We start from the raw sequence: 56436 nt of genomic DNA on the forward strand, positions 1-56436 counted from the left end.
TACCTGATCCACCACCGCCAGCTTAAAGGCCAGTGTGTAGTCCTTCTGCGTTCTCTTAACCCATTGATCCACTTGACTTTCCTTTCTGATGAACAGAAAGGTGTCAACCTCATTCAGGACGGGTCACCCCCAAAGAAAAAGCGCGGCCGTTGCCGCGCTTTTTTCATGCCCTCGTGCGCGGGGTCAGAACCCCAGCGCGTGCGGCAGCCAGGTCGATATCGCCGGCACGAAAGTCAGCAGGATCAGCACCGCCAGGTGCGCCAGCAGGAAGGGCGGCAGCTCCCGCGTGAGGGCCGCCAGCGGCACCTTGGTGGCCACCGAGGTCACGAACAGCAGCCCGCCCACGGGCGGCGTGATCATGCCCAGGGTGAGGTTGACGATCACCACCATCGCGAAGTGGATCGGATCGATGCCCAGCGCCGCCGAGATGGGCGCCAGGATCGGCACGAGGATCATCACGCCCGGCAGCGGCTCCATGAAGATGCCGAACAGCAGCAGCAGGATGTTCACCGCGATCAGGAAGGTGACGGGCGACAGGTTCCACCCCACGATGGTCTCCGCCAGTTGCTGGGGAATGCCTTCGATCGTCAGCACCCAGGCGAACGCGGCCGACGCCGCCACCACCAGCAGCACCGATGCGGTCAGCAAGGCCGAGCGCGCGGCGATGTGGGGCAGCGCCTTCCACTCCAGCGTGCGGTAGATCCATTTGCCGCAGATGAGCGCATAGAACACCGCCACCACCGACGCCTCGGTGGGCGTGAAGATCCCGAAGCGGATGCCAACCAGGATCAGCACGACCAACATCAGCGCCGGGATGGCGCGGATGCTGTTGGACAGCATCTCCGCACGGCTCGGCCGCGGCTCGCGCGAGCGGTAGTCGCGGCGCACGCACACGCGCCAGTTGACGAGCGCCATGGCCGCGGCGATCAGCAGCCCGGGCGCGAAGCCGGCGATGAAGAGCGCGCCCACCGACACCTGCTCGTCCTGCAGCGCATAGATGATCATGATGATCGAGGGCGGAATGATGGGGCCCACGATGGCGGTGCTGGCGGTGAGCGCCGCTGCGTAGGCGCGCGAGTAGCCGGCCTTGTCCATCATCTTGACCATCATGGAGCCGGGCCCCGCCGCATCGGCCAGGGCCGAGCCCGAGATGCCCGAGAACAGCGTGAGCGACAGGATGTTGGCATGCCCCAGCCCGCCGCGCAGGTGGCCCACGAACTGCGCCGCGAAGCGCAGCAGCACCACGGTGAGTGCACCGCCGGACATGATCTCGGCCGCGAGGATGAAGAACGGCACCGCCATCAGCGGGAAGCTGTCGATGCCGGTGAACATCTCCTTGAACACGATCAGCTGCGGATAGCGCCCGCCCACGAACACCGCGATCGCGGCCGACATGGCCAGCGCGAATGCGACGGGAAAGCCCAGCGCCATCAGGACGATGGCGGAAACGAAGAGGGTGATGGCCATGGTCAGGTCCTTCGGAACATCACAGCGACGCAGCGGACTCGGCGTCCATCTCGTCGGACTCGACATAGCTGCCATGAATCACATAGCCCCGGGCCATGAACAGCAGGTGCACGAACAGCAGCAGGAAGCCCACCGGCATCGCCGAATAGATCCAGGCGAACGCGATGTCGGTGGCAGGCGTGGTCTGGAACCGCGTGGCCCACACGTACTGCACCGAGAACCACGCCATCACCAGGAAGAACACGCCCAGCCCCGCCACGATCAGCCCGCGCAGCCAGCGCGCGCCAGTCGGCCCCAGCGTGTGGTGCAGGTTGTCGATGGCCACGTGCCCGCCGAAGCGCAGCACCAGTCCGGCCCCGAGGAACGTGCCCCAGATCATCAGGTGCCGGGCCACCTCCTCCGCCCAGACGATGGAATCGCCCGTGGTGTAGCGCAGCACCACGTTGGCGAAGACGATGCAGGCCATGGCCAGCAGCAAGATGATGAGCAGCCAGCGGTTGCAGGCCACCAGCGCGCGCTCGAATCGGTTCAGCATGGGAGGGAGGGCACCTGCCGGTGCCAATCTATCGGTCGGTCGACCACAAAGGAAAAAGCCCGGCCAGGCCGGGCAGAGGAAAAGCGCACGCCGGACAGGCTCCGGTCGCGCCGGCCACCATCACTTCGTGCCGGTGATCTGGTCCAGCGTCTTCTGGCCGAACTTGGTGGCGTACTGTTTGTAGGCGGGCTCCAGGGCCTTCTGGAAGGCCGACTTGTCGACCGACTCCACGACCTGCATGCCGGCCGCCTTGACGTCGGCCAGGCCCTTTTGCTCCACGTCGTCCACGAACTTGCGCGAGGCCGCCGCACCCGCCTTGGCACCCTGGGTGAAGCTGGCCTTCTGCGCATCGCTGAGGCTCGACCAGAGGTTGGGCGACACGATCAGCGCCATGGGCGCATAGACGTGGCCGGTCAGCGAGAGGTATTTCTGCACCTGCGGCAGCTTGGCTGACACGATCACCGACATCGGGTTTTCCTGGCCGTCAATGGTGCCCTGCTGCAGCGCACCGATCACCTCGGGCCAGGACATGGGCGTGGGCGAGGCGCCCAGCGTGCGGAAGGCCGTGATGTGCACGGGGTTCTCGGTCACGCGGATCTTGAGGCCCTTGAGGTCTGCCGGCGTGCTCACCGGGTGCTTGTTGTTGGTCAGGTGGCGAAAGCCCTGCTCGCCCCAGGCCAGGGCGATCAGGCCCCGGCCCTTGAACTTGCCCAGCAGGTCCTGGCCGAACGGGCCGTCCAGCACCGCGCGGGCGTGGGCCGTGTCGCGGAACAGGAAGGGAATGTCCACCACGCCCACATCGGGCACGAAGTTGCTCAGGGCGCCGGTGGAGACGATCACCGCCTCCACGGTGCCCAGCTGCAGGCCTTCGATCAGCTCGCGCTCGCCACCCAGGGCGCTGGAGGGGAACTGCTTGAACTTGAAGGCGCCGTTGGTGCCTTTCTCGACCGTGTCGGCCCAGGCCTGGGCGGCCGCGCCGTAATGCGAGTTGATCGCCAGCGCATAGCCGACCTTGATTTCCTTGGCCTGCTGGGCGAACACGGGAAGAATGGGCAAGCCGGCAACGGCGGCGGCCAGCAACAGGCGGCGGGAAGCAATGCGCATGGAAACGGTCCGATCTGAGCCCCCAGGGGGCGTTGTGACAAAGGAGGCAGGATTATTCCCGCAGCCCCGGCCCCCGGCCCTCGGGGAAAGTACCTGCGCAGGCGCTTTTTTTCGATCAGTCCAGCAGGCGGGACGATTTGGGCACGTGCGCCATCAAAAACTCCATCTGGTCCGCCAGGATGCGGCGGTTGCGCAGGATGAAGTCCTCCCACAGGCTGGGCACGTAGGGCGCATAGAGCAGCGGCATGTGCGCCTGCTCGGGCGTGCGCGGGCCCTTGCGGTGGTTGCAGGGGCGGCAGGCCGTGACCACGTTCATCCAGTGGTCCACGCCCTGGCGCGCATAGGGCACGATGTGCTCGCGCGTGAGGTCTTCTTCGTGGAAGTGCCCGCCGCAATACGCGCAGACGTTGCGGTCGCGGGCGAAGAGCTTGCCGTTGGTCAGGCTGGGCTTGAGGTTGAACGGGTTGATGGACGGCACGCCCTTGGTGCCGATGATGCTGTTGACACCGATGACCGACTGCTCGCCCGTCACGGCATTGTGGCCGCCGCGGAACCGGGCGATCTGCGCGCCGGATTCCCAGCGCACCTCGCCCGCGGCATAGTGAATGACCGCCTGTTCCAGCGAAATCCACGATTGGGGCAGCCCCTGGGCCGACAACTTCAAGACCTTCACAACTCGCCTCCTGGAACAACGATGCACACAAGGATTCGGAACGCTGATGTCTCACGGGCGGCGTGCCAAGGCCGGCCTGTGGCTCACAATATACTCCGTTCATGACAAATTGGCGTCCAGCGCTTGATACACCTGCGCACGGCGCTATCAAAAGTAAAGCACTCCGATGAAGATCTTTCGAGGCTTCCATCACCCCGACATTGCATCGGCCTGCGCTCTCACCATCGGCAATTTCGACGGCGTGCACCGTGGGCACCAGGCCATGCTGGCGCTGCTGAACAACGAGGCGGCCCACCGCGGCGTGCCCAGCTGCGTGTTGACGTTCGAGCCCCACCCGCGCGACTACTTCGCCGGCGCCCGCCAGCGCCCCGAACTGGCCCCCGCCCGCATCGGCACCCTGCGCGACAAGCTGGACGAACTGCGCCGCTGCGGCGTGCAGCAGACCGTGGTGCTGCCCTTCAACGAACGGCTGGCCAGCCAGCCGCCGCAGATGTTCATCGAGGACGTGCTGGTGCGCGGCCTGGGCGCGCGCTACGTGCTGGTGGGCGACGACTTCCGCTTCGGCGCGCAGCGCGCGGGCGACTACGCCATGCTGGACGGCGCCGGACGCAGCCAGGGCTTCGAAGTGGCCCGCATGAACAGCTACGAGGTGCACGGCCTGCGGGTATCGAGCTCGGCCGTGCGCGAGGCCCTGGCCGCCGGCCGCATGGAAGACGCCGCGCGGCTGCTGGGCCGGCCCTATGCCATCTCGGGCCACGTGGTGCACGGGCGCAAGCTCGGCCGTGAACTGGGCGCGAGCCGCGAGGGCGCCGGCGACGGCTTTCGCACACTCAACCTGCGTTTTGCCCACTGGAAGCCCGCTGCGGGCGGCATCTTCGTGGTGCGGGTGCACGGCCTGGCCGCCGAGCCCCTGCCGGGCGTGGCCAACCTGGGCGTGCGCCCGTCGCTCGATCCCCGGGACGTGAACGGCGGCCGCGTGCTGCTGGAGACGCACTGCCTGGACTGGCCCCGCGATCTGGGGGCCGAAGGGGCGTACGGTAAAATCGTCCGCGTGGAACTCCTGCACAAACTGCACGACGAGCTGAAATACGACAGCTTCGACGCCCTCACCCGCGGCATCGCCAGGGACTGCGATGACGCGCGGGCGTATTTCTCCGCCTCCACGCACGCCGAGACCCGTCGCCAGACCACGCGCGACCGAATTTGACGGTCCCCGTGCCGCAGCGCAGCCCTGCGGCCCCGTCCGCCCCCTCATCTTCTTTCTCTTCCTGCGTTCCAGGCCATGGCCCGGAACGGCCCGCTCCTTAGGTCTTGCCATGTCCGAGAACACGAACGCCACCCCCACCCCTTCCACCGGCACGGACTACCGCGCCACGCTCAACCTGCCCGACACCGCCTTCCCGATGCGCGGCGACCTGCCCAAGCGCGAGCCGGGCTGGGTGAAGGAATGGGACGAAAAAGGCATCTACAAGAAGCTGCGCGACGCCCGCTGCTGCGCACCGAAGTTCATCCTGCACGACGGCCCTCCCTACGCCAACGGCCAGATCCACATGGGCCATGCGGTGAACAAGATCCTGAAGGACATGATCACCAAGGCGCGCCAGCTCGAAGGCTTCGACGCGCTGTACGTGCCCGGCTGGGACTGCCACGGCCTGCCGATCGAGAACGCCATCGAGAAAAAGCACGGCCGCAACCTGAGCCGCGACGACATGCAGGCCAAGAGCCGCGCCTATGCCACCGAGCAGATCGCCCAGCAAATGGGCGACTTCCAGCGCCTGGGCGTGCTGGGTGAATGGGACAACCCCTACAAGACGATGAACTTCGCCAACGAAGCGGGCGAAATCCGGGCGTTCAAGCGCGTGATGGAGCGCGGCTTCGTGTACCGGGGCCTGAAGCCCGTGTACTGGTGCTTCGACTGCGGCTCGTCGCTGGCCGAGTTCGAGATCGAGTACCAGGACAAGAAGAGCACCACGCTGGACGTGGCCTTCAAGGCGCACGCGCCCACGAAGCTGGCCGCTGCCTTCGGATTGAGCGCATTGCAGAAAGATGCCTTCGTGGTGATCTGGACCACCACCGCCTGGACCATCCCCGCCAACCAGGCGCTGAACCTGAACCCCGAAATCACCTATGCGCTGGTGGACACCGAGCGCGGCCTGCTGGTGCTGGCCGAATCGCTGGTGGAAGACTGCATGGCACGCTACGGCCTCACCGGCCAGGTGCTCGCCACGGCGCTGGGCGAAAAGCTCGGCGGGCTGGAGTTCGAACACCCGCTCTACGACGTGAAAAGCGAAGACGGCAGCCATGGCTACCGGCGCCTGTCGCCCGTGTACCTGGCCGACTACGCCACGGCCGACGACGGCACCGGCATCGTGCACTCCTCCCCCGCCTACGGCCTGGAGGATTTCAACTCCTGCCGCGCACACGGCCTGGCGCTGGACGACATCCTGAACCCCGTGCAGGGCAACGGCACCTACGCGGCCGACTTCCCCCTGTTCGGCGGCCAGCACATCTGGAAGGCCGTGCCGGTCGTCATCGAGGCACTGCGCAACGCTGGCCGCCTGATGGCCACCAAGGACATCACCCACAGCTACCCGCACTGCTGGCGCCACAAGACCCCGGTGATCTACCGAGCCGCCGCGCAATGGTTCATCCGCATGGACGAAGGCGAAGGCGTGTTCACGAAGGACAAGGCGCCCAAGACCCTGCGCCAGACGGCGTTGGAGGCCATCGAGCACACCAGCTTCTACCCCGAGAACGGCAAGGCCCGCCTGCACGACATGATCGCCAACCGGCCCGACTGGTGCATCTCGCGCCAGCGCAGCTGGGGCGTGCCCATCCCGTTCTTCCTGCACAAGGACTCGGGCGAGCTGCATCCGCGCACCATGGAGATCATGGACCAGGCGGCCGATATCGTCGAGAAGGGCGGCATCGAGGCCTGGAGCCGCGTGACGCCTGAAGAGATCCTGGGTGCCGAGGACGCCGCCTGCTACACCAAGAGCACCGACATCCTGGAAGTGTGGTTCGACTCCGGCTCCACCTTCTTCCACGTGCTGCGCGGCACGCACCCGAACGTGCACCACGACACCGGCCCCGAGGCCGACCTGTACCTTGAAGGCCACGACCAGCACCGCGGCTGGTTCCACAGCTCGCTGCTGCTGGCGAGCGCCCTGGAGGGCCGCGCGCCCTACAAGGGCCTGCTGACCCACGGCTTCACCGTGGACAGCCAGGGCCGCAAGATGAGCAAGTCGCTGGGCAACGGCATCGACCCGCAGGAGATCAACAAGAAGCTCGGCGCCGAGATCATCCGCCTGTGGGTGGCCGCCAGCGACTACTCGGGCGACATCGCCGGCGACGACAAGATCCTGGCGCGCGTGGTGGACGCCTACCGCCGCATCCGCAACACGCTGCGCTTCCTGCTGGCCAACGTGAGCGACTTCGATCCGAAGGCCGACGCCGTGCCGTTCGACCAGATGCTGGAGATCGACCGCTATGCGCTCACGCGGGCCGCCGAATTCCAAGCCGAAGTGCTGGCTCACTACCAGGTGTACGAGTTCCACCCCGTGGTGGCCAAGCTGCAGCTGTATTGCTCGGAAGACCTGGGCGGCTTCTACCTCGACGTGCTCAAGGACCGCCTGTACACCACGGCGCCCAAGAGCCTGGCGCGCCGCAGCGCCCAGACCGCGCTGTACCAGATCACGCACGCCATGCTGCGCTGGATGGCGCCCTTCCTGTCGTTCACGGCGGAAGAGGCGTGGAAGGTGTTCGGCACCTCCGAATCGATCTTCCTGGAAACCTATGGCTCCATCGCGGGCGCCGACGAAGGGCTGCTGGCCAAGTGGGCCCGCCTGCGCGCCATCCGCGATGCGGTGAACAAGGAAATCGAAGCGCTGCGCGCGGCCGGCCAGGTGGGCTCGTCGCTGCAGGCCACGGTCACCCTGACCGCCGCCCCCGAAGACCACGCGCTGCTCGCCAGCCTGGGCGACGACCTGAAGTTCGTCTTCATCACGTCCGCGATCGAACTGGTGGCGGGCGATGCGCTGCGGATCAGCGTGCAGGCCAGTACCGACACCAAGTGCGAGCGCTGCTGGCACTACCGCAGCGATGTGGGCCAGGACCCGGTCCACCCGACGCTGTGCGGCCGCTGCACCAGCAACCTGTATGGCGCCGGCGAAGCGCGGGAGCACGCGTGATGGCCCGCAGCAGCTATTCGTCTTCATCCTCCGCGGGCGGCAAGATGTGGCCCTGGCTCGTCTGGGCACTGCTGATCCTGATCGCGGACCAGTTCACCAAGACGTTGATCCTGGGCTACTACCGGCTGGGCGATGCCACCTACATCACCGGCTTCTTCAACATCGTGCGTGCGCACAACACGGGTGCGGCGTTCTCCTTCCTGGCGGATGCGGGCGGCTGGCAGCGCTGGGTGTTCACGGGCATTGGCGTGGCGGCCACGCTGTTCATCGTGTGGCAGTTGCGCGCCCATCCCGGGCAGAAGCTGTTTTGCTTCGCGCTGTCCAGCATCCTGGGCGGCGCCGTGGGCAACGTGGTGGACCGCATGATGCACGGCTACGTGGTGGACTTCCTGGACTTCCACGCGCGGGGCTGGCACTTTCCGGCCTTCAACCTGGCGGACTCGGCCATCACGGTGGGAGCGGCCTGCCTGATCCTGGATGAGTTGCTGCGGGTGAAGCGCTCGTCCTGAGCCGTGGTCGGGTGGGCCCGACTGCGGAGGGCTCGCACCCGGAAATTTCAGCGGCTTTTGCGAAGTTGGTACTTCGCGCCATACAGAAGGCCAGGCACTTCCTTTTGCGCATCCCGAATGTTGAGGCCGGGCTTCATCTCGCGGGCCACGCCAACTGCGAGAGTGTCATTGAGCAGCCTGCGCCGGGCTTTTTGCAGACTGGGTGGTGCCGCAAGCGCATCGCTGGAAACACCGAACTGGGTGGCCTTGGCGATGTCGACCGCACGATTGAGTTTGGTCTGGACGCGTAACTCGAAAGCCCGGCTGATCACCGGCATGCCACGATAGGTGTGGTGGGGCGGCCAACGGTAATCCGGCGCAACCGTTGCGCGCGCCTGAAAGAACATCGCAGCCAGCCCCAGCCCGTTACTCGCAATCAGCCAATCCGTCCGGGCTTTTGCGGCCAGGCCGGAGGTCTGAGAAAAGTTGAAATAAGACTGGGTGCTCTTGGGCTCGTCCGACAGTTGGCCATCGGACGCGAACACGGCAGGGCCATCCATCCACGGGTCCAAGACCAACGCAAAGGCACTGTGAGGATTCGCCTCTTGCCTCCACTCGGCCCACACATGGCCGATCTGCGAAGAGGTCACTTGATACAGCACCTCGCCCTGCCGCAAAAAGGGTGCATGCAACATGACGCCGGGCGCAGCATGCTCGTCGCAAGTTCCCGTCTGCGCGAACAGTGCAGCTGTAGACCGTGCCTGCACCGGTGGCCACCCTGCCATCTGGATCAACTGGTACGTCATGGCATTGCAAGCAACGCTTCTGCGTGCGCTTTCTCCCCGCGTGCGCTCGATATCGCTGGCCACATTGCCCCGACCTAAAGGCAGCATTTCCCGAACTGCATCGACCGTTCGATTGGCCAGCCTCAGCCGGGCAAGGTCTGCGCTGTCCACCACCCGGCCATCGATTGCGCGGGCCATGACGTAGGGACGCAGCCGAGCGTTGTTCTGCTGGTGCATTGCCGCGCCTGAAAAAGGGAAATACTGGCGCGGAGGAAGCCCCCCGGACGATGGCGCACGCGCTGGCAGTCCGGCAAAAGACGTTCGGGAAGCCGACGCGGAGATGGGATGAGGCACCGTCAACGCATCGGCGCCAGGCACTACGGCCCGCTGCGCAGGCCGGGCCTCGCGAGAGGTAAGAGGCGTAACCATGGCAGCTCCAGTGCGACCGCGAGGGAAAAAAGTCTATGCCGGCCATAGGGTGCCCCACCAGGAACCTTTCGCGAATGCGCCGTGCGAACAATTTCATGCGCAGACGAAGCGCAATCCCGTGGGTAAGCCCAAGCTGTCATCACGCCGTCACGCCGCCCCGCTCCAATGCCATGAAATCGATTACATGGCCTTTTCCAGCCCCATTCCATTCCCATGACCATCCAGGACGTCGCCCGCGAAGCCGGGGTTTCGGTCGCCACCGTGTCCCGCGCATTCAATTTGCCGGACAAGGTCACCCCCGCCACGCGCGACCTCGTGCTCGGCGTGGCCGAGCGCATGGGCTACGCGCCCAACGCCAGCGCCCGCACCTTGCGCACGCAGCGCAGCCGCGTCATCGGGGTGGTGCTGCCCACGCTGCTCAATCCCGTGTTCGCGGAATGCCTTGAAGGCATCGCGCGCGCCGCGGCGCTGGCGGGCTATGCCATCCTGCCGTTCACCACCGACTACGTGATCGCGCAGGAAGAACGGGCCGTGAATCTGCTGCTGGCAGGCGACGTGGACGGCATGATCCTCGTGGTCTCGCAGCCCGAGTCCTCCGCAGCGCTCGCGCGCCTGGCGGCATCCGCCCTGCCCTACGTGCTGGCCTACAACCGGCACCCCGGCCACCCCTGCGTCTCGGTGGACAGCGAAGGCGCCGTGGCCGACCTGGTGGCACGGCTGGTGGCCCTGGGGCACCGGCGCATCGCCATGGTGAGCGGCCAGTTGGCCGCCTCGGACCGCGCACAGCAGCGCTGTCGCGGCTTTCGACGCGGCATGGCCGCTGCCGGGCTGGCGCAGGCGCCGGTGATCGAAGTGCCTTTCGTGGAAACCGCGGTGGAGGACGTGGCGCAGTGGCTGCGCGGGGCCGAGCGCCCGACCGCCCTGGTCTGCTCCAACGACCTGATTGCGATCCGCTGCCTGCGGGCCGCCCACCAGGCGGGCCTCGCCGTGTCGCGCGATCTCAGCGTGGTGGGCTTCGACGGCATCGCGCTGGGGCAGGACCTGACCCCCGTGCTGAGCACCGTGGCCCAGCCCAATGCCGACATCGGCCGCTGCAGCGTGGAACTGCTGATCCAGGCCATGGCCGCCGATGCGCCGCTGACGCCACAGGCCAGCCTGACGCTGCCCCATCGCTTCCGTGCCGGCGAATCCTGCGCAGGCGCCTGACCGACAAATCCCGCAACCCACTCCCCCAACCCATCCCTTCCTTCGTTCTGCTTTTCTGGAGCCCTCGATGAAACACACCTTGCAAACCCTGATCCGCACCACCGTGCTGGCCTTCGGCCTGGCCTCCGGCGCCGCCGCGATGGCGCAAACCGCCATTTGCTACAACTGCCCGCCCGAATGGGCCGACTGGGGCAGCCAGCTCAAGGCCATCAAGGCCCGCACGGGCGTGACCGTGCCGCCGGACAACAAGAACTCCGGCCAGGCCCTTGCCCAGATGGTGGCCGAGCGCGCAAGCCCCGTGGCCGACGTGACCTACCTCGGCGTGACGTTCGCCATCCAGGCGCAAAAAGACGGCGTGGTGGGCACCTACCAGCCCGCCGGCTGGAAGGACATTCCGGGAGGCCTCAAGGACCCGGCGGGCCACTGGTTCACCATCCACTCGGGCACGCTCGGCTTCATGGTGAACGTCGATGCGCTCAAGGGCAAGCCGGTGCCCAAGTCGTGGGCCGACCTGCTCAAGCCCGACTACAAGGGCCTGATCGGCTACCTGGACCCGGCCTCGGCCTTCGTGGGCTACGTGGGCGCGGTGGCGGTCAACCAGGCCCGCGGCGGCTCCATGGACAACTTCGCCCCCGGCATCGACTACTTCAAGGCACTGCAGAAGAACGAGCCCATCGTGCCCAAGCAGACGGCCTACGCCCGCGTGCTGTCGGGTGAGATCGCCATCTTGCTGGACTACGACTTCAACGCCTACCGCGCCAAGTACAAGGACCAGGCCAACGTGCAGTTCGTCATCCCTGCGGAAGGCACCGTGGTCGTGCCTTACGTGATGAGCCTGGTGGCCAATGCCCCGCATGCGGCAGAGGCCAGGAAGGTGCTGGACTTCGTGCTGTCCGACGAAGGCCAGGCGCTGTGGGCCAACGCCTACCTGCGCCCGGTGCGCGCCAATGCCATGCCCAAGGAAGTGCAGGCCCGCTTCCTGCCGGCCAGCGACTACGCGCGCGCCAAGACCGTGGACTACGGCCGCATGGCGGCTGCGCAGAAGGCGTTCTCCGACCGCTATCTGAAGGAAGTGCAGTAACGCCATGCGCCACGGTGGTTCCGCTCCCTCGCGCCCGGTGCTGCTGGCGTGCGCCGCGCCTGCCGTGGCGTTCTTCGCGGCGTTCTGGCTGCTGCCCGTCGCCCTGCTGCTGGCCCTGCCGGCGGCCAGGGGCTGGGACACTTACTTCGCGGTGCTGACCCATGCGCGCTATCTGCAGAGCCTGCTGCAGACGCTGGGACTGTCGCTCGCCGTCACGCTGGCCACGCTGGTGCTGGGTGCGCTGGTGGGCATCACGCTGGCGCGCCAGCGCTTTCATGGCCGTGCGCTGCTGCTGTCGCTGCTGACGCTGCCGCTGTCGTTCCCCGGTGTGATCGTGGGCTTTTTCATGATCCTGCTGGGCGGGCGGCAGGGGCTGGTGGCCGACCTGTCGGAGGCGCTGGGCGCCGGCCGCACCACGTTCGCCTATGGGCTCACTGGCCTGTTCCTGGCGTATCTGTATTTCTCGCTGCCGCGGGCCATCGCCACCTACACGGCGGCAGCCGGCAGCATGGATGCGCAGCTGGAAGAAGCGGCTCGCTCGCTGGGCGCCTCGCGCTGGCGCGTGGCACGCGATGTGTGGGTACCCGAACTGGCGGCAACGACGCTGGCCTGCGGCGCGATCGTCTTCGCCACGGCCATGGGCGCGTTCGGCACGGCGTTCACGCTGTCGGCCAAGTTCGAGGTTCTGCCCATCACCATCTACAACGAGTTCACCAACTATGCCAACTTCGCGCTGGCCGCCAGCCTGTCGATCACGCTCGGGCTGATCACCTGGATGGTGCTGTGGGTGTCGCGCCGCGTGTCCGGCACCACCGCTTTCTGAAGGAGCCGAAACCATGCGAAACGCAAGACAGGCCCCGGCACTGCTGATGGCGCTGACCGCCCTGGTCGCGCTGTTCATGATCGCGCCCATCGCCCTCTCGGTGATGGCCGGTCTGGTCAACAACTACAGCGTGGGCCTGAAAAGCGGGCTCACGCTGCGCTGGCTGGGCGAGGTGTGGGAGAACTACGGCGGCACGGTGGGCTGGTCCCTGGTGCTCGCGCTGCTGTGCGTGCTGGGCAACCTGTTGCTGGGCGTGCCCTGCGCCTATGCCCTGGCGCGCAGCCGCTCGCGCTGGGCCCGGCTGTTCGAAGAACTGCTCACCCTGCCCGTCGCCGTGCCGGGCCTGGCCAGCGCGCTGGCGCTCATCCTCGCCTATGGGCAGCTTTCGGGCTTTCGCCAGAGCTTCGCCTTCATCCTGGTGGGGCACATGGTGTTCACGCTGCCCTTCATGGTGCGCACCGTGGGATCGGCATTCCAGAAGAACGAACTGCGCTCGCTCGAAGAGGCCGCGCGCTCGCTGGGCGCCAGCTTCGCGCAGCGCTTTCTGGGCGTGCTGGTGCCGGCCGTGCTGCCGGCCATCGTGGCGGGCAGCCTGATGGTGTTCACGCTCTCGGTGGGCGAATTCAATCTCACCTGGATGCTGCACACCCCGCTCACCCGCACACTGCCCGTGGGGCTGGCCGACAGCTATGCATCGATGCGCATCGAGATCGGCTCGGCCTACACGCTGGTCTTTCTGATCGTCATCCTTCCCGTGCTGTGGGGCCTGCAGGCCATCGGCACCTTCATCGAGAAACACCATGGAACTTGAACGCACGCGCGTGGACGTGGTCCAGTGCGCCAAAACCTATGCCGACGGCACCCGCGGCCTGCAGCCCACCGACCTGACCGTGGAGCCCGGCGAGGTGATGGCGCTGCTCGGACCGTCGGGCTGCGGCAAGACCACGCTGCTGCGCCTGATCGCCGGGCTGGAGGCCCCCGATGCGGGCAGCCGCATCGCTTTCGGAAACACCGACGTGACCCGCATGCCGATCGAGCAGCGCGGCGTGGGCATGGTGTTCCAGCACTACGCGCTCTTTCCGCAAATGACGGTGCAGGCCAACATCGGCTATGGCCTCAAGATCCGCGGGGTGGCCGAAAGCGAGCGCCGCCGCACCGTGGGCGAACTCGTCGATCTGGTGCGCCTGGGCGGCCTGGAAAAAAAGCGCCCGGCCGAACTCTCCGGCGGCCAGCGCCAGCGGGTGGCCCTGGCCCGCGCCGTGGCAGCACGCCCGCGCGTGCTGCTGCTGGACGAGCCGCTCACCGCGTTGGATGCCAAGCTCAAGGAATCGCTGCGCGACGAACTGGCCGACCTGCTGCGCCGCCTGCACATCACGGCGATCCACGTCACCCACGACCAGCAGGAAGCCCTGGCCATTGCCGACCGCCTGGCCGTGATGCATGCCGGCCGCATCGTGCAGGTGGGCGACGGCGAGGCGCTCTACCGCGCGCCCAGCCACCCGTTCGTGGCCACGTTCCTGGGCCGGGTGAACCGCATCGTGCCGGCCGTGGACCCCAGCGCAGCGCGGGGACTGCCGCACCTCACGGCGCTGCAGGCCTGCGACGCCCTTTCGGCTTCGGCCGACGCTCTGCTTGTGCGCCCCGAGGACGTCGAGGTGGGCCCGACCCTGCCCGACTGGGGCAGCGCCGCCGTGACGCGCCGCAGTTTCCTGGGCGACCGCGTGCAGCTCACGCTGGCCGTTTCGGGGCATGCGCCCCTCCTGGCCGATGTGCACCGCGACCATCCCGCGCGCGAGGGCGAGCGGGTAGGCTTTCGGATCGCCACGCACCGCCTGCTGTCCGTCACCGAAAGCCTCAGCGCATGACCCGCATGAACACCACCACCCTGCTCCTGCAGCTCTCCGACCTGCACATCCGCGAGCCCGGCCGGCTGGCCTATGGCCGGCTGGACACCGCTCCCTACCTGCGCCAGGCCGTGGACACGGTGCTGCGCATGCCGCAGCGCCCGGATGCCGTCGTGGTCACCGGCGACCTGACCGACTTCGGCCGGCCGGCGGAATACGACCACCTGCGCGAACTGCTGGCGCCGCTCGGGGCCATGCCGCTCTACCTGCTGCCCGGCAACCACGACGACCGCGAGCAACTGCGCGCCAGCTTTCCCGAGCACGCCTACCTGGGCGAAGAAGGCTTCGTGCAATACAGCGTGCCAGTGGGTGGGCTGCAGCTCATCGCGCTCGATACCGTGGTGCCCGGCGCCAGCGAAGGCGGCCTGTGCGAAGCACGGCTCGCCTGGCTGGAGCGCCAACTGGAAGCGCACCGCGGCAGGCCCGTGGTGATCGCCATGCACCACCCGCCGTTTCGCACGCTCATCGGCCACATGGACGCCATCGGCCTGCTGGAAGGCGCCGAAGCGCTGGAGGCCATCGTGGCGCGGCACGCCAACGTGGAGCGGGTGGTCTGCGGCCACCTGCACCGCGCCATCCAGGTGCGCTTCGGCGGGACGCTGGCAGCGACCGTGCCATCGCCCGCGCACCAGGTGTGCCTGGACCTGGCGCCCGACGCCGCCTCGGCCTGGACGCTGGAGCCGCCCGGCTTCGCGGTGCATGCGCTGCCGCAGGGCGGGCGGCTGGTCAGCCACATCGCGGCCAGCGGGACGTATCCCGGGCCGTATCCGTTTCACGAGGCGGGGCAGCTCATCGATTGAGGATCTCGTCCACCGAAACCCATTTGCCGCGATGGGGGCCGCTCGGCACGGCTTCGCTCATCGGCTCCTCGGGAAAATCTCTGCCATGGAGTAGCCCTCGATCCTGGTCAGATGCTCCACACCGTTGCGCATGCGGGCTTTGATGTCGCTGATCGATGCCGCTATTTCACTGAATTTCGCTCCAGGGTTCATGGCCGCCGCATCGCGCCACTGCTTGAGCTGCCGAGGATCCAGCCGGGCGCTCACCGTTTCGTCGGCCAGTTGTTCCACCAGATCGTCATGGCCTTGAAGCAGTTCATCTCTACTCGCCAGCACCTGCTCCAGGTTTTGGATCTTCCTGCCCATCGCCTGGACGTTTCCGAGGAGTTCCAGCACGCCACTGACGTGATATCTCGTGTTCATGGTGCGGAGCGACAACAGGGCCTGCGCCATTTCATGGCGCTTTTCGTCTGCCGCTCTCTGTGCCAGCGCGGCGGTTGATTCGGCAGCCGCCGTGCTGGCTACGTGTGTGGGGGAAGCCGGTGCGGAGCCCTCGGTCGAAGAAGCGCTGGACACCGGCTGGGTAGATGCGATCACGTCACCGGCACGGGGGCTGGCAACCGATTTCGGAGATTCCGACTGGGTGGACGCCACGTTCGCCTTCACCTCGACTTCGATCTCCACGCTCTCCTTCGTTTCCGTTTCCGTCGCTGCTTCTGTTTCCGTGTCCATTGCCAGATCCGCGTCCCAATCCGACAGCGCGTCCATGAAGACGTCCGTATCCGAGTCAGCGTCCGATTCAGGGGTCCCCGCCAGTCGCGCCTGCATGTCGCTCACCGCAGCCTCCGCTTCCTGGAACACCGCCTCCAGGTTCACCGATGCGGCCTGGGCCCACTGGTTGTAGCGCCCCCGTTGCTCGTGGCCGTCTAACTGGTTGATCTCCTTGCGCAGTTCTGCCTGCGCACCGAGCGCAGCGTCTCTGAACCGCAGCATGTTTTGCAGATTCCGAATCTGGGCCTGCACGGCCGCGAGGTTGTCCGCCACCGACTTCTGCGCATCGTCGGCATACCCTTTCGGCTCGCCCAACATCTTGAGGATTCCTTGCGCCGCCCGATCGTGCTGATGAAGGACTGCGTCCAGGGACTTCGCCACGGTGGCAACAGAAGTCTTCGAGACATCCTCGGTGCCGGCCGGCGATGACTGAATGCGGATGCCCACGTTTGATCGGGGACGGTTCACGTGGGAGGCCGCATGCGTCGGTGACGCCCCGGCGTCCCCAGCGGATGTGCGTGGATGCCGGGACCTGCCTTGCAGACCAAGCGCGGGCTGCGGCATGGAACTCGACTTTGCCGCCGGGACGACTTGCTTTCCGCGTTCGGCAACGGAACGGGCAACGCGCGGCGGCGACGTGACTCCTGTGAACTGGACCATGGCTTCTCCCTTGAATGCTTGAGTGGAAGGGCCGAGGGTAGGAACGGGCCTTACCCGCCGCTCCGCATCACCCGAAGCCCTTGCCCGGCACGCGAAACCCGGACCACCCCGTGCCACCCAGGCCACCCGGCACAGCGGTCCGACCCGCCCAGGCCCGTGGTTGCTGGCCGGCTGCTATGGATTCAGGAGTATGCTGTCACTCCCGGAACGGCAGGCAGGCCAGGAGCCCTGAGCACCGCCCCCGGGTGAAGCATCCGATCCCTTTCATGAAGCACCTGTTGAATCTGCTGGCCGCCGTGGCACTGCTGGTCTGGGGCACCCACTTGGTGCGCACGGGCGTGCTGCGTGTGTTCGGCGCCAACCTGCGCACCATGCTCGCCCGCAGCATGGGCAACCGCTTCACGGCAGCGCTGTCGGGCATCGGCGTGACGGCCCTGGTGCAGTCCAGCACGGCCACTTCGCTCATGACCTCGTCGTTCGTGGGCCAGGGGCTCATCACCCTGCCCGCCGCGCTGGCGGTGATGCGCGGGGCCGACGTGGGCACGGCCCTCATGTCGGTGCTGTTCTCCACCGACCTGTCGTGGCTGTCCCCCCTCTTCATCTTCGTGGGCGTGGTGCTGTTCATCACCCGCCAGTCCAGCTCGGCCGGGCGCGTGGGGCGCGTGCTCATCGGGCTGGGGCTGATGCTGCTGGCGCTCGAAATGGTGGTGCAGGCCAGCGGCCCCATGCTGGCCTCGCCCATCATCAAGGCCATGCTCGGCTCGCTCAACAGCGACATCGTGATGGAGATCGTCATGGGCGCGGTGCTGGCCGTGATCGCGTACTCCAGCCTCGCCATCGTGCTGCTCATCTCGGCCATGGCCGCCTCGCACGTGGTGCCGCTGGACGTGGCCCTGGGCCTGGTGCTGGGTGCCAACCTGGGCAGCGGCCTGCTGGCCGTGCTGACCACGGCCAAGTCGGCCGTGGAGGTGCGGCAGGTGACCGTGGGCAACCTCGTCTTCAAGCTGATGGGCGTGGCGCTGGTGGCCCCCTTCGCGGGGCTGTGGCTGCGCTACGTACAGCCCCACATGCCGGGCACGGCACAGGGGGTGGTGCTGTTCCATCTGGGCTTCAACGTGGTCATCAGCCTGGGGTTCATCGCCTTCACGCAATGGGTGGCCACCTGGGTGACCCGGCTGCTGCCCAAGCCCGTGGGCGCGCAGAGCCTGCGGCCGCACCACCTGGACCCGTCGGCCCTGTCCACCCCGTCGCTGGCCATTTCCTGCGCCGCCCGCGAGGCGCTGCACCAGGCCGACGTGGTCGAGACCATGCTGCTGGGCGTGCTCGATGTGATCAAGAAAAATGATGTGCAACTGGCCGAACGCCTGCGCAAGATGGACGACGAGGTGGACGAGCTGTATTCGTCCATCAAGTACTACCTGACCAAGATCTCCCGCGAGGCGCTGGGCGAGGACGAGAGCCGGCGCTGGACCGACATCATCAGCTTCACCATCAACATGGAGCAGATCGGCGACATCATCGAACGCGTGCTGCTGGACATCGAAGACAAGAAGATCAAGAAGGGCCGCCAGTTCTCCGACGCCGGCATGGCCGAGATCACGGAGCTGCACGAGCGCCTGATCAACAACCTGCGCCTGGGAATGAGCGTGTTCCTCAACGGCACGGTGCGCGACGCGCAGAAGCTGCTCGAAGAAAAAGCGCGCTTTCGCGACCTGGAGCGCGCCTACGCCGCCACCCACCTGGTGCGCCTGGCGGACAAGACGGTGCAGAGCATGGAAACCAGCTCGCTGCACATCGACCTGATCAGCGAACTCAAGCGCATCAACTCGCACATCTGCTCGATCGCCTATCCCATCCTGGACTCGGCCGGTGCCCTGGCGCCCAACCGCCTGCGCTCGGCCACCGGCGCGGCGCAGGACGCCACGATCGGAAAATGACGGGCTCGCCGCCCACGCACGCGCCCCTTCCGAGTGCCGCGTCATTGGCGCAGCCCGCCCCCTTGCCGAAAGCCCCGCCTGTGACCTCCCCTGCCCTGCCCGACCGCGCCCTCGAACCCGACGTCGTCATTTACCACAACCCGGAATGCGGCACCTCGCGCAACGTGCTGGCGATGATCCGTGCGAGCGGCATCGAGCCGCATGTGGTCGAGTACCTGAAGACCCCGCCTTCGCGTGCCATGCTGGCATGGCTGGTCACGCGGGCAGGCGTGCCGGCGCGCGACATGCTGCGCGAGAAGCACCCGCTGCATGCCGAACTGGGACTCGCCGATCCGGCCCTGGACGACACCCGGCTGCTCGATGCCATGGCCGCCCACCCCGCACTCATCAACCGCCCCATCGTGGTATCGCCGCGGGGCGTGCGCCTGTGCCGGCCCGCCGAACGGGTGGCGGATCTTCTGCCCGCCCGCTAGCGAAGCGGTGGGCCCGGCGCCCGCCCGTGCGCCCATCGGATGGGGTCAGTCCATCTGCTCGACGATCAGGGTCGCGCCCGCCCCGCCGTCCAAGGTCACCGAGCCCAACATCCCATAGAACTGGGCCTGCAAGGTGGAGCCCGCGATCAGCGTCACGATGGTCTCGCCGAGATACCGGTTCGTCGACGTGCTGGGCACCTCGGTCAAGGCGGGATAGGAGGCGCCATTGATCAGCACCCGGGCGCTCGCCAGGGTGGCGGCGGTGGTGCGCATGGCGTATTTCACGCGGTAGCGGCCCGTGGTGGGCACCGTGAAGACGTCGCTGGAACCATTGGCGAGAAAGCCACCGCCGAGGTTCTGCGCCTGCGGCATCGGCACATTGGTGCCCCCCAGCAGAACGGCGATGGTGGAGCCTGCCGTGTTGTGCGCAGCCATCGACACCGCACTCACCGCCCCGCCAGTGCCCGCAGGGCCGGTGGCCCCGGTCGCACCCGCCGTGCCGGTGGCGCCCGCCGCACCGGTCGGGCCCGTGGCCCCCATCACGCCCTGAAGGCCTTGCGGGCCCGCCGGACCGGTGGCGCCGGCCAATCCGATGGGCCCCGTCGCGCCGGTCGCGCCCGATGACCCGGTTGCGCCGGTCGCTCCCTGCGCGCCCGTGGCACCTGTCGCTCCGCCAGCCCCGGCCGGACCGGTCGCGCCGGTGGGCCCCGCCAAGGCCGAAGCAGCGGCCGGGGAACAACTCCCCAGGCGGCCCGAAGCGCCGTCGAAACATGCCAGTTGGCCCTGCTGCGGCGAGGCAGGCAGCGCAGGCAACAGGACCGCGCCATCGGACTGCACCCGAAGGCGCTCATCGGTGCCGCCACTGCTGCGCACGCTGAAGCCGCCGCCAGGGGGCAGCGTGATGCTGACATCGGCGGCATTCGCCGCGGCGAAATGCAAAGAAGCCGTACAGGCGATCAACGCCGCGATGGCATGGCGGCGATGCCGCGGGCAAGAGGAAATCGTGTGCATGGCGCAACCCGTTCTGATTTTTTGAGAAACGACTTCTTTGCCGGATGCCCCTTCCCGAACCGGGACACAGGGCGTGCAACGACGCTCGGGTCGCGGCAAAGATTCGGGGCCGCTGTCCGGAAAACCTCCTGCGTCTTCCGCTCCTGGTGCATGGCTCGACGCCTGCAGCACCTCTCACCCCTCTTACGAAATTTAACAGGCGAATCCGCCCCATGCCAAGGCACCCGCATGGCTTTTTTTTCGATTTCCACGGGGCACAGCGCCACGGCTGAGCGATGTGAGGGGCGCTTCAGCCCAGGTGTCACGCAACGTGACAAAGGACCCTGCGCACGGCCCCATGCTCCCTCGGCCTACAGGGCGGCGGGACCGCCCAAGGCACTCTGGGCGCTCTTATCTGCATCAGGAGATCTCATGGAAATTCACATCAACACGGGCAATGGCATGGACAACCGCGAGAGCCTGGAACGCTGGGCGGATGCGGAGATCCGCAAGAATTTGTCGCGGTTCAACGAAGGCGTGCGGCGCGTCGAGGTGCACCTGTCGGACGTCAACCATGACCGGGGCGGCGCAGACGACAAGCGCTGCGTGATCGAAGCGCTGGTGCCCCAGCATGCGCCCGTCGTTGCCACCCACAACGCACCCACGGTGGACGAAGCCTTCCGCGGCGCCGAAGCCAAGTTGCAGCGCGCACTGGACAGCGCCCTCGGCAAGCTCAAGGACCAGCGCGATCGCACCTCCATCCGCACGCAGCCGGAATTGCTGCAGCCTTGATCGAGCACAGTCGGCGCTCGCCGACCGCCCGGGCCAGCCCTGCCAGGGCCTGCCCGGCCTGTATTTCCGCCCCAGGAGACACGATGAACACCCCCAAGCACCCCCACGGCGATGACGAGCCGGAAATCACCCAGGAAGACAGCGTGCCGGTGGACGACACAGACCCCGATGGCGAAGCCATGATGAAGGAGGTCCGCAACGACCGCCTGAAGGTGCCGCCCGGCGAAGAAAAGGAATGAGGCCGGTGCCCGCCACCTGGGCCCGCCCGCGCGGCGATGGGCGCCGCAGCGCGTTCAATTGCGGTAACGGTCCTGCCAACGGCGGTCCACACCGTCCATGAACGCGCACAAGTCCTGCACCTCTCCCGGCGGGCAAATGGCGGCATGCTGCAAGGCCTTGTCGAGGAAGGCGATGCGCTTGAGCTCGATCGATGCGCTTTGCATCAGCGGGCCGGAGTGCCGCGCATCGGCTTGCGGCCAGCGCGCGACCCGGTGGGCATCGTGGCGCTGCACCAGCGTTTGCCCCTTGCGGTTCAAGGGATCCGATGGGTTCATCGGGCTCCGGGCCAGATAGGCCAGCACCTCGTTGCGGGACTGGGCGTGCTTCATGAATGGCAGACCGACCCAGTCCGCTGCGTCCACGGCATAGTGCCCCAGAAGGCCCGTCCGCGGCGCCTGCGGCGGCACGGCAGGATCGGTCGGCGCAAGGTGCCGGTCTTGCGCAACGGCGCTCGCACCACGCTTGCCGGCGTCCCGCCGAAGCCGCGAGGAAGAATCGGCATCGGATTCTGAATCCGAAGATTCCACGCCGTCACCATCGCTTTCTCTGCCGAAGCTCTCGTCGTCGCTGGAGTATTCGGCCGGCTGCAGCAACTCGGCCTCGACCGGCACCGCGGCGAACGGCAGCGGCGCGCCGCGCAGGCGCTGGTCATGCAGGGCGTCGATGGAGGCATCTTTGTGGCACTTCAGGGCCATCGAAAGGGCAAAGATCCTGCAGGAACGCAGGCTCTTTTGCGCCGGCACGTCCGCAAGCAGCAAAGGCCAATCGTCCGGCAGGTGCAGATGGCTCGCCATCTCGGCGGCCGTGATGAGTGGCTCGGCGTTCCCCGCCAAGGACGGGCTCAGGTGCACGATCGAGCCACGGCGGCCGGGCTGACCCGGCAACCCGTCGATCCGCACGTCCAGCGCAAGGTTGTGGGCCGAGTTGTCCAGGACGACCCGCCAGCGCCCCGGCGGCGCAGCCTTCAGGAACTGCGTCCATTCCGCGGAGCCGAAGCCTTCGTTGTAGGGCACCACGCCCCGGTCGTCGGGCTCGTTGACGTGCGCATAGACCAGGCGCAGTTGTGGGTCCTCCGCATTGAGCGCAGCCACCATGGCCGGCATGGCCAGCTTGTCGAGCTTGCGGGTGGCATCGGGCTCCTCGTCCGGGCTGGCGCCCTCGTCGTGCAGGTCGGCAGCCACCGCGCGCAGTTCTCTCAACCAATCGACCACCTGGCGCCTCTGCACGGCAGCCGTGTCGCCTTCCGGCAGGGCGACATGGGGAGCCGGAGGAAGGGCTAGCCTCATGGGCAGACACAGGCCGCCTGGGGAGGCCGACGGGGTGGGCACGCTGGGGCGGTCGGGCACGGGCGCCAGCAGGCGGGCTTCGGGCTCGATGCCCATGCGCGACAGGGTGGACGCATTGTCAAGCAATGGCGCATCCGCATGGGCTCTCACCCATCGCCACAGCGCAGTGCGGGCGGGCGTCATCGGCAGCGCAGGCCCGGAACGCCGCGGCGGCAGAGGCGGACCGGCCTGCCCCGGCAGGGACGAGGGACCGGTCAGGCGCGGTCGTTGCGCGGGGCGTTGATCCGCGGAAGTCGTGGCTTCCTGCGCAGTGGCGGGACGGGGCCGGCGGGACGACGAAGGAACAGAAGGCACCGGGCTGGGCATGGGGTCGGGGGAGGAGGGACGCCCCCCGGCCATCGGCGAGCACAGGGCAAGATGGCACGCCTCGGGCGCCATCGCGCCCACCCGCGCGAACCGGCTGCGCGTTAAGCGAAGCGGGGGTGCGCCGTCTCTGCCAGCCACCCGGCCCCGCAACGCCCTCCATCAGCCCCTGCCCTCGCCCCTACGGAACCCGCGGCGTCTCGGCCGCGCGGGCCGCTGCCGCATGGCCGGCGATGCGATCCGCGGGGGCGAGCCCCTCGGGCCGGCGGGCATAACGCTGTGCGAGCACCGCGCACACCATGAGCTGCAGCTGGTGGAACACCATCAGCGGCAGCACGATGGCCCCCACCGCGTGCGAGGCGAACAGCACCTTGGCCATGGGCACGCCGCTCGCCAGGCTTTTCTTGGAGCCGCAGAACACCACGGTGATCTCGTCCTCTTTCGAAAACCCGAACCGTCGGCTGATCCACGTCGTGGCCGTCAGCGCGATGGCCAGAATCACCGCGCACACGACCAGCAGCCCGGCCAGCGCCGGCAGCGGAATCTGCCGCCACAGCCCCTCGATCACCGCCGCACTGAAAGCCGTGTAGACCACCAGCAGGATCGAGCCCTGGTCCACGAACTTGAGCACCGCGGCACGGCGCTGCACAAAGCCGCTGATCCACGGTCGCAGCAGATGGCCCGACAGGAAGGGAACGAACAATTGCAGCGTGATGCGCCCGATGCTGGCCAGCAGATCATGCGTGCCTCCACCCGCTGCGCCGGCGGCGCCATGCGCCATGGGAACGCCCGGCAGCAGCCAGCCCACCAGCAGCGGCGTGATCACGATGCCCAGCAGCGTCGAGCCCGAGGCAGCGCACACGGCGGCAGGCATGTTGCCGCGTGCCATGGCGGTGAAGGCGATGGCCGACTGCACGGTCGCCGGCAGCACGCACAGGAAGAGCACGCCCAGGTACAGCTCGGGCGTGACCAGCGGCTGCAGCACCGGCCGCAGCGCCCAGCCGATGAGGGGAAAGAGCACGAAGGTCGAGGCCACCACCACGAGGTGCAGGCGCCAGTGCGACAGGCCGGCCACGATGGCCTCCCGCGACAGCTTGGCGCCGTGCAGGAAGAACAGCAGCGCCACCGCGGCCAGCGTGGCCTGCTCGAAGCCCTGGGCCACCCGCCCCGAGGCGGGCAGCAGGCTGGCCAGCGCCACGGTGGCGAGCAGCGCGAGGGTGAAATTGTCGGGAAGGAAGCGGGAGCGGGCCATGGAACACTGAACCTTTGCAATCGGATGGCCGCCATTAGGCCCGGGGCGCGATCCAAAGAGAAATGGATTTATCTGATGGTTTTATGATGGGAAATCATGAATGTCACGCTGCGCCAGCTCCATGTCTTTCGCGCGGTCGCCGCCACGCGCCATTTCAGCCGCGCGGGCGAGCAGATCGGCCTGACGCAACCCGCGGTCAGCCGCTGCATCACCGAACTGGAGGCGCAACTGGGTCTGCAGCTGCTCAACCGCACCACGCGCGAGGTCGAGCTGACCGAGGCGGGCCGCAGCCTCGCCGCCCGCCTGGAGCGCGTGCTGGAAGACCTGGACGCGGTGCTGCTGGACGTTCGCGGCATGGCGTCCGAACGGCGGGGCCGGGTGCGCGTGGCCAGCAGCCCCACGCTTTCGGCCCACCTCATGCCTGACTGCATCGCCCGCTGCCAGCGCGAGATTCCGGGGCTGCAGATCGTGCTGCTGGACCGCATCCAGAACGACGTGCTGGCGAGCGTGCTGTCGGGCGAAGTGGATTTCGGCGTGGTGATCGACCCTGGCGAGCGCGAGGCGCTCACCTGCGAGGCCATCCTCACCGAGCCCTTTTGCGTGGCCTGCCCGCCTGGCCATCCTTTGGCGCGCCGGCGCAGCGTGCGCTGGACCGATCTGGAGGGCGAGCCGCTGGTTTTGCTCGACCATGCCTCGGGCAGCCGCCGCCTCATCGATCAGGCGTTTTCCGCCCAGGGCGTGGCCGCCACCGTGGCGCAGGAGGTCGGCCATCCGACCACGATCTTTCGCATGCTGGCCGCGGGCCTGGGCATCACCGTGGTGCCCACCCTGGCCTTGCCGCCAGAGGGCTTGCCCGGCGTGGCGGTGCGCCCGCTGCGCCCGCGCGTGGACCGGGAAATCGTGCTCGTCCACCGCCGCAACCGGGCGCTGGCGCCGGTGGCCCAGGCCGCGTGGGACTTGGTGCGGAAGGTGGCCCAGGAGCGGCAGGCAAAAGATCCGACCCGTGCGGAGCCAAGGTACTTGACCAAAGCGACGCCATAACACTTGCATCGCCCGGCCCTCGGAACCTGCTCGCAATGGCTTGGCGTCGGCAACCCTAACGCCGAGGCGCAGGCCCCGCGTCGTAATCGCGGTTCTGGATCGGGCCGCTGCGTCCAAGAACACGCCCGCTCGCTGGCGCGGTTGCTTCGGTAGAAGCACCGCTTGGGGCTGGCTCACCTGGATTCACCCGGTGTTGATAAAACTCCTTCGCGGCGGGAGTGTCGAACATCATGGTTTGAAAGTCAGGATCGAACGAATCCTGGCGCTCGAACCTCGGGGACGGAAAAGGCACAGAGGCCGGTGGCATTTCAGTTTTAGGTTTGGGTGTGTAGCTGCCCGGCGCATACATGCCACCCACTCTGGCCGCTTCCGCCATCAACTGTTGGTGCCGCTGCTCCTTGACGCTGAGTGGGCGGGCCGAAGACGACTCCCCACCGGTCCGCGTGCGAGGGCGAGCGCCCTGCTCCGACGCAGTGGCGCCCGATTGGGCACGAGACGCAGGCATTCCCGACAGAGCGGCCTGCGAATGGCGCGATGTTTTTCCTGAAGAGCTTCCAGAGGCCTTTTTGTCCCCCTCTTTGGGCTGTGCTTGCGCATCGGATGACTTGCGCCCGATGCCTAATTTGCTGAGGCCGAACATGGAGTGCTTCCCTCGGGTGAGAACATGGGTTCACTTTAGTCCCGCAGTCTGCCCGCGCAGCCCATGATGCGAAGCAAGATTTCAATGAACGCAGCGCTCCGGGATCACCAGCCGTAGAACCCCGCCAGCACCAGCGCCGCCTCCGGCGTGAATTCGCCCCGCGCCAGCCGCGCATGCACCTCGGCGGCGGGCAGCAGTTCGAACCGCTCCACCTCGCCGTCCTGGTTCTCTGGCATCAGGCCCTCGGGCACGGTGGCGTGGAACCAGTCGATGCGCTCGACCATGTAGCCCACGCCTTCGCCATCGCTGCTGGGCCGGGCGAAGTCCACGTGGCCGCCGTGCACCACGGCGTGCAGCGCGCTGGTGCGCAGGCCCGCCTCTTCCCAGGTTTCCCGCTCCAGGGCCGTGTCCAGCGTGTCGGCGGCGCTGACCATGCCGCCCATGAGCGTGTCCCACTTTCCAGGGTGGGTGGGTTTGTCGAAGGCGCGTTGCTGCACCCACAGGCAGCCCCCCGGCGCGCTGCCCACCAGGTGCACGGCCTGGGTGGCGAGCCCCAAGGGGCGCACGGCGCCGCGCTCTACGGTGCCGATGCGCTCGCCGGCGGCGTTGCGCACGGCGAGCTGCTCGTCGCGCCAGGCCCCGCAGCGGCCGGCCTGGCGCAGCGCCTGCGCCAGGGCCGCCAGGGCGGCGGTCGCGTCGCCCGCCGGGGCATCGAGGTGCCATGCAGGCGCACCGAAATGCTCCTTTTTTAATAGCAACCAAGGCAAAGAATCTCCCGGCGTGAGGGCGATTTCATCCAGAACGCCATCGGCCACCGAGCCCACGGCATGCCCGGCCACCAGGAACGGCAGGCGCGGCGCGGCGGGGGGCTGCTGCGCCTGGCGGCGCGCGGCGGGCACCCAGCCCGGCACGGGTTGCCCGCTCATTCGAGGGTAAGGATGGTGCAGCCCGTGGTCTTGCGGGCCTCCAGGTCGCGGTGCGCCTGCTGCACGTCGCGCAGGGGGTGGCGCTGCTCGATGTGGATCTTGACCGCGCCGCTTTGCACTACCGCGAACAGGTCGTCCGCCATGGCCTGCGTGGCCTCGCGCGTGGCGATGTGGGTGAAGAGCGTCTGCCGCGTGACGTACAGCGAACCCTTGGCGCCCAGCACGCCGGGCGGGAATGCCGGCGCCGGGCCCGAGGCATTGCCGAACGTGGCCATGAGGCCGAAGGGGCGCAGGCAGTCGAGCGATTTCTCCCAGGTGTCCTTGCCCACGGAGTCGTACACCACCTTCACGCCCTTGCCGCCGGTGATGTCCTTCACGCGCGCGGCGAAGTCCTCGGTGCGGTAGTTGATGGCGTGCGCCGCGCCGTTGGCGAGGGCCAGGCGGCATTTTTCGTCGCTGCCGGCCGTGCCGATGAGCTGCAGGCCCAGGGCCTTGGCCCACTGGCAGGCGATCAGGCCCACGCCGCCGGCGGCCGCGTGAAAGAGCACGTGGTCGCCGGGCTGCAGGCCCTCGGCGGGCAGCGTCTTCTTGAGCAGGTACTGCGCCGTGAGGCCCTTGAGCATCATGGCCGCGCCGGTCTCGAAGCCGATGGCGTCGGGGAGCTTGCAGACGGTCTTGGCGGGCATCACGCGCACTTCGGAGTAGCTGCCGGGCGGGTTGCTGGCGTAGGCCGCGCGGTCGCCGGCCTTCAGGTGCGTGACGCCCTCGCCCACGGCTTCGACGATGCCCGCGCCCTCCATGCCGATGGTGGCCGGCATGGGCAGCGGGTACAGGCCCGTGCGGTGGTACACGTCGATGAAGTTCAGGCCCACCGCATGGTGGCGGATGCGGATCTCGCCCGGGCCGGGGTCGCCGACGGCCACATCGACGACATGGAGTTCTTCGGGGCCGCCATGCTGGCGGATCTGGACGGCAAGGCTCATGGGGAACACTCCTGCAAGCTGAGAAGGGGGAAAGAACGAGAGAACGAAAAGCGGGCGACCGGCTGACGGAAAGCGGGTGAATCCTGCCATGTTTTGCCGCGGCCTGCCGGAGCGAGGCGCTACAGTCCTCGCCCATGACGCAACGACTCACCCCGGGCACGATCGCCCTGCTGGCCACCGCGCCGCTGCTGTGGGCCGGCAACGCGGTGGTGGGCCGGCTGGTCCACACGCTGGTGCCGCCCGTCACGCTGAACTTCATGCGCTGGGCGCTGGCGTTCCTGGTGCTGCTGCCGCTGGCGTTCCGCGTGCTGGGGCCGCAAAGCCCGCTGTGGCCGCACTGGCGGCGCTATGCGGCGCTCGGGCTGCTGGGCATCGGCTGCTACAACGCGCTGCAGTACATGGCGCTGCAGACCTCCACGCCGCTGAACGTGACGCTGGTGGGCTCCAGCCTGCCGCTGTGGATGCTGACGGTGGGCGCGCTGTGCTTCGGCGCGCCCGTGCGGCGCCCGCAACTCATCGGCGCGGTGCTGTCCATGGCCGGGGTGCTGCTGGTGCTGAGCCGGGGCGAGTGGGGCCAGCTGCTCGCGCTGCGCCTGGTGCCCGGCGATCTGTTCATGGTGCTGGCGACGATCTCCTGGGCGTTCTACAGCTGGCTGCTGTCGCGCACGCACGAGCCGGCCACGGTGCGCGCGGACTGGGCGGCGTTCCTGATGGCGCAGATGGTGTTCGGCCTGGCCTGGTCGGGCGCCTTCGCCAGCGGCGAATGGGCCCTGGGCCACACGCACATCGAATGGGGCTGGCCGCTGGCCGCGGCGCTGGCCTTCATCGCGCTCGGGCCGGCCATCCTGGCCTACCGGTGCTGGGGCGTGGGCGTGCAGCGCGCGGGCCCGGCGGTGGCAGGGTTCTTCATCAACCTCACGCCGCTCTTCGCCGCCGTGATGTCGGCGATGTTCCTGGGCGAGACGCCGCGCCCCTACCACGCGGCGGCGTTCCTGCTGATCGTGGGCGGCATCGTCGCCTCGTCCCGGCCCCACAAGGCCTGAACGGCCTTCTGAGGCAAAACGGCCTCCAGCGCAATAAACACTAGGGCATAAAGCTATTAAAAATATAGCAAACCGGCAATCCGCCCGCGGGCCGGGTCGCTGACGCGGCCGGCCCGAAACACAGGCGCCGCCGGGTCAGGGCGGTTCAGAGCGGCCCGGGCAGGGGCGCACTCGGCGCGGCGGTGCCGGCAAAGCGCTCCACCAGCTCCTCGACCGGCAGGGGGCGTGCGAAGAGGTAGCCCTGGTACAGGTCGCAGCCGTGCAGCGCCAGGAAGTCCTTTTGCTCGGCGGTCTCCACGCCTTCGGCGATCACCTGCAGCTCCAGGTTGCGCGCCATGCCGATGATGGTCTGCACGATCACGTCGTCGGTGGGGCGCACGCCCAGGTTGCGCACGAACGACTGGTCGATCTTGAGCTGGTGCAGCGGCAGCCGCGTGAGGTAGGCCAGCGACGAATAGCCGGTGCCGAAATCGTCCACCGAGAACCGCACGCCCTTGGTGCGCAGCAGGTGCATCTTGGCGACCGAGTCTTCCACGTTGTCCAGCACCAGCGACTCGGTCAGTTCCAGCTCCAGCAGGTGCGGGCGGATGCCGGTCTCCTGGATCACCTCGACCACGCCCGCCACGAAGTCGGGGTGGCGGAACTGCCGTGCGCTCACGTTCACCGACACGTGCACGTTGCGCAGGCGCGGATCGCGCTGCCATTCGGCCAGTTGCTCGCAGGCCGTGCGCAGCACCCACATGCCGATGGGCACGATCAGCTCGCTCTCCTCGGCCACCGCGATGAAGTGGCCGGGGGCCACCAGGCCGCGCTCGGGGTGCTGCCAGCGCAGCAGCGCCTCCACGCCCACCATGGTGCCGGGCAAGGTGAACTGCGGCTGGTAGTGCAGCACGAACTGGCCCTGCTGGATGGCGACCTGCAGGTCCACTTCGAGCTGCGCGCGCTGGGTGATGACCACCTGCATCTGCGGATCGAAGAAGCACAGGCCGTGGCCGCGCCGGGCCTTGACCTGGTACATGGCGATGTCGGCCTGCTTGAGCAGCTCGGCCGCCGACTGCCGCGAGTCGCCGAACACGGTGGCGCCGATGCTGCAATTGCTGTGGTGCGTCTGCGCCCGCAGCTGGTAGGGCTTGCTGAGCGCCAGCAGGATCTTCTCGCCAATGCGCCGCGCCAGCGTGGCGGCCTCCTGCGGGTCGCGCGCCAGATCGCACAGCATGACCACGAACTCGTCGCCGCCCAGCCGCGCCACGGTGTCGGTGGTGCGCACGCAATCCTTCAGGCGCACCGCCACCTGCTGCAGCAACAGGTCGCCCACTTCGTGGCCCTGCGTGTCGTTGAGGGTCTTGAAATGGTCCAGGTCCAGGAACAGCAGCGCCCCCAGCTCGCGCGAGCGCGCCGCCGTGGCGGCGGCCTGGTTGAGCCGGTCCAGCAGCAGGCGCCGGTTGGGCAGGCCGGTCAGCAGGTCGTAGAAGGCGAGGTTCTCGATCTCGGCGCTGGCCAGGCGCAGGTCGGTCACGTCGTGGTAGGAGATCATCAGACCGCCCTCGGGCGTGGCGCGCTCGGTGATCTGGATGAAGTGGCCGTTGGGCAGCATCTGCTCGTGCGTGCCCTGCGGGTGGCGCTGCAGCGCCAGGCGCTGGTCGACCCATTCGCGGCGCTGCCGCTCGCTGGCCTCGGGCAGGTGGTGCAGCACCGTCGCCTCCAGCAGCGCGCGGAACGGCAGGCCATTGGTCATCACGCCGCGCAGCCAGGGAAACATGTCCTCGAAGCGGCGGTTCCACTGGAGCACTTCCAGGTCGCGGCCCAGCAGCACGAAGCCGGTGACCATGGAGCCCAGCGCCTGGTCGAGCGTGGACTTGGAGCTGGCCAGCGCCATGCGCGCGCGGTTCATGCGCGTGAGGTAGGCGATGGTGAACAGGCCCGCCACGGCCACGGTCACGCCGAAGAACAAGGCCACGAGCACGATGGCCGTGCGCTCGCTGCGCCAGGCCGACAGCGCCGCCGCTTCGGGCAGGCTGGCCGAGATCCAGAAATCCGGGTACAGGATGGGCCGCGCCACCACCAGCGACGACACGCCGGTGATGCGCGCGCCCTGGCCCCACGCGCTGATGGGCACGCCGACCTCGCTCAGCGGATGCACCCGCGCACGGTGGCGCGCATCGCCCCGGCCCGAGAACCCCAGCAGCATCTGCCCCTGTCCGCGCTCCAGCGTGACCTCCAGCCCGGAAATGTCCACCGCCTGCGTGAGCACCGACACCAGCATGCTGGTGGGCACCTGGGCAACGGCGATCAAACGCTCGCCGTTCAGCGCGCGCACGTGGCGGGCCACATACAGCACGCGCTCGGAACTGGCGAAGCTGATGGTCGGCACGCTGATCGCCAGCGTGGGCACGGGCTGGCCCATGACTTCTTCGAAGAAGCCCAAAGGCAGCTCCATCCCCACGCGCCCGCCGGCCGTGTCCGAGGAGGCGACCACCTTGCGCTGCCCGTCCAGCAGGGCCACGTAGCGCACCATGAGGTTCTGGCGCGCGGCCGCGCGCAGCAGCTGGCTCACCGCGCCGGGATCGCGGGATTCGTGCACCTGCTCGCGCATCGCCATCAGGTCGGCGGTGCTGGCCAGCAGCACATCCAGGCCGAGCAGCGACCGGTTGACCGCAGCCTCGGCGCCGGTGGCAAAGCGCGTGACCTGCGCCTCGCTCTCGGCCAGCGCGGAGTGCCGCGTGCTCCACACCAGCCATGCGGCCGCCCCGGCCAGGGCCAGCAGAAACACGGCCACGACACTGCCGACGGCGATGCGGATGCGCCTGGAAATGGACGGCATCACGGGGCCCGGGGGGCGGTGATGCCGCGCGCAGGGCCGACGGTGCGGTTCCAGAGATCCACGCAGGCGGGGCCGCAGCGCCGCTGCCAGTTCGCCAGCACGGTGGTGCGCAGGATCTCCACGCGCCGCGCATCGTCGGCCGCCGACACCGGCACCACCACCATGGACCCCTTGGCGCCCTTCACGCAGGTGGGCCGGCCCGTGTTGCACGCGAGCCCCTCGGTCGTCTCGCGCTCGGCATCGGCCCAGATGGCGGCCTCCAGGCGGGGCACCTCGCGCTGCAGCAGGGTGCGCAGGTCGGGGGGCAGCGAGTTCCACACATCGCGGTTGGCCCCGAAGATCGACAGGCCCCAGGTGAGCGGCATGGGATAGACGTACTGGGTCACCTCGTACAGCCCCATGGTGTTCCCCGACATGGTGCCGGTCACGGCGCATTCGCTGTCGCCGGCCTTGAGGCTGGCCACCATCTGGCCGAAGCCCGTGTGCACCGGAATGCCGCCCACCGCGCTGATGAAGTCCGCCTGCGAGGCCGAGGCCACGCGGATGCGCCGGCCGGACAGGTCGGCCAGGCCCGTGAGGGCGTTCTTGCAAAAGATCACCTGGGCCGGATAGACGTAGATGGCCAGCATCTCCATGTTGCGTTCCTGGCGCAGCGACGCCTGGAGGTAGGGGCGAAACGCGGCCACCGTGGTGCGCAGGCTGGCGATGTCGGGACTGAGGCCCGGCAGGTCGGGCGCCGTGTACTGCGGGTACTGCGCGGTCAGGGAGCTCATCAGCACGGTGCCGAAGGGCACCACGCCCAGCTCGACCAGGCGCAGCATCTCCATGCCCGGCACGCCCGCGCGGTCGAACGGCACGATGGTGGACGAGAACCGGCCGTTGCTGAGCCGGGCGAGCTCCTGCGTCCAGAACGGCGCCTCGCGCTGCGTGTACTGCGACAGGGCACCCAGGCTGCCGACCACGCGCAGCATGAACGGCGCGGGGGTGGGGGCCGGCGCCCATGCGCCTGGCCCGCCGGACGGTGGGCTCTGGGCATGCCCCGCCAGCGGAGCGCAGCAGAGCCAGGCCAATGCCAGTCGGCACAGTGCGCGGGTCAGAAAAAGGTGTTGCATGAAGGAACGCCGTGGTTCTTGTTGCCGTGTCGCCGCCAGAGATTTCTCCCTCCCCGGCTTTTGTACCATCTTGCCGCGATTTGACCAATGGGCCGCGCCCGGGGGCGCTCCGTTTGGCAACACCTGGGCCGCGAGGCGGCCCCCCTCGCGCCGCGCCCGGATGCCGTGCGCGCGCTCAGAGCCAGCCCGCCCGCCGGAAGCGGTAGTACAGGTAGCCGCACACGCTCAGGATGAGCAGCAGCGCCGCCGGGTAGCCGTAGGTCCACTTCAGCTCGGGCATGCCCTCGAAGTTCATGCCCCAGATGCCGGCGAACGCGGTACAGACCGCGAAGATGCTGGCCCAGGCCGCCAGGCGCTTGGTGATCTCGTTCTCCTCGATCGTCACCATCGACAGGTTCACCTGGATGGCGGTGCCGATGGTGTCGCGCATGGCGTCGATCGAGCCGTTGATGCGGCTCAGGTGGTCGAGCACGTCCCGGAAATAATCCTGCGACCCCATGCACACCTGGGGCACGCGCCCGCCGTGCAGCTTGCCCACCCCTTCCATCAGCGGCGCCACCGCACGCTTGAGCACCATGGCTCGGCGCTTGAGTTCGTACAGGCGCTGGATGTTGTTGTGCGGCGCGCCCTTGGTGAAGATCTGCTGCTCGATCTGCTCCAGTTCCACCTCCAGCGCGTCGATCACCGGAAAGTAGCGGTCCACCACCGCGTCCAGCAGGGCATACAGCACGAAGCCCGATCCGGTGCGCAGCAGTTCGGGCTGGCGCTCGCAGCGCTCGCGCACGCCCAGGAACCCGAGCTTGCTGCGGTTGCGCACCGACAGCACGTAGTTGCTGCCCACGAAGACATCGACCTCGCCCACGTTGATGCCGCCCTGCTCCGGGTCGGGCTCGACCAGATGCAGGACGGCGAACAGCGAATTGCCGTATTCCTCGATCTTGGGGCGCTGGTGGCCGTGCTGGGCGTCCTCCACGGCGAGTTCGTGCAGGCCGAACTCCTGCTGCATCTCTGCGAGCTCCTGCGGCGTGGCATCGGCCAGGGCCACCCAGACGAAGCAGCCCGGTAGGGAGACGTAATCGCTGATGTGGTCGACCGAGATATCGGCCAGCTTGGCACCGTTTTGGTAGGCAACGCAATTGATCAGCATGGGGCAATTCAGGACGACGGCAACGCCCTGGATCTTGCCATGCCGGCGCTACGTTGCGGCGCTCCCGAGGTCCCTGGGCGGCAGTGGCAGAAAAGCCTGCAGACGCGCGTCGTAATCCCAACGCGTCAGCCGGTGGCGCGCCGGCAGCGCCTCGGTGCCGGACCGCACGGGCGCCGGATGCTCCAGCGTCACCAGGCTGTTGGGCGCATGGGCACGCAGGCGCACCGACACGGCCGTGCCCGCCCGGGCCGCCCACAGGCCGGGCAGCACCTCGGCCAGGCCCGGTTCGTGTGCATGGCCGGACAGCAGCAGCTGCGCACCCGCCTCCCGCCAGCGCGCGAGGGCCTCGCCTGCGCGGTGGGGCCGGTGCTCGGTGTCGCTCGTGGGGTGCACCACCAGCGGGTGGTGCGTGACCACGATGCGCCACCGGTCGCGCGGGGCCGCGGCCAGGCGCTGCGCCACCGCGTCGATCTGGGCATGCGACAGGCTGCCGCGCTCGTGCCGCCAGGGGCGCGTGGTGTTGACCCCCACGGCCAGGAAGCCGTCCACGTCGCACACCGGCTCCAGGTCGCGCCCCCACCAGCGCTCGTAGCGGCGGTAGGCCCGGCCCAGCCGCTCCCACCAGGCGAACAGCGGCACGTCATGGTTGCCGGGCATGACCAGCAGGCGCGGCACACCCAGCCCCGCGATGAACGCGTGCGCCTGCTCGAACTGCTCGGCCGTGGCGCGCTGCGTGAGATCGCCCGACACCACCAGCAGCGAAACGTCCAGCGTCTTGACCAGCCGGGCCACCGCCGCGCACACGCGCGGATCGTGCGCACCGAAGTGCAGGTCCGACAGGTGCATGAGAACGCTCATGGGCGGCCTTCGGGGCGGGCGGCTCAGCCGGCCGCCAGGCCGGGCACGGCCACCGGGGCGCCCTCCGGGACGGCGGCCGGGGGCGGATCGGCCACCGGCACGGCACCCTCGGCGGCGGGATCGTCGTCGCGGGCCGTGGCGGTGGGGGCTACCAGCCACAGCGGACGCTCTTCCACCCGGAAACGCAGCGGAGGTGCCATCCATTCGCGCTCGCCGTCGAAGGCCACCTTCACGCGGTGCGGCCGCCAGGTGGGCTCCACCACCATCTCGGCGCACGCCAGGCTGATGACGGCCTCGTCGCGCGCCAGCTGGCCCACGGCGGCATTCCACACGGTGCGTGCCGTGGCGGCGCGGCCCTGGGGCTTGAGCAGCAGCACCGCCAAGCGGTCGCCGTCGGCCACGTCCTGGGCCTGCGGAATGCCCAGGCGTTCCAGTTGAAGGGGGTTGTTGCCGACGAACAACGTGGAGGCGAAGAACTCTTCGCGCGTGGGATCGGCCACCCGGTGCTGGCGCAGCGCCACGCGCCAGCGGCGCGCCGACGCCGGCCGAAAGAAGCTCCACACGGCGGACACGATGGCCACCCAGCGCGAGCGGCCGAAGCGGCGCGAGGCCAGCTCGCGCTGCTCCAGCAGGCGCGGGTACAGCCCCACGCTGGCGTTGACGAGGAACATGCGTTCGTTGACGAAGCCCACGCTCACCGGCCGTGCGTCGCCCGCGTCCATGGCGGCCAGGATGTCGTTGGCCGCCTGCTCGGGGTCGAGCGACAGGCTCTGCTCGCGCGCGAAATAGTTGAAGGTGCCCACCGGAATGACGCCCATGCGCACCTGGTGCTTCCAGGCGGCGGTGGCCACGGCGTTGATGGTGCCGTCCCCGCCCGCGGCCACCACCAGGCCGCCGTCGGCCTGGGCGGCGAGCGCGGCCTCTTCGGCCGCCTGGACGATGCCGGCGCGCTGCGCGGGCACGTGCCACTGCACGGCGTTGCTTTGCAGGGGCGGCAGGCCCTCGAGACGGGCTCGCAGCTGGCCATGGTCGGCACCGGGCCGGTGGGGCACCACCAGATGGATCGGGCCACGGCCCTTTGGCATGGACGCTGGCAGGTCGTTGGATGGCATGTCGGGAAGGCTTTCGAGGGGAGTATCACCCTGCGCAGGGCTGGATCCGATCGGGCTCGGGGGGCGGTGCCCGCACCGCGGGACGCCCGATTCTGCACACGGCCCGGGCAGGGGGGCATCGGCAGGCAGGCGCACCCCTTGTCAGCCATGGCCGACACGCCTCGGCGCCGCCCGCAAACCCCGACGGATCGCCAGGAAATGGGATTGGACGCTCGCCACGCGCCTGCCACCATTGCCGCCCTGATCCACTCCCTTGCTGCGCGATCCATGCCACTGCCCCGCCGCCATCCCTGCCCTGCCCGCCCTGCGCGGCCACGCCCGACCCCGCGGCCCGCCCCGCCGGAGGCCCGCGCATGATGGACGTCCAGGCCATGGCCCTGTGGGCCGGATCGCACCCCTTGACCGTCTGGACCGGGGGCCTGGCCATCGCGCTGGTGGCCGCCGCTGCGGCTTGGGCGGCCAACGGGCCGCTGCACACGCACGGGTCCCGGTGGGTCGCCCCCTGGGCCGAGCGCTGGGGCGCGCCGCAAAACGCCGGCGCGCGGCTACTGGCCACCCTGTGCGTGGCTGCACTGCTGCTGCTGGCGTGCGCGCAGGCGCTGGCCGCCATCGCCCAGGAATGGGCCGCGCCCACCGCCTGGGCGCTGTTCGACGACACCCTGGCCGCCACGCTGCGCGCCACCGCCAGCGTGGCCACGCTCACCCTGTTCGCGAACCTGACCCATGCCGGCGACACCGCCGTGCTGACGGTGCTGGCCGTGGCGGTGGCCGCCGCCCTCTGGCTGCGCCGCTACCGCCTGCTGGCCCTGGGCTGGACGGCGGCACTGGCCGGCAACGGGCTGCTCACGCGCGGCTTCAAGCACACCTTCGAACGCGTGCGACCGGTGCACACGCACGAGATCGCCGTGGCCGACGGCTTCAGCTTTCCGAGCGGGCACAGCAGCAGCTCGCTGGTGGCCTACGGCATGCTGGCCTATCTGGCGCTGCGCCTGCTGCCCGCGCGCTGGCACCTGCCGGCCGTGCTGCTGGCGGTGGCCACCGTGTTCACCGTGGGCTGGAGCCGCGTGGTGCTGCAGGTGCACTTTGCCAGCGACGTGCTCGCCGGCTGGCTCACCGGCGGGGCGTGGCTCGTGTGCTGCGTGATGGTGATGTCGGGCATCGGCCACTGGCGGCGCTCCCGCGCCGCACCCGTGGCCTGAGAACGTGTTCCATGTCTTTTTGGAGTCGCGCCAAAAGGCATTGAACACGTTCTGAGGGCCTCAGCCCGCCGCACGCCCGGCGCGGTCCGCCGCCAGAGACCAGCCGAACACCGCCAGCCCGCCCAGCGCCAGCAGCACGCCCACCCAGCCGGTGGAGGTCCAACCCAGCCCGGCGGTGATCGCCACGCCGCCCAGCCAGGCGCCCAGCGCGTTGGCGCAATTGAAGGCCGAGTGGTTGAGGGCCGCGGCCAGGGTCTGCGCCTCGCCGGCCACGTCCATCAGCCGGATCTGCAGCGCCGGGCCGATGGCGACGATCGTGCCCAGCAGGAACGTCGCCGCGGCCGCCGTGACCACATGGTGCGCCGCGAACACGAAGCCGCCCAGCACCACGATGGACCACAGCAGCAGCCCGCCGATCGTGCGCATCAGCGATTTGTCCGCCAGGCGTGCGCCCACCAGGTTGCCCGCCACCATGCCCGCGCCGAACAGCGCCAGCACCAGCGGCACGCCGGCCAGCGGCAACCCGGCCACCTCGGTCAGCGTGGGCTTGATGTAGCTGAACACCGAGAACATGCCGCCGAAGCCGATCGCCCCGATGCCCAGCGTGAGCCACACCTGCTTGCGCCGCAGGGCGCCCAGCTCGCGCCAGGGGCTGGCGCCTTCGGCCGGCGGCTGGTAGGGCACGCCCCGGCGCACCATGGCCATGGCCGCCACCGCGATCAGCCCCACGAAGACGAACGCCGCGCGCCAGCCGAACACCTGCCCCAGCCACGCCGCGATCGGCACCCCCAGCAGGGTGGCCCCGGTCAGCCCGAGCATCACCAGCCCCACCGCGTGGGCGCGCCGCCCCGGTGGCGCGAGCGACGCCGCCACCAGCGCCGCGACGCCGAAATACGTGCCGTGCGGCAGCCCCGTCACGAAGCGCAGCACGTTCAGCGACAGATACCCGGGCGCCATCGCCGAGGCGAAATTGCCCAGCGCATACACCCCCATCAACGCGATCAGCAACGCCCGCCGGCCCCAGCCCGCCGCCAGCACGGCCAGCACCGGCGCGCCGATCACCACGCCCAGCGCATAGGCGCTGATGACATGGCCCGCCTGCGGGATGCTCACGCCGATGTCGCGCGCCACCTCGGGCAGCAGGCCCATGATGACGAACTCGCCGGTGCCGATGGAAAACCCGCCCAGGCCCAGCGCCAGCACGGCGCGCAGCAGCGTGCGGTCGTCCCTGGCGGGGGCGGCGGGAGAAGGCGTGGCCGCCAGGGCGTCGGGGGATGGGGAGGGAAGGGAAGGCGTGGTCATGAAGCAATGGCCGGCGTAGCGGATCAGGGTTAACCCGCAGGCCGGAGACCATATCACGCCCCGCAGTGCTCCGCAGGCCCGGGGGCATCGCCCCACGCCCCGCTATGCTGCGGCTGCATCGGCCTGCCCCTCGGGTGAGCCGCCTCGCATCCATCCCCTCCAAGGAGCCCCCATGAACGACCAACCCTGGCACGGCGTGCGCGTGCTGGCCTTCGACATCTTCGGCACCGTGGTGGACTGGCACGGCAGCATCGTGCGCGAGGTGCAGGCCCTCTACCCACACGTGGACGCCGACGCCTTCGCGCTGGCCTGGCGCGAGGGCTACCAGCCCGCCATGCAGCGCGTGCGAAGCGGCGAACTGGGCTGGACCCGCATCGACGAACTGCACCGCCTGATCCTGGACGGCCTGCTGCCCCGCTTCGGCCTGCAGCACCTGACCGAGCCCGAGCGCCAGCACCTGAACCGCGTGTGGCACCGGCTCGACCCCTGGCCCGACAGCGTGGAGGGCCTGCAGCGCCTGAAGCGCCGCTACACGATCACCACGCTCTCCAACGGCAACATCGGCCTGCTGACGAACATGGCCAAGCGCGCCGGCCTGCCCTGGGACTGCATCCTGAGCGCCGAGGTGTTCCGCGCCTACAAGCCCGACCCGGCGGTGTACCTGGGCGTGGCCCGCACGTTCGACCTGGCGCCCGGGCAGGTGATGATGGTGGCGGCCCACCACGAGGACCTGGCGGCGGCGCGGGAATACGGGCTGCGGACGGCCTACATCGAGCGGCCGTGGGAGTTCGGACGGGCGAGACCCAAGGATGTGTCACCGCAGGCGGGAAACGACTGGCATGCGGAGAGTCTGGTGGGGCTGGCGGATCGGCTGGGCGCGTAGCCGGCACGCGAGGCGCCAGCATCGCACGTTGGACGGCGGCAGGTAAGCTCGCCGTATAACCACAGTGCCGAGGGATGGATGACCGAACAAACGTTGATGTGTCGACGCGACGGCTGCAGCAAGCCCGTCGAAATATCCGATCCAGGCCCGATGCGCCGGTTCATCCTCCAACTCCAGCAGTTGTACCGGGCCTCGACGCTCGCCGGTGACAACGCGGCGCAGTATTGGGCCGACATCGCGGTGAACTCCAGAAGCCCTTGGGCTCCATTGGCACACGTCCTCGGCGCCGTCGCGGTGCTATGGACACCCGAAATAGCACCCACCACCGCACTCACGCTCGGAACGGCAGGTTATGGCTTCGCCGCTCTGCCCAAGAACCTGATTCACTTCACTACGACAGCCTTTGCTGCAGGGATAGCACGCACCGGAGTGATCCGAGCCAGCGCTTTCCCCCGTCATGGCATCTATGGCCCAGGTGTCTATATGGCGCGCATCGGGCGCCCCATCAATCTGCTTGTGGCAGCGCAGGCCCGGGTTCCGATCATGCTGGCCACGCCAGCGGGCACGGCACGTATCCTCCCTTACCTGGTGTATGTGAGATGGGGACTCAACGGCGTTAAGGTCACCCGATGAGCAAACGGAAACCCTCCGACTATCTCCAAACGGCAACAATCTGGTTTGCCTGGGCCTGCTGGGCCATCGCCTACTGGCAGTCGAACTGGTGGTGGTTGGCGGGGTCCATGGTTCCTTATCTTCTTTCGCAGAGTTTCGGCCACCTTTTGGACCAAGACAAAGACGGCGGATGAATTGCCAGGCCGCAGCCTCTTCGGGATTACCGAATGCTCAACCCGCCACCATCCCCTGCACGAACCGCCGCACACGCGCATCGAACTCCGCGCTCGTCGCGGTGAACTCCACCCCCGCCAGCACCTGATCGCCCACCGGCTTGAGGGTGACCACGCGGGCGTACACGTCCCGGGCCGGGTAGTGCACCAGCGGCAGGTCGAAGGCCAGGCGCAGCTCGCCATGCAGCGGCACGGTGCCGTTCAGCTCCAGCAGCGCGCCGTGGTAGCCCATGTCGCGCAGGATGCCAGGCACGGCATGGGGCATGACCATGCCGTCCTGCACCAGTTGCCAGCTGCACGGCAGGCGCGCCTCCACGCGGTGGCTGCGGCGGAACTCCTGGCGCGGCACCTTGAGCTTGCGGCTGGGCACCGCCACCAGTTCGCGCATGGACAGCGGCTCGTCGCGCCCCTTCACGAAGACCTGCATGGGCGGGGCCACCGAGGCCATGCTCCAGCAGCGCTGGTACACGGCCTCGCTGACCAGCACCTGCCCGCGCAGGGCGAAGGTGCGCAGTTGCTGGGCCTCGACCACCACGTCGCCCAGCAGCACGGGCGACTGGCGCACGCCCGGCGCACCGCCGAAGCCCCCCACCAGGGCCGGGCCGCAGGCGATGCCGATGCCCAGGTAGATGGACGGCAGGCGGTCTTGCAGGAAGGCGTCGTTGAGATCGCGCGTGGCCATCTGCAGGGCCAGGGCGCACATGGCGGCGCGGTGCACGTCGTCGTCAGGGCCACCGCTCCTGGCCGGATCGGCGCCCGGTGCCTCGGCGGGCGCTGCCAGCCCGAAGACCACTGCCCCGGCATCGCCGGTGAGGTGGTCCACCTCGGCGCCGTAGCGGGCCAGCACGCCGTGCAGGCAGGCCAGGATGCGCTCCACCCAGGCCAGGGACTGGTCGGGCGGCAACTGGGCGGCCAGCTGGGAGAAGTCGCGCAGGCCGATCTTGAGCAGCGTCACCTCGCGCGGCTGCAGGTGCGGGCCGGCGGCGGGGGGCAAGGAAGGGGGAACGGAGGTCTGCGGGTGCGGGAGGGGGGGTGCCGGGGCGTCGCCAGGGGGGAAAGAGGACATGGGAGCGCGGTGCTTTCTCTTCGGGGTGGCCTTTGGGAACTGCGGGCGACGCGCCGGCCTTCTTCGCAGGAGGGCGGGAGGCACCCGGCCGCGCGGCAGGCGCTCGCACGGCAAGCATAGAGGGCCCGCGTTGCCATGGTCAAGGCGGGCGGCCATTCTCCCCTACAGCACCTTCGCCCCCTGCCGGGCCAGCGTCATCCGCCCGTGCCGGCCCCCGCGGCAGGCGCCCCACCCACGGCCTGCATCGGCAACACCACGCGGGACGCGCGCCCCGGCCCCATGTGCACGGTGTTGAACGCCACCACCCGGGGACCCGCGCTCCCCTCGGGCGCACCGGTGTTGGGATTGACGTCGAACCGCGGAAAGTTGCTGCTCGAAATGTCGAGCCGGATCCGGTGGCCCCGGCGGAACAGGTTGGACGTGGGCATGGGCTCGATCGTGATCTGCACGGCCTCCCCGGGCACCATCAGTCCGGGGTGCTCCCACGAGTCGCGGTAGCGGCAGCGCAGGATGCCGTCGGTCAGGTTCATCGCATACCCCTCGGGATGGTCTTCGCTCGGCGGGTACTGGTCGATCAGCTTGGCCGTGAAGTCGGTGTCGGGCGCTGTGGACGAAACCCACAGCTCGATCACCACGGGGCCGGTGACCTCCACGTCGCATTCCAGGGGCGGCGTCTGGAACACCAGCACGTCGTCGCGCTCGGCCAGCGGCCCGAATGGCGCCCGCGCGCCGAACACGCCGGCGTGCGTGCGCTGGTCGTAGGCGCCGGCCACCATCAGGGGCTCCCCGGAGGTGACCGAGCCGCCGATGGTGGGCACGGGGTTCGCGGGGTCGAAGCGGAAGGTCGCCTCACCCGCACGCTCCGGCACGTCCCGGGTCAGCAGCCCGCCCGGCCCGAGGTACCACGGCGCCAGGGTGGTGCCCGGCAGGGGCCAGTCGGCGGCACGGCGCCAGGCGCCGCCGTGGTCGAGCCGGCCTTCGGGCGTGCGCCGCCCCGATCCCCCGCCCATGCGGAAGTAGCGCACGGCATGGGCCTGCGCCTCGGGCAGGGGCTGCCCGCGCAGCCAGTGGTTGAACCAGGCGAGCCGCATCTGCACATAGTCGGGTGCCAGCGTGCCGTCGAGCACCGCATCGGGCCCGAAGTCCACGTCGCCCGCGTATGGCACGCTGCGCTCGCCGTGGGTCCAGGGGCCGAGCACCATGCGCACGTCGCCGTGCGTGCGCTGCGAAAGGCCGAGATAGTTGTCGGTGGTGGTCTGGGCGTACGGGTCCCACCAGCCGCACATCAGCAGCACGGCCACGCCCTCGAACGCGCCGTAGTGCCCTGCCGCATAGAGTTCGGGCTGGCGCCAGTGGTCGTCGAAGCGGCCGCGCTCCCATTGCCCGAACAGATAGTCCTCGTACTCGGGCGCCCACTGCAGGGGCGAGTCACCGCGCGTCCAGGGAAGGCGCTGGAACCATTCGCCGATGTCGGCCTGCTCCAGCGCCTGGCGTGCCGCTTCCCCGATGCGGTTGCTGCCGCTGAGGGCATTGCGCAGCGCCCAGACCGCCTGCTTCATCTCGAACGCGCCCCCATGGCGGATGCCGCCGCGGTAGGCGTTGGCGAAGCCGCCGCATTCGAGGAACATGGCCTTGAGCCCCGCCGGCCGCTGGCTGGCCAGCGCGGTCTGGGTGTGGGCGGCATACGACAGCCCGTAGGTGCCCACCGCGCCGTTGCACCAGGGCTGCGCCGTGATCCATGCCATGGTGTCGGCGCCGTCGTGGGCCTCGCCCAGGTATTTGGTGAACTGCCCTTCGGAGCCGAAGCGGCCGCGGCAGTCCTGCACCACCACTGCGTAGCCCTCCCGTGCGAAACGCTCGGCCACTTCGCCGCGCCGCATCGGCCGGGGGTCGGCCGCCGTGCGCTCGCGCCGGGTTTCGGCATCCTTGCCGTAGGGTGTGCGCTCCAGCAACACCGGGAGCGGGCCGGCACCGGGGGCCGGCAGGTACACGTCGGTGGCCAGGCGCACCCCGTCGCGCATGGGGATCCAGCAGGTGTGCCGGTTCACGCCGCTGGCTGCGGCGGTAGTGGTGGCGGCGCTGGCGGCGGCGTCCACCGGCGGAATCGTCATCGTGTTCATGGACGGCTCGCCTCAGTCGAGTTTGAGGTTGCGGTCCTTGACCAGCTTGGCCCAGCGGGCCGTGTCTTCCTGCATGAAGCGCCCCAACTCCTGCGGCGTGGTGGGTGCCGGTTCGGCCCCCTGCGCCACCAGCAGGGCGGTCACCTCGGCATCGCTCAGTGCCATCCAGAGCACCTTGCTGATGTTCTGCACCCGGTCCGCCGGCGTGCCCGCAGGGGCAAACAGCGCATACCAGATGTCGTATTCGAAGTTCTTCAAACCGGCCTCGGCCATGGTCGGCACTTCGGGGAAGGCGCGCGAACGCTTGGCGCTGGCCACCGCCAGCGGCACGAGCTTGCCGGCCTTGATCTGCGCCGCCACGCTGGGAACGGCGTTGATGCCCAACTGCACGTACCCGCCCGCCAGTTCGTTCACGGCGGGGCCGCCGCCCTTGTAGGGGATCTGCACCATGCGCGTGCCCGTGGCGGCCTGGAACAACTCCATCGACAAGTGCCCCGGGCTGCCGTTGCCGCTGGTGCTGTAGTTGAGCGCGCCCGGGTCCTTGCGGGCCAGCGCGATGAGTTCCTGCACCGTGCGGACCTTGAGGCTCGGGTGCGTGGTGAGGATGGGCACGTTGACCACCACCCGCCCCACAGGCACGAAGTCGCGCGACGGGTTGTACGTGAGCTTGCTGGACAGCAGCGGTGCCGTCACCATGCCCGAGCCCGCCCCCATCAGCAGGGTGTGGCCGTCGGGCGGTGCCGATGCGACCGCCTGGAAGCCGGCCGCCCCGGGCCGGTTGTCGATGATGACCGGCTGGCGCCACTGCTCCGACATCTTGCGTGCCACCACCCGCATGGCCGTGTCGGCCGCGGCCCCCGCCGGAAACGGAATCACGATGCGCACGGGCTTGTCGGGAAACTCGGCGGCCGGGGCCGCCCGGGCGCCGGCCCCCCAGAGCGCCAGGCCCGCCAGCCCGGCCGCCAGCAACGGCCGGACCCGGCGCCCGGCAACGGGGCGCGAAAAGAAGGCCCGAAGGGCCGCAAAGCTTGCCTTAGAAATCATGTCGTACCCCTGCGCCCACGGCGCGTACCGCCACATTGCTGCGGCTCGAATCGATTCCGTCGCGGTCGAAGAACGCCTGCAACTCCGTGCGCTTGGACAGCGCATACGTATACGCGACCTGCTGGCGCTTACGCAGGCCCCGCGCGGAGGCCTGCACATCCCGCTGCATCACGTTGACCACCAGCGCGTGCGGGCCGGCGGAGAACCGGCTGCCCACCAGCCAGTAGTCCACATCGGTGCGCGCGGTGGCCGCGGCCTTCGCATAAGCATCGCGGCCCAGCAGCACATAGGGCTCGATGGCACCGAAGTCGTAGCGCACCGCCACCTGCCACTTGCTCGAAAACTCGTTGGCCAGCAGGCCGCCCGGGCGCGTATCCCGGCCGTAGCCGATGCCGGCCGACCACGGCCCGTCCGCATAGTTCAGCCCCAGGTCGAGCGACTTGGCGCCATTTTCCTGATCGGGCGTCTTGGGGTCGCCGCGCAGGTAGTAGCGCGCACGGGCATTGACGCCGCCCCACGTGGGGCTCTGGTAGCCCACGGCGTTCGAGGTGCGGTTGCGCGCATTGAGAATGGACGTGCCGGTGGCCGTGGCACCGGCGTCGTTGGCCGCGAACGAGGTGATGCGCGTCACCTGCGAGTACAGGGGCGAGCCGGTCGGATTGGCGGAATCCAGCCGGCCCAGCGCCACCGTTCCCAGGCCACCGCGCAAAGCCACATAGCTGTTGCGGTAGGCGGGCGTGGTGGCGGCGCCGGTGTCCGCGTCCAGCCCCATCTCCACGCCGAACAGGGCGGTCAGGCCGCCGCCCAGGTCCTCCTTGCCCCGAAAGCCCAGGCGCGACGCGTTGTCGCGCTCCTCCGTCACCGAGCTTGCGTTGCCGGTCTTGACACGGTTGATGCTCAGTCGCACCTGGCCGTACGCCTGCAGGTCCTGCGCCCCCACGGGCGGCGAGGCCGAAAGGAACAGGCCGCAGGCAGCCAGCGCAAAGGGAAATGGGGGCCTCATGAATCTCGCTCCTTGAATGACGCCATGCCGGTGTGGCCGATGACGCAGTCGATTCTGTGGAGCGAGGCCTCCGTCCACAACGCTATGACAAAGGCGGATGACCCTATGCAGCGGGCAGCAGGTTTGCGCTGGTCCGCGACCGGTGCAAAGATGCTGGGCCGCACCGCTCAACGCCCATGAACTTCAAGCAACTCGAAGCCTTCCACGCCATCATGCTCAGCGGCTCCACCACCGGCGCGGCCGCGCGCCTGGGCCTGTCGCAGCCCGCCATCAGCCGGCTGCTGGCCCAGCTGGAGGAGGACCTGGCCCTGCGCCTGTTCGTGCGCGAGAAAGGCCGCCTGAGCCCCACTGCCGAAGCCCACGCGCTGCTGCACGACGCCCAGGGCCTGATGGACTCGGCCCAGTGCTTTCGCCGCCATGCCGAGCAATTGCGCCTGGGCGGCTTCAAGCGCCGGCTGCTCAAGGTGGCCGTGCCCAGCACCCTGGCGACCACGCTCATGCCCGTGCTGGCCCGGCGCTTCATGCAGGCCCACCCCGATGTGGTGCTGGAAGTGCTGTCGGGCTCGTACAACGACGCGGAGCGCGCACTGCTCAGCCGCGATGCGGACATCGGGCTGGTGCGGCTGCCCATGGAAATGCCCGGGCTCGCCACCCGCGCCCGCCTCGACTCCGAGGCCGTGTGCATCATGCCCAAGGGCCACCCGCTGGAACGCCTGAACGAGGTCGGCGCCACCGACCTGATCGACGCCAGCCTGATCCTGCTGGGCCGGCAGCGGCAGATACGCCACGACATCGACATGGCGTTTCGCCAGCGGCGGGTGCAGCCCCGCGTGGCCCTGGAGGTGCACTCCATCAGCGAGGCCTGCGCCCACGTCGCCCAGGGGCTGGGCGTCTCCATCGTGAACGCCCTGCTGGCGCAGCACTGCCCGCAGGGTGCGATCGCCTCGCGCCCGTTCCGCCCCCGCATCGCCTACCAGCTGGGCATCGCCACGGTGGCCCAGGCGGCGGCATCGCCCCTGCACGATACGTTCACGCAGCTCCTGATGGAGGGGCTGGTTTCGCCGCCGGGGGATGCCGGGGCGGCCACGGCGCAGCAGGCCTAGGGCGCGGGTTCAGATCGCCACGAGGTGGCGGATGCCCTTGGCCTGCATCTCGCTGCCCGGGCCCCGGGCGATGACTTCGCCGCGCTCCATCACGAGGTACTCATCGGCCAGTTCCTCGGCGAAGTCGTAGTACTGCTCGCACAGCAGGATGGACACCGTATGCCCGTCCAACCCGTGGTCGGCCAGCTGGCGGATGACGCGGCCGATGTCCTTGATGATGCTGGGCTGGATGCCTTCGGTGGGCTCGTCCAGGATCAGCAGGCGCGGGCTGGGCGCCAGCGCCCGCGCGATGGCGAGCTGCTGCTGCTGCCCGCCCGACAGGTCCCCACCGCGGCGGCCGAGCATCTGCTTGAGCACCGGAAAGAGTTCGTACAGATGGGGCGGCACGGGGGTGGAGCCACTCTTGTAGGCCAGGCCCATGCGCAGGTTTTCTTCGACCGTGAGGCGGCCGAAGATCTCGCGGCCCTGGGGGACGAAGCCGATGCCGGCGCGGGCGCGGTCGTAGGGGGTTTTGGCCTGGATGGGTTGGCCTTCCCAGGTGATGGTGCCGCTTTGGATGGGGACGAGGCCCATGAGGCTCTTGAGCAGGGTGGTCTTGCCGACGCCGTTGCGGCCGAGGAGGACGGTGACTTTGCCGGGGGGGGCGGTGAGGCTCACGTCGCGCAGGATGTGGGAGCCGCCGTAGTACTGGTGGAGGTTTTGGACGGTGAGCATGGGTTTTTGATGTCTTTTGGGCTTGATGCCCTAGTGTTGATTGGCCTTGTTGCTATTGTTTTTGTAGCATTTGGATGATTGGGTTCCGGGGCCGGGGGTTGCGCCCGGCGGCGCACTCACTTTCTTTTGCTTCGCCAAAAGAAAGTAAGCAAAGAAAAGGCGACCCTGCTGGCTGCGTCCCTGCGCTTCGCTCCGGGCAACCTGCGGTGCTCGTGCGCGGGGTGCGCCGTGGAACTCGCTTCGCGCTGCGCGCTGCGCTCGGACAACCACGGCGAGTCAGTTCACGAAGCAGGTGTGTCCTGCGGCACACCTGCCCACCCCGCGCCCTGCGCTCCTCGGCGCATCCAGAAGGGAACCCGCCGGCCGGGCCATCGCTGCGCTCGGCCTGGCCTTCGCGGCGCGTAGCGCCTGCGCGTTGGGGGCCGAGCGCAGCGATGGCCCGTGTGGGGGCTGTTGGGTTCCCTTCTGGCCGTGCCGAGGAGCGCAGCGGCTGGCGGAAAAAGGGCCGCGCGCTGTTTGAGCGCAACGCAGTGGAGCGAGTTTGCGCGGACCCCGCCAGCCGCGAGCACCGCAGGTTGCCCCGGAGCGAAGCGCAGGGGACACGGACAGTAGGGTCGCCTTTCTTTTGGGTACGTTTCTTTGGCGAAGCAAAGAAAAGTACCTCGGCCGCCGGGCCGAGACCCGGCCCCGGAACGTAACTATCGAGTAACTTCGCAAAAAAGCCCACAGCGTCACCGCCCCAAATAAACCTCAATCACCCTCTCATCCCCCTGCACCTGATCCAGCGTCCCCTCCGCCAACACCGCCCCCTCGCACAACACCGTCACCTTCTCCGAAATCGTCCGGATGAACGACATGTCGTGCTCCACCACCATCAGCGAATGCCGCCCCTTCAAGGTCAGGAACAGCTCCGCCGTCCGCGCCGTCTCCTCGTCCGTCATCCCCGCCACCGGCTCGTCCAGCAGGAGCAGCTTCGGGTCCTGCATCAGCAGCATCCCGATCTCCAGCCACTGCTTTTGCCCATGGCTCAGATTGCCCGCCATGCGCGCCACGCTGCCGGCCAGGTGGATGGTGTGCAGCACCTCGGCCAGCCGGTCCGCCTGCGCGGAATCCAGGCGGAAGAACAGGCTCGACGCCACGCCCTTGTGCGTCTTCAAGGCCAGCTCCAGGTTCTCGAACACGGTGAGCTGCTCGAACACCGTGGGCTTCTGGAACTTGCGGCCGATGCCCAAGCCAGCGATCTCCGGCTCGTTGTGCCGTAGCAGATCGATCGTGCTGCCGAAGAACACGGTGCCCCGGTCTGGGCGGGTCTTGCCGGTGATGATGTCCATCATCGTGGTCTTGCCCGCGCCGTTGGGGCCGATCACGCAGCGCAGCTCGCCCGGCGCGATGTCCAGGTTCAGGCCGTTGATGGCCTTGAAGCCGTCGAAGCTCACGTGCACGTCTTCCAGGTACAGGATGCGGCCATGGGCCACGTCCACCTCGCCGGGCACGGCCACGCGCGAGAAGCCGGCCGCGCGGCCCCCGGACTCGGTCTGCCCCGTGCGTGCCGCCGGGGCGTCGCCCGCGATGCGGCGCGCGCCTTCTTCCATCAGATCGGGGGTCATTGCGCGCCCTCCTTTGGCTTGGCGCTGCCACGCAGGGGCTGGCGCGCGTCGTCCACCGCCTTGCGCGGGCGCCGCAGCAGGCCCACGATGCCGTTGGGCAGGAACAGGGTGACGGCGATGAACAGCGCCCCCAGGAAGTACAGCCAGAACTCCGGTGCGGTCACGGTGAGCCAGCTCTTGGCGCCGTTCACCAGGAAGGCGCCCACGATGGGGCCGATGAGCGTGGCGCGCCCGCCCACGGCCGCCCACACGGCGATCTCGATGGAGTTGGCGGCGCTCATCTCGCCCGGGTTGATGATGCCGACCTGCGGCACATACAGCGCGCCGGCCACGCCGCACATCATGGCGCTGATGGTCCAGATGGTGAGCTTGTAGGGCAGCGGCGAGTAGCCCGAGAACATGACGCGCGTCTCCGCATCGCGCACCGCCTGCAGCACGCGGCCGAATTTGCTGCGCACCAGCCAGCGCCCGAGCAGGAACGAGCCCAGCAGCGCCAGCCCCGTGAGCACGAACAGCAGCATGCGCATGTTCTGCGTGGCGATCGGCTGCCCCAGGATGCGCTTGAAATCGGTGAAGCCGTTGTTGCCGCCGAAACCCGTCTCGTTGCGAAAGAACAGCAGCATGGCGGCGTACGTCATGGCCTGCGTGATGATCGAAAAATACACGCCCTTGATGCGCGAGCGGAAGGCGAAGTAGCCGAACACGAAGGCCACCAGCCCCGGCACGGCCACGACGAGGACCAAGGTGGCGGCGAAGCTGTCCGACAGCGCCCAGTGCCAGGGCAACTCCTTCCAGTCCAGGAACACCATGAAGTCCGGCAGGTCGCTCTGGTAGTTGCCGTCGCGGCCGATCTGGCGCATGAGGTACATGCCCATCACGTAGCCGCCCAGGGCGAAGAACAGGCCGTGGCCCAGGCTCAGGATGCCGGTGTAGCCCCAGATGAGGTCCATGGCCAGCGCGCAGATGGCGTAGCACATGATCTTGCCCAGCAGCGCCACCGCGTAGTCGGACAAGTGCAGCGGGCTGCCGGCGGGCAGCCACAGGTTGAGCACGGGCGCCACCGCGCACACGGCGATGAGCGCGACGATGAATGCCGACCAGCCGGACCGCGTGAGCAGCGGCGCTGGCGCAGGAAGGGAGATGTCTCGATGGGGCATGGGCTTCTTCTAGGCAGGCAGAGGCAGGTGGCGCGGCGGGCGGCGATGACGACGGCGACAGGCGGTCATGCCTCCCTCCCCTTCATCGCGAAGATGCCCTGCGGCCGCTTCTGGATGAACACAATGATGAAGACCAGCACGGCGATCTTGGCCAGCACGGCGCCCGTCCAGCCTTCGAGGAACTTGTTGAGCACGCCCAGGCCCAGCGCCGCGTACACGGTGCCCGCCAGCTGGCCCACGCCGCCCAGCACCACGACCATGAACGAATCGACGATGTAGCCCTGGCCCAGGTCGGGCCCCACGTTGCCGACCTGGCTCAGGGCGCAGCCGGCCAGGCCGGCGATGCCGGAGCCGAGCGCGAAGGCATAGGTGTCCACGCGGGCGGTGTTGACGCCCATGCACGAGGCGATGGGCCGGTTCTGCGTGACGCCGCGCACGAACAGGCCCAGCCGCGTGCGGCCGATGAGGTAGGCCACGCCACCCAGCACCGCGAAGGCGAAGGCCACGATGATCACGCGGTTCCAGGGCAGCTGCAGGTTGTCCATGAGCTGCACGCCGCCGCTCATCCACGCGGGGTTTTCCACGCCCACGTTCTGCGCGCCGAACACGGTGCGCACGAGCTGCTGCAGCATCAGGCTGATGCCCCAGGTGGCCAGCAGCGTCTCCAGCGGCCGGCCGTAGAGAAAGCGGATCACGCTGCGCTCCAGCGCCGCGCCCATGAGGGCGGAGGCGCAGAACGCGGCCGGCACGGCGGCCACCAGGTACCAGTCGAAAGCGCCGGGCAGGTATTTCTGGAACAGGCCCTGCACCACGTAGGTGGCGTAGGCGCCGATCATCATCAGCTCGCCGTGCGCCATGTTGATGACGCCCATCAGCCCATAGGTGATGGCCAGCCCCAGCGCCACCAGCAGCAGGATGGACCCCAGGCTCACACCAGAGAACAGTGCGGCGAGCTTCTCGCCCCACTGCAGCCGGCCCTCCACCGAGGTCAGCGCGGACTGGATGGCCGCCTTCACCTTGGGGTCGGCCTCCTGGCGCAGTTGCTCCAGCAGCACGGTGCGCGTGGCGGGGGTGCCGCTGGCGGCCAGGTACTGCGCGGCCTCCAGGCGGTGGGCCGCGTCGCTGTCGGCCAGCAGCATGCGCGCGCGGATGGCTTCGAGCCGCCCGCGCAGGCCGGCATCTTTCTCGGCGGCGAGGGCTTTTTCAATCAGGGGCAGGCGCGCGGCGTCGGTCTCTTCCTTGAGCGACTCGATGGCGGCGCGGCGCTGGGCCGCATCGGGCGACAGCAGTTGCAGCGAGGCCAGCGCAGCGTCGAACTCGCCGCGCATGCGGTTGTTGTTGACGATGTCCTCCGCATCGTCGGGCACCGGCACCTCGGCGCCGGTGGCGGGGTCCAGCCCCTTGCCGTCCTTGATGGTGATGGCACGGTCGCCCGCGATCTTGACCGCATCGTCGGCCATGGCGCGGATGAAGGCGAGCGTCGCATCGTCGGGCGTGGCGATGGCCTGCTGCAGCGCGGCGATGCGCTCGTCGGTCTCGCCCGCCGCCATGGCACGCGCGGCCTGCGGCGTGAGCGCGTGCGCCTGCACGGCCGCACACAGCAGCAGGCAGGCGATCAGGCGGTGAAAGAAGGTGGGAGGCATGGTGAGGGGAAGGTCGTCACGAACAAGAAAGGATTGCGATCACGGACTGCTTCGTCATGCCACGTGCACCAGCGCGGCCCGAAGCCAGCAGACGCCGCGGAACCGGCTTTGCCGGGCCGCTGGCGTCGTCCCCCCTTCCGCGCAACGAGAGAGGGGGTGAAGGCGCGCAGCGTCTCAGGGGGTGTTATTTAGACTTGCCGTCGGGCTCGTCCTTCTTCTTGTCGTTGCCTTCGATGTACGGGCTCCAGGGCTTGGCCTTGACCGGGCCGGGCGTCTTCCACACCACGTTGAACTGGCCGTCGGCCTTGATCTCGCCGATGAACACGCTCTTGTGCAGGTGGTGGTTCTTCTCGTCCATCTTGCTCACGATGCCGCTGGGCGCCTGGAAGGTCTGGCCGGCCATGGCGGCGATGACCTTGTCCACATCGGTGCTCTTGGCCTTCTCGACCGCCTGCTTCCACATGTGGATGCCGATGTAGGTGGCCTCCATCGGGTCGTTGGTGAGCGGCTTGTCCATGTGGCCGGGGATCTTTTTGGCCTTGGCGTAGTCGCTCCACTGCTTGATGAAGGCGGTGTTGGTGGGGTTCTTGATGGACATGAAGTAGTTCCATGCCGCCAGGTGGCCCACCAGCGGCTTGGTGTCCACGCCGCGCAGTTCTTCCTCACCCACCGAGAAGGCCACCACCGGCACGTCCTTGGCCTTGAGGCCCGCATTGCCCAGTTCCTTGTAGAAGGGCACGTTGGAGTCGCCGTTGATGGTGGAAACCACCGCCGTCTTGCCGCCCTGGCTGAACTTCTTGATGTCGGCCACGATGGTCTGATAGTCGGCATGGCCGAAGGGCGTGTACTTTTCGTCGATGTCGCTGTCCTTCACGCCCTTGGACTTCAGGTAGGCGCGCAGGATCTTGTTGGTGGTGCGGGGGTACACGTAGTCGGTGCCCAGCAGCACCCAGCGCTTGGCGCCGCCGCCGTCCTTGCTCATCAGGTAGTCCACCGCGGGAATGGCCTGCTGGTTGGGCGCCGCGCCGGTGTAGAACACGTTCTTGGACAGCTCTTCGCCTTCGTACTGCACGGGGTAGAACAGCAAGCCGTTCATTTCCTCGACCACGGGCAGCACGGACTTGCGGCTCACCGAGGTCCAGCAGCCGAAGATGACCGAGACCTTGTCCTGCCCCAGCAGCTGCTTGGTCTTCTCGGCGAACAGGGGCCAGTTGGAGGCCGGGTCCACCACCACGGGCTCGAGCTTCTTGCCGAGCACGCCGCCCTTGGCGTTGATCTCGTCGATGGCCATGAGCACGGTGTCCTTCAGCACGGTCTCCGAGATGGCCATGGTGCCCGACAGGCTGTGCAGCACGCCCACCTTGATGGTGTCGGCGGCATGGGCCGGCAGCGCCGACAGGCCGGCCAGCGTGGCGATGGCCGCGAGGGCCTTGAGAGAGTAACGACGTTGCATGGTGCAGCTCCGATGAATGGGGTTCAAACCGCTCGCCCGGGGCCCCCGCAGGGCGCCTTCGTCCGGTCGATGGAATGGATTCTGGAGACTGCCCCCCGGGCCGCCAATACGCCAAGTGGCGTACACGGCCCCGATGCCGCGGGGCTGGCCCGCTCAGCGCCGCGGGGACCGCAGGGCGTGCACCGTGGTGGTCTTGCGCACGGGGCTCGACAGCACCAGCGACGTGGTCACCGCGCCGTGCTGGGCCAGCGCGTCGACCACGGACTGCAGGTCTTCGGGCTCGGCGATGGCGCAGCGCACGATGAAGCAGTCCTCGCCCGTCACGCGATCGGCCTCGAGGACCTCGGGCATGGACTCGAAGAGCTTCACGTAGGGCGCGATGCCGGCGTGGTCGGTCTGCACGCGGATGATGGCCTGCAGCCGCACGCCGATGGCGCGCAGGTTGACCCGCGCCCCATAGCCCTCGATCACGCCCGCGTCCTCCAGCTTGCGCACCCGCTCGCTCATGGCGGGCTGGGACAGGCCGATGCGCTTGCCCAGCGCGGCCAGGCTCTGGCGGGCATCGGTCTGCAGGGCCTCCAGGATCAGCCAGTCTTTCTTGTCGAGGGTCATGCCAGCGCTCCGGGTTGCGGGGTCGGGAAGGGAGGTTCCGATCATCCATCGGTTTGGAGGCGGCATTTCCGATGCCCTGCCCTTCGCCGGCAGGGGCTGCGCGCCTATCGTGCAAGGCCGTGCCACCGGCGTCCTCGCGGACCGCGCCCTGGCTTTCTTCGGCCCCTTTTCTCAAGGAACCCTTCCCATGCAGCTGGTTGGAATGCTGGACTCCCCCTATGTGCGCCGTGTCGCCGTATCGCTGCGGCTGCTGGAATTGCCCTTCGAGCACCTGCCCCTCTCGGTGTTCAGCACCTTCGAGGCCTTCGGCCGCATCAACCCGGTGGTGAAGGCCCCGACGCTGGTGGCCGACGACGGCACGGTGCTGATGGATTCGGGGCTGATCCTGCAATGGGCGGGCACCCTGTCGCGCCACCGCCTGCAGCCGCTCGGCGGGCCCGCGCTGCTGCGCGATCTGCGCCTCACTGGCCTGGCGCTGGCCGCCTGCGAGAAGGCCGTACAGCGGGTGTACGAACAGAACCTGCGTCCTGCGGACAAGCAGCATGCCCCCTGGATCGACCGCGTGAGCGGCCAGTTGCTGGCGGCCTGCGGGCAGCTCGAAGCCGAACTGGCCCAAGCCCCCCTGCCGGCGCCCGAGCAGGCCATCACCGATGCGGGCGTCACCATCGCCGTGGCGTGGGACTTCATGCAGAGCATGGTCGCCGATACCGTCCTGGCCGACGACCACCCCGCCCTGGCCGCCTTTGCGGAGCAGGCGGAGCGGCTGCCGGCGTTTCTCGCCTGTCCGGCCCGTTGAGGGCTGCGGCCGGCGCACGCTCCACCGGCTGCAAAGTCTGTCACCTGGCTGACATCTCGGCGATCCGGCGGCCCCGCCCGCGCGGTCGGCATGGACCGGATCGCCCCCCGAAAACCGGCGCATTCCGCCACGGTGGCAGGGTGCGCTCGGCCTCCCGCCACCCCGGCGCGCTCTGCGTGTACGTATTTCCCACCATGTGGATTTCCACAATCGCGCAGGCCATGGCACAGGCATACATTCACGCACCTCCAAAATGAGCGCTGCTGGCGACGGTACGCGCAGACCTATGCAAGAGACACGCACGCTCCCCCCCAAGAGACCCCTTTACCGCTCGCTGTACATCCAGGTGCTCTTCGCCGTCGTCGTCGGCGTGCTGCTGGGGCACTTCTATCCCGCACTGGGCGAGCAGATGAAGCCGCTGGGCGATGGCTTCATCAAGCTGATCAAGATGATCATCGCGCCCATCATCTTCTGCACGGTGGTGATCGGCATCGCGGGCATGGAAGACATGAAGAAGGTCGGCCGCACCGGCGGCCTGGCCCTGCTGTATTTCGAGATCGTGAGCACGGTCGCGCTGATCATCGGCCTGATCGTGGTCAACGTGCTGCAGCCCGGCGCCGGCATGAACGTGGATGCCTCCACCATCGACACCAAGTCGATCGCCGCCTACACCGCGCCCGGCAAGATGGGCACCACCACCGACTTCCTGATGAACATCATCCCCACCACGGTGGTCGATGCGTTCGCCAAGGGCGAGATCCTGCAGGTGCTGCTGATCGCCGTGATGTTCGGCTTCGCCCTGCACCGCTTCGGCGGCCGCGGCACGCTGGTGTTCGACTTCATCGAGAAGACCTCGCACGTGCTGTTCACCATCGTCGGCTACATCATGAAGGTGGCGCCCATCGGTGCCTTCGGCGCCATGTCGTTCACCATCGGCAAGTACGGCGTGGGCTCGCTGCTGTCGCTGGGCAAGCTGATGGGCTCGTTCTACCTGACCTGCCTGCTGTTCATCTTCATCGTGCTGGGCGCCATCGCGCGCTTCCACGGCTTCTCGATCTGGAAGTTCATCAAGTACATCAAGGAAGAGCTGCTGATCGTGCTGGGCACGTCCTCCAGCGAATCCGTGCTGCCGCGCATGATGGAAAAGATGGAGAACCTGGGCGCCAAGAAGACCACCGTGGGCCTGGTGATTCCCACCGGCTACTCGTTCAACCTGGACGGCACCTCCATCTACCTGACCATGGCCGCCGTGTTCATTGCGCAGGCCACCAACACGCCGCTGGACATCACGCACCAGATCACGCTGCTGCTGGTGCTGCTGCTCACCTCCAAGGGCGCGGCCGGGATCACGGGCAGCGGCTTCATCGTGCTGGCGGCCTCGCTGTCGGCGGTGGGCCACGTGCCGGTGGCGGGCCTGGCGCTCATCCTGGGCATCGACCGCTTCATGTCCGAAGCGCGCGCGCTCACCAACCTGGTGGGCAACGGCGTGGCCACCATCGTGGTCGCCAAGTGGACCGGCGACCTCGACGAGAACAAGCTCAAGCAGCGCCTGAACGACCCGAACTGGGTGGACGCCCAGGAGCCCGAGGTGCTGCTGGACGCCAAGACCGAACGCATGGACACGAGCGGCCACCGCTGAGGCGGCAGGCTCCATAGGGCCTTGCGCCCCACCCCGTCAGGCCGGCTTTCGCCGGCCTTTTCATTGGCGTCTCCGTGGGCGCCGCTCCGCTGACGGGCGGATGGATGGATCGGTTTACAGCGCCGACGTGTCGGTGAACACGGTCGGGTCCGGCAGGTGGTCGGCGAGCCAGCCGGGATCGAGCTGCAGCGCCTGCAGCAGTTCGTCCGGCAACGCGCCGATCGTCTCCGCCACGCTCGCCTTGGGGCCGACGGCGATCTCCGCCAGCAGCGTGGCCACGTGCACGATGGCGCCCAGGCG

50 protein-coding genes (1 of these 50 only partly in view) are annotated in these 56436 nt (G+C 68.6%); 21 read left to right on the top strand and 29 right to left on the bottom strand.

Going from position 1 to position 56436, the window contains the following annotated elements; translation table 11 throughout:
- Positions 1 to 183 precede the first annotated feature (183 nt).
- The 4 genes from AVKW3434_RS22860 to AVKW3434_RS22875 form a co-directional block, all read right to left on the bottom strand.
- Complete coding sequence (locus AVKW3434_RS22860; RefSeq protein ID WP_272564644.1) at positions 184 to 1467, bottom strand: TRAP transporter large permease; 1284 nt, start codon at positions 1465 to 1467, stop codon at positions 184 to 186.
- 19 nt (positions 1468 to 1486) lie between these two features.
- Positions 1487 to 2002, bottom strand: a complete 516-nt coding sequence (locus AVKW3434_RS22865; protein WP_284407653.1) for a TRAP transporter small permease — start codon at positions 2000 to 2002, stop codon at positions 1487 to 1489.
- A gap of 120 nt (positions 2003 to 2122) precedes the next feature.
- Complete coding sequence (locus AVKW3434_RS22870; protein ID WP_272564647.1) at positions 2123 to 3106, bottom strand: TRAP transporter substrate-binding protein; 984 nt, start codon at positions 3104 to 3106, stop codon at positions 2123 to 2125.
- Positions 3107 to 3221: 115 nt separating this feature from the next.
- On the bottom strand, positions 3222 to 3779 hold the full coding sequence (locus AVKW3434_RS22875; protein WP_284395223.1) for an HNH endonuclease: 558 nt from the start codon (positions 3777 to 3779) through the stop codon (positions 3222 to 3224).
- Between the two features lie 166 nt (positions 3780 to 3945).
- Between AVKW3434_RS22875 and AVKW3434_RS22880 the strand changes: the two genes are divergently transcribed.
- The 3 genes from AVKW3434_RS22880 (at position 3946) to lspA (ending at position 8478) form a co-directional block, all read left to right on the top strand.
- Complete coding sequence (locus AVKW3434_RS22880) at positions 3946 to 4986, top strand: bifunctional riboflavin kinase/FAD synthetase (RefSeq protein WP_284407654.1); 1041 nt, start codon at positions 3946 to 3948, stop codon at positions 4984 to 4986.
- Between the two features lie 109 nt (positions 4987 to 5095).
- Positions 5096 to 7969 (top strand): isoleucine--tRNA ligase, encoded by a 2874-nt coding sequence (gene ileS / locus AVKW3434_RS22885; protein ID WP_284407655.1) that lies wholly within the window; start codon positions 5096 to 5098, stop codon positions 7967 to 7969.
- Positions 7969 to 8478: a signal peptidase II gene (gene lspA / locus AVKW3434_RS22890; RefSeq protein ID WP_272564652.1), complete on the top strand. Its 510-nt coding sequence runs from the start codon at positions 7969 to 7971 to the stop codon at positions 8476 to 8478. Before ileS ends, lspA begins: the two co-directional genes overlap by 1 nt.
- Before the next feature lie 47 nt (positions 8479 to 8525).
- On the opposite strand, the gene AVKW3434_RS22895 is transcribed toward lspA, so the two are convergent.
- Entirely contained in the window at positions 8526 to 9479 is a 954-nt protein-coding gene (locus AVKW3434_RS22895) for a hypothetical protein (protein ID WP_284407656.1), read from the bottom strand.
- A gap of 405 nt (positions 9480 to 9884) precedes the next feature.
- Here AVKW3434_RS22895 and AVKW3434_RS22900 point away from each other — a divergent pair, with 405 nt between their 5' ends.
- From AVKW3434_RS22900 to AVKW3434_RS22930, 6 genes are all read left to right on the top strand, one after another.
- A complete protein-coding gene (locus tag AVKW3434_RS22900) occupies positions 9885 to 10877 on the top strand; it encodes a LacI family DNA-binding transcriptional regulator (protein WP_284407657.1) in 993 nt (330 codons plus the stop codon).
- A gap of 67 nt (positions 10878 to 10944) precedes the next feature.
- Positions 10945 to 11958, top strand: a complete 1014-nt coding sequence (locus tag AVKW3434_RS22905; protein ID WP_284407658.1) for an ABC transporter substrate-binding protein — start codon at positions 10945 to 10947, stop codon at positions 11956 to 11958.
- A 4-nt stretch (positions 11959 to 11962) separates the two neighbouring features.
- Positions 11963 to 12781, top strand: a complete 819-nt coding sequence (locus AVKW3434_RS22910) for an ABC transporter permease (protein ID WP_284407659.1) — start codon at positions 11963 to 11965, stop codon at positions 12779 to 12781.
- A 13-nt stretch (positions 12782 to 12794) separates the two neighbouring features.
- Complete coding sequence (locus AVKW3434_RS22915) at positions 12795 to 13592, top strand: ABC transporter permease (protein WP_284407660.1); 798 nt, start codon at positions 12795 to 12797, stop codon at positions 13590 to 13592.
- Positions 13582 to 14646, top strand: a complete 1065-nt coding sequence (locus AVKW3434_RS24255) for an ABC transporter ATP-binding protein (protein WP_349816843.1) — start codon at positions 13582 to 13584, stop codon at positions 14644 to 14646. The genes AVKW3434_RS22915 and AVKW3434_RS24255 overlap by 11 nt, the downstream gene beginning before the upstream one ends.
- Positions 14643 to 15485, top strand: a complete 843-nt coding sequence (locus AVKW3434_RS22930; protein ID WP_284407661.1) for a phosphodiesterase — start codon at positions 14643 to 14645, stop codon at positions 15483 to 15485. Before AVKW3434_RS24255 ends, AVKW3434_RS22930 begins: the two co-directional genes overlap by 4 nt.
- Positions 15486 to 15542: 57 nt before the next feature.
- Here AVKW3434_RS22930 and AVKW3434_RS22935 read toward each other — a convergent pair whose 3' ends face one another.
- A complete protein-coding gene (locus tag AVKW3434_RS22935) occupies positions 15543 to 16682 on the bottom strand; it encodes a hypothetical protein (RefSeq protein ID WP_284407662.1) in 1140 nt (379 codons plus the stop codon).
- Positions 16683 to 17161: 479 nt separating this feature from the next.
- Here AVKW3434_RS22935 and AVKW3434_RS22940 point away from each other — a divergent pair, with 479 nt between their 5' ends.
- The gene (locus AVKW3434_RS22940) at positions 17162 to 18832 is read left to right on the top strand and encodes a Na/Pi cotransporter family protein (RefSeq protein ID WP_284395241.1); all 1671 of its coding nucleotides are present in this window, start codon (positions 17162 to 17164) and stop codon (positions 18830 to 18832) included.
- 80 nt (positions 18833 to 18912) lie between these two features.
- Positions 18913 to 19305, top strand: a complete 393-nt coding sequence (arsC, locus tag AVKW3434_RS22945) for an arsenate reductase (glutaredoxin) (protein WP_349816844.1) — start codon at positions 18913 to 18915, stop codon at positions 19303 to 19305.
- A 45-nt stretch (positions 19306 to 19350) separates the two neighbouring features.
- Here arsC and AVKW3434_RS22950 read toward each other — a convergent pair whose 3' ends face one another.
- Positions 19351 to 20316, bottom strand: a complete 966-nt coding sequence (locus tag AVKW3434_RS22950) for a BclA C-terminal domain-containing protein (protein WP_284407663.1) — start codon at positions 20314 to 20316, stop codon at positions 19351 to 19353.
- A 411-nt stretch (positions 20317 to 20727) separates the two neighbouring features.
- Here AVKW3434_RS22950 and AVKW3434_RS22955 point away from each other — a divergent pair, with 411 nt between their 5' ends.
- On the top strand, positions 20728 to 21087 hold the full coding sequence (locus tag AVKW3434_RS22955; protein WP_284395245.1) for an HPF/RaiA family ribosome-associated protein: 360 nt from the start codon (positions 20728 to 20730) through the stop codon (positions 21085 to 21087).
- An 83-nt stretch (positions 21088 to 21170) separates the two neighbouring features.
- A complete protein-coding gene (locus tag AVKW3434_RS22960; RefSeq protein WP_284407664.1) occupies positions 21171 to 21326 on the top strand; it encodes a hypothetical protein in 156 nt (51 codons plus the stop codon).
- A 54-nt stretch (positions 21327 to 21380) separates the two neighbouring features.
- Here the strand turns inward: AVKW3434_RS22960 and AVKW3434_RS22965 are convergent, their stop codons facing one another.
- Positions 21381 to 22547: a YopJ family acetyltransferase gene (locus AVKW3434_RS22965; protein WP_284407665.1), complete on the bottom strand. Its 1167-nt coding sequence runs from the start codon at positions 22545 to 22547 to the stop codon at positions 21381 to 21383.
- A 649-nt stretch (positions 22548 to 23196) separates the two neighbouring features.
- Positions 23197 to 24267 (bottom strand): bile acid:sodium symporter family protein, encoded by a 1071-nt coding sequence (locus AVKW3434_RS22970; protein WP_284407666.1) that lies wholly within the window; start codon positions 24265 to 24267, stop codon positions 23197 to 23199.
- Positions 24268 to 24363: 96 nt separating this feature from the next.
- Between AVKW3434_RS22970 and AVKW3434_RS22975 the strand changes: the two genes are divergently transcribed.
- Positions 24364 to 25308 carry a LysR family transcriptional regulator gene (locus AVKW3434_RS22975; RefSeq protein WP_284407667.1) on the top strand — a complete coding sequence of 315 codons (945 nt, stop codon included), beginning with the start codon at positions 24364 to 24366 and terminating at the stop codon, positions 25306 to 25308.
- Positions 25309 to 25363: 55 nt separating this feature from the next.
- On the opposite strand, the gene AVKW3434_RS22980 is transcribed toward AVKW3434_RS22975, so the two are convergent.
- The 3 genes from AVKW3434_RS22980 to AVKW3434_RS22990 all read right to left on the bottom strand — a co-directional run bounded on the left by AVKW3434_RS22980 (position 25364) and on the right by AVKW3434_RS22990 (position 27857).
- Positions 25364 to 25948: a hypothetical protein gene (locus AVKW3434_RS22980; RefSeq protein WP_284407668.1), complete on the bottom strand. Its 585-nt coding sequence runs from the start codon at positions 25946 to 25948 to the stop codon at positions 25364 to 25366.
- A 104-nt stretch (positions 25949 to 26052) separates the two neighbouring features.
- Entirely contained in the window at positions 26053 to 26874 is an 822-nt protein-coding gene (locus AVKW3434_RS22985; protein WP_284407669.1) for an NUDIX hydrolase, read from the bottom strand.
- A complete protein-coding gene (locus AVKW3434_RS22990; RefSeq protein ID WP_284395259.1) occupies positions 26871 to 27857 on the bottom strand; it encodes a quinone oxidoreductase family protein in 987 nt (328 codons plus the stop codon). Before AVKW3434_RS22990 ends, AVKW3434_RS22985 begins: the two co-directional genes overlap by 4 nt.
- Positions 27858 to 27991: 134 nt before the next feature.
- Between AVKW3434_RS22990 and AVKW3434_RS22995 the strand changes: the two genes are divergently transcribed.
- Entirely contained in the window at positions 27992 to 28900 is a 909-nt protein-coding gene (locus AVKW3434_RS22995) for a DMT family transporter (protein ID WP_284407670.1), read from the top strand.
- A 145-nt stretch (positions 28901 to 29045) separates the two neighbouring features.
- Here the strand turns inward: AVKW3434_RS22995 and AVKW3434_RS23000 are convergent, their stop codons facing one another.
- The 5 genes from AVKW3434_RS23000 to AVKW3434_RS23020 all read right to left on the bottom strand — a co-directional run bounded on the left by AVKW3434_RS23000 (position 29046) and on the right by AVKW3434_RS23020 (position 35950).
- Positions 29046 to 31721: a bifunctional diguanylate cyclase/phosphodiesterase gene (locus AVKW3434_RS23000; protein WP_284407691.1), complete on the bottom strand. Its 2676-nt coding sequence runs from the start codon at positions 31719 to 31721 to the stop codon at positions 29046 to 29048.
- Positions 31721 to 32833, bottom strand: a complete 1113-nt coding sequence (locus AVKW3434_RS23005) for a TRAP transporter substrate-binding protein (protein WP_502869166.1) — start codon at positions 32831 to 32833, stop codon at positions 31721 to 31723. The genes AVKW3434_RS23000 and AVKW3434_RS23005 overlap by 1 nt, the downstream gene beginning before the upstream one ends.
- 175 nt (positions 32834 to 33008) lie before the next feature.
- A complete protein-coding gene (corA, locus tag AVKW3434_RS23010; protein ID WP_284407671.1) occupies positions 33009 to 33980 on the bottom strand; it encodes a magnesium/cobalt transporter CorA in 972 nt (323 codons plus the stop codon).
- Between the two features lie 48 nt (positions 33981 to 34028).
- Positions 34029 to 34838 (bottom strand): metallophosphoesterase family protein, encoded by an 810-nt coding sequence (locus AVKW3434_RS23015; RefSeq protein ID WP_284407672.1) that lies wholly within the window; start codon positions 34836 to 34838, stop codon positions 34029 to 34031.
- A gap of 23 nt (positions 34839 to 34861) precedes the next feature.
- Complete coding sequence (locus tag AVKW3434_RS23020; protein WP_284407673.1) at positions 34862 to 35950, bottom strand: diacylglycerol/lipid kinase family protein; 1089 nt, start codon at positions 35948 to 35950, stop codon at positions 34862 to 34864.
- Between the two features lie 353 nt (positions 35951 to 36303).
- Here AVKW3434_RS23020 and AVKW3434_RS23025 point away from each other — a divergent pair, with 353 nt between their 5' ends.
- Positions 36304 to 37149 carry a phosphatase PAP2 family protein gene (locus AVKW3434_RS23025; protein ID WP_284407674.1) on the top strand — a complete coding sequence of 282 codons (846 nt, stop codon included), beginning with the start codon at positions 36304 to 36306 and terminating at the stop codon, positions 37147 to 37149.
- A gap of 60 nt (positions 37150 to 37209) precedes the next feature.
- Here the strand turns inward: AVKW3434_RS23025 and AVKW3434_RS23030 are convergent, their stop codons facing one another.
- On the bottom strand, positions 37210 to 38451 hold the full coding sequence (locus AVKW3434_RS23030; protein ID WP_284407675.1) for an MFS transporter: 1242 nt from the start codon (positions 38449 to 38451) through the stop codon (positions 37210 to 37212).
- A gap of 172 nt (positions 38452 to 38623) precedes the next feature.
- Between AVKW3434_RS23030 and AVKW3434_RS23035 the strand changes: the two genes are divergently transcribed.
- Positions 38624 to 39334 (top strand): haloacid dehalogenase type II, encoded by a 711-nt coding sequence (locus AVKW3434_RS23035; protein WP_284407676.1) that lies wholly within the window; start codon positions 38624 to 38626, stop codon positions 39332 to 39334.
- A gap of 78 nt (positions 39335 to 39412) precedes the next feature.
- Positions 39413 to 39967 carry a hypothetical protein gene (locus tag AVKW3434_RS23040; protein WP_284407677.1) on the top strand — a complete coding sequence of 185 codons (555 nt, stop codon included), beginning with the start codon at positions 39413 to 39415 and terminating at the stop codon, positions 39965 to 39967.
- Positions 39968 to 40177: 210 nt separating this feature from the next.
- Here the strand turns inward: AVKW3434_RS23040 and AVKW3434_RS23045 are convergent, their stop codons facing one another.
- From AVKW3434_RS23045 to AVKW3434_RS23060, 4 genes are all read right to left on the bottom strand, one after another.
- A complete protein-coding gene (locus AVKW3434_RS23045) occupies positions 40178 to 41245 on the bottom strand; it encodes an adenylate/guanylate cyclase domain-containing protein (RefSeq protein ID WP_284407678.1) in 1068 nt (355 codons plus the stop codon).
- 194 nt (positions 41246 to 41439) lie between these two features.
- Entirely contained in the window at positions 41440 to 43365 is a 1926-nt protein-coding gene (locus AVKW3434_RS23050) for a CocE/NonD family hydrolase (RefSeq protein WP_502869167.1), read from the bottom strand.
- Positions 43366 to 43377: 12 nt separating this feature from the next.
- Positions 43378 to 44409, bottom strand: a complete 1032-nt coding sequence (locus tag AVKW3434_RS23055) for a Bug family tripartite tricarboxylate transporter substrate binding protein (protein ID WP_284407679.1) — start codon at positions 44407 to 44409, stop codon at positions 43378 to 43380.
- Positions 44399 to 45412 (bottom strand): porin, encoded by a 1014-nt coding sequence (locus AVKW3434_RS23060; protein WP_284407680.1) that lies wholly within the window; start codon positions 45410 to 45412, stop codon positions 44399 to 44401. Before AVKW3434_RS23060 ends, AVKW3434_RS23055 begins: the two co-directional genes overlap by 11 nt.
- A gap of 176 nt (positions 45413 to 45588) precedes the next feature.
- On the opposite strand from AVKW3434_RS23060, the gene AVKW3434_RS23065 reads away from it, so the two are divergent.
- Positions 45589 to 46515: a LysR family transcriptional regulator gene (locus AVKW3434_RS23065; RefSeq protein ID WP_284407681.1), complete on the top strand. Its 927-nt coding sequence runs from the start codon at positions 45589 to 45591 to the stop codon at positions 46513 to 46515.
- A 9-nt stretch (positions 46516 to 46524) separates the two neighbouring features.
- On the opposite strand, the gene urtE is transcribed toward AVKW3434_RS23065, so the two are convergent.
- The 6 genes from urtE to AVKW3434_RS23095 form a co-directional block, all read right to left on the bottom strand.
- On the bottom strand, positions 46525 to 47229 hold the full coding sequence (gene urtE, locus AVKW3434_RS23070) for an urea ABC transporter ATP-binding subunit UrtE (protein WP_284407682.1): 705 nt from the start codon (positions 47227 to 47229) through the stop codon (positions 46525 to 46527).
- Positions 47230 to 47960: 731 nt separating this feature from the next.
- A complete protein-coding gene (gene urtD / locus AVKW3434_RS23075) occupies positions 47961 to 48836 on the bottom strand; it encodes an urea ABC transporter ATP-binding protein UrtD (protein ID WP_284395290.1) in 876 nt (291 codons plus the stop codon).
- Positions 48833 to 49993, bottom strand: a complete 1161-nt coding sequence (urtC, locus tag AVKW3434_RS23080; protein WP_284407683.1) for an urea ABC transporter permease subunit UrtC — start codon at positions 49991 to 49993, stop codon at positions 48833 to 48835. Before urtC ends, urtD begins: the two co-directional genes overlap by 4 nt.
- A gap of 65 nt (positions 49994 to 50058) precedes the next feature.
- Entirely contained in the window at positions 50059 to 51636 is a 1578-nt protein-coding gene (gene urtB / locus AVKW3434_RS23085) for an urea ABC transporter permease subunit UrtB (protein WP_284407684.1), read from the bottom strand.
- A 184-nt stretch (positions 51637 to 51820) separates the two neighbouring features.
- Entirely contained in the window at positions 51821 to 53089 is a 1269-nt protein-coding gene (urtA, locus tag AVKW3434_RS23090; protein WP_272564695.1) for an urea ABC transporter substrate-binding protein, read from the bottom strand.
- A 153-nt stretch (positions 53090 to 53242) separates the two neighbouring features.
- Positions 53243 to 53701, bottom strand: a complete 459-nt coding sequence (locus AVKW3434_RS23095; protein ID WP_284395294.1) for an Lrp/AsnC family transcriptional regulator — start codon at positions 53699 to 53701, stop codon at positions 53243 to 53245.
- Between the two features lie 187 nt (positions 53702 to 53888).
- On the opposite strand from AVKW3434_RS23095, the gene AVKW3434_RS23100 reads away from it, so the two are divergent.
- Entirely contained in the window at positions 53889 to 54497 is a 609-nt protein-coding gene (locus AVKW3434_RS23100) for a glutathione S-transferase (protein WP_284407685.1), read from the top strand.
- 286 nt (positions 54498 to 54783) lie between these two features.
- Entirely contained in the window at positions 54784 to 56136 is a 1353-nt protein-coding gene (locus AVKW3434_RS23105) for a dicarboxylate/amino acid:cation symporter (protein ID WP_272564701.1), read from the top strand.
- Positions 56137 to 56250: 114 nt separating this feature from the next.
- Here the strand turns inward: AVKW3434_RS23105 and AVKW3434_RS23110 are convergent, their stop codons facing one another.
- Positions 56251 to 56436 carry the end of an HDOD domain-containing protein gene (locus AVKW3434_RS23110; protein ID WP_284407686.1) on the bottom strand. 633 nt of this gene lie beyond the right edge of the window, so only the last 186 of its 819 coding nucleotides appear in the window; its start codon lies off the right edge, out of view — the gene reads right to left on this strand; its stop codon occupies positions 56251 to 56253.

This window comes from Acidovorax sp. SUPP3434 (assembly GCF_030159015.1).
GTDB lineage: Bacteria > Pseudomonadota > Gammaproteobacteria > Burkholderiales > Burkholderiaceae_C > Paracidovorax.

Bases quoted from the DNA above. Each gene is read 5' to 3' on its own strand.
- AVKW3434_RS22870 (WP_272564647.1), bottom strand. From the start codon at position 3,106: ATGCGCATTGCTTCCCGCCGCCTGTTGCTGGCCGCCGCCGTTGCCGGC.
- corA (WP_284407671.1), bottom strand. From the start codon at position 33,980: ATGCTGATCAATTGCGTTGCCTACCAAAACGGTGCCAAGCTGGCCGAT.
- AVKW3434_RS22930 (WP_284407661.1), top strand. From the start codon at position 14,643: ATGACCCGCATGAACACCACCACCCTGCTCCTGCAGCTCTCCGACCTG.
- AVKW3434_RS23005 (WP_502869166.1), bottom strand. From the start codon at position 32,833: ATGCAACACCTTTTTCTGACCCGCGCACTGTGCCGACTGGCATTGGCC.
- AVKW3434_RS22950 (WP_284407663.1), bottom strand. From the start codon at position 20,316: ATGCACACGATTTCCTCTTGCCCGCGGCATCGCCGCCATGCCATCGCG.
- AVKW3434_RS22910 (WP_284407659.1), top strand. From the start codon at position 11,963: ATGCGCCACGGTGGTTCCGCTCCCTCGCGCCCGGTGCTGCTGGCGTGC.
- urtD (WP_284395290.1), bottom strand. From the start codon at position 48,836: ATGACCCCCGATCTGATGGAAGAAGGCGCGCGCCGCATCGCGGGCGAC.
- AVKW3434_RS23030 (WP_284407675.1), bottom strand. From the start codon at position 38,451: ATGACCACGCCTTCCCTTCCCTCCCCATCCCCCGACGCCCTGGCGGCC.
- AVKW3434_RS22995 (WP_284407670.1), top strand. From the start codon at position 27,992: ATGACGCAACGACTCACCCCGGGCACGATCGCCCTGCTGGCCACCGCG.
- AVKW3434_RS22865 (WP_284407653.1), bottom strand. From the start codon at position 2,002: ATGCTGAACCGATTCGAGCGCGCGCTGGTGGCCTGCAACCGCTGGCTG.
- AVKW3434_RS24255 (WP_349816843.1), top strand. From the start codon at position 13,582: ATGGAACTTGAACGCACGCGCGTGGACGTGGTCCAGTGCGCCAAAACC.
- AVKW3434_RS22990 (WP_284395259.1), bottom strand. From the start codon at position 27,857: ATGAGCCTTGCCGTCCAGATCCGCCAGCATGGCGGCCCCGAAGAACTC.
- AVKW3434_RS23065 (WP_284407681.1), top strand. From the start codon at position 45,589: ATGAACTTCAAGCAACTCGAAGCCTTCCACGCCATCATGCTCAGCGGC.
- AVKW3434_RS23060 (WP_284407680.1), bottom strand. From the start codon at position 45,412: ATGAGGCCCCCATTTCCCTTTGCGCTGGCTGCCTGCGGCCTGTTCCTT.
- AVKW3434_RS23015 (WP_284407672.1), bottom strand. From the start codon at position 34,838: ATGAGCGTTCTCATGCACCTGTCGGACCTGCACTTCGGTGCGCACGAT.
- AVKW3434_RS22860 (WP_272564644.1), bottom strand. From the start codon at position 1,467: ATGGCCATCACCCTCTTCGTTTCCGCCATCGTCCTGATGGCGCTGGGC.
- urtC (WP_284407683.1), bottom strand. From the start codon at position 49,993: ATGCCCCATCGAGACATCTCCCTTCCTGCGCCAGCGCCGCTGCTCACG.
- urtE (WP_284407682.1), bottom strand. From the start codon at position 47,229: ATGCTCACCGTCCAAAACCTCCACCAGTACTACGGCGGCTCCCACATC.
- AVKW3434_RS23105 (WP_272564701.1), top strand. From the start codon at position 54,784: ATGCAAGAGACACGCACGCTCCCCCCCAAGAGACCCCTTTACCGCTCG.
- AVKW3434_RS23050 (WP_502869167.1), bottom strand. From the start codon at position 43,365: ATGAACACGATGACGATTCCGCCGGTGGACGCCGCCGCCAGCGCCGCC.
- AVKW3434_RS22960 (WP_284407664.1), top strand. From the start codon at position 21,171: ATGAACACCCCCAAGCACCCCCACGGCGATGACGAGCCGGAAATCACC.
- AVKW3434_RS23055 (WP_284407679.1), bottom strand. From the start codon at position 44,409: ATGATTTCTAAGGCAAGCTTTGCGGCCCTTCGGGCCTTCTTTTCGCGC.
- AVKW3434_RS23035 (WP_284407676.1), top strand. From the start codon at position 38,624: ATGAACGACCAACCCTGGCACGGCGTGCGCGTGCTGGCCTTCGACATC.
- urtB (WP_284407684.1), bottom strand. From the start codon at position 51,636: ATGCCTCCCACCTTCTTTCACCGCCTGATCGCCTGCCTGCTGCTGTGT.
- AVKW3434_RS22880 (WP_284407654.1), top strand. From the start codon at position 3,946: ATGAAGATCTTTCGAGGCTTCCATCACCCCGACATTGCATCGGCCTGC.
- AVKW3434_RS22985 (WP_284407669.1), bottom strand. From the start codon at position 26,874: ATGAGCGGGCAACCCGTGCCGGGCTGGGTGCCCGCCGCGCGCCGCCAG.
- AVKW3434_RS22915 (WP_284407660.1), top strand. From the start codon at position 12,795: ATGCGAAACGCAAGACAGGCCCCGGCACTGCTGATGGCGCTGACCGCC.
- AVKW3434_RS23045 (WP_284407678.1), bottom strand. From the start codon at position 41,245: ATGTCCTCTTTCCCCCCTGGCGACGCCCCGGCACCCCCCCTCCCGCAC.
- AVKW3434_RS22980 (WP_284407668.1), bottom strand. From the start codon at position 25,948: ATGTTCGGCCTCAGCAAATTAGGCATCGGGCGCAAGTCATCCGATGCG.
- AVKW3434_RS22895 (WP_284407656.1), bottom strand. From the start codon at position 9,479: ATGCACCAGCAGAACAACGCTCGGCTGCGTCCCTACGTCATGGCCCGC.
- AVKW3434_RS23025 (WP_284407674.1), top strand. From the start codon at position 36,304: ATGATGGACGTCCAGGCCATGGCCCTGTGGGCCGGATCGCACCCCTTG.
- AVKW3434_RS22970 (WP_284407666.1), bottom strand. From the start codon at position 24,267: ATGGCCCGCTCCCGCTTCCTTCCCGACAATTTCACCCTCGCGCTGCTC.
- AVKW3434_RS23040 (WP_284407677.1), top strand. From the start codon at position 39,413: ATGACCGAACAAACGTTGATGTGTCGACGCGACGGCTGCAGCAAGCCC.
- urtA (WP_272564695.1), bottom strand. From the start codon at position 53,089: ATGCAACGTCGTTACTCTCTCAAGGCCCTCGCGGCCATCGCCACGCTG.
- AVKW3434_RS23095 (WP_284395294.1), bottom strand. From the start codon at position 53,701: ATGACCCTCGACAAGAAAGACTGGCTGATCCTGGAGGCCCTGCAGACC.
- AVKW3434_RS22900 (WP_284407657.1), top strand. From the start codon at position 9,885: ATGACCATCCAGGACGTCGCCCGCGAAGCCGGGGTTTCGGTCGCCACC.
- lspA (WP_272564652.1), top strand. From the start codon at position 7,969: ATGGCCCGCAGCAGCTATTCGTCTTCATCCTCCGCGGGCGGCAAGATG.
- AVKW3434_RS22940 (WP_284395241.1), top strand. From the start codon at position 17,162: ATGAAGCACCTGTTGAATCTGCTGGCCGCCGTGGCACTGCTGGTCTGG.
- AVKW3434_RS23100 (WP_284407685.1), top strand. From the start codon at position 53,889: ATGCAGCTGGTTGGAATGCTGGACTCCCCCTATGTGCGCCGTGTCGCC.
- AVKW3434_RS22905 (WP_284407658.1), top strand. From the start codon at position 10,945: ATGAAACACACCTTGCAAACCCTGATCCGCACCACCGTGCTGGCCTTC.
- AVKW3434_RS23020 (WP_284407673.1), bottom strand. From the start codon at position 35,950: ATGCCATCCAACGACCTGCCAGCGTCCATGCCAAAGGGCCGTGGCCCG.
- ileS (WP_284407655.1), top strand. From the start codon at position 5,096: ATGTCCGAGAACACGAACGCCACCCCCACCCCTTCCACCGGCACGGAC.
- AVKW3434_RS23000 (WP_284407691.1), bottom strand. From the start codon at position 31,721: ATGCCGTCCATTTCCAGGCGCATCCGCATCGCCGTCGGCAGTGTCGTG.
- AVKW3434_RS22975 (WP_284407667.1), top strand. From the start codon at position 24,364: ATGAATGTCACGCTGCGCCAGCTCCATGTCTTTCGCGCGGTCGCCGCC.
- AVKW3434_RS22955 (WP_284395245.1), top strand. From the start codon at position 20,728: ATGGAAATTCACATCAACACGGGCAATGGCATGGACAACCGCGAGAGC.